Below are 57,153 nucleotides of genomic sequence, written 5' to 3' on the forward strand. Positions count from 1 at the left end.
AACGACGCCGTCTCCGACGTGAAACGGTCACCGGTGAGCTGCATACCGTCACCCGAGTCACCCGCGAACCGGATGATCACCCGGTCCAGCCGGCGGACCTCGTGAACCGGGAGGGCCGCACCGTCCGCCTCCCGCTCCCCGGGGGCGCTCGTGCCACTGGAATGAGTCGTATCGACGGCCACCGGCCGCTCCTTCGCGTCGACGCAGCTTGTTGCCTGCGCCGCACGCTAGGGAACGCCCCTTGTGATCGGCCAAAGCCCGTTGATCAGAACGCCGTTCGATCAGGACGTCCGGCCTGCGGCGATACCCCGCCGAGGCCCGCGACCCCCGTCACACCGGCCCGCGGACTGCGTCGCAGCAGCCCGCGGCTCCCCGTCACAGCAGCCAGTCGGCGTCCCTCGCGATGCGGATCGCGTCGACGCGGTTGCGGGCGTTGAGCTTGGCGACGATGGTCGTCAGGTAGTTGCGCACCGTCCCCGCCGACAGGCGGAGCGTGGAGGCGATCTCCCGGGGCTCCGCGCCCTCCGCCGCCAGCCGCAGCACCTCCGTCTCCCGGTCGGTGAGGGGACTCTCGTACTCCCCCCAGGCGGCCAGCGCCAGTTCCGGGTCGACGGCCCGGTGCCCCGCCGCCACCCGCCGTACCGCGGTGGCGAGTTCGGAGGACGGGGCGTCCTTGCGGAGATAGCCGGCGACCCGGGTCTCCAGGGCCCGGCGCAGGGCGCCTGGGCGGCTCAGACTGGTGAGGATGAGGACGCGGCACTGGGGGAGCCGCTCGCGCAGCCGGCCTGCGGCCGACAGGCCGTCGACACCGGGCAGGTCGATGTCGATGATGGCGACGTCGGGCCGGTGTTTGAGCGCCATGTCGACGATCTCGTCCCCGCGTGCCACCTCACACACCACGTCGAGGTCGTCCTGGAGGTTCAACAGCGCCACCAGGGCGCCGCGAACCATGTTCATGTCCTCGGCGATCAGTATGCGTATCACCGAACTCCCCGGGAGACGGGCGCGTTGGTCAACTCATGCGCGCTGTCGGACCTTTCGTGGCCTTTGATACAGAGCACGGCGGGATGGTCCCGGAGGTTCAGCATCACCGAACTCCCGCGTAGATGTGCGCGTTGCCCAACTCGTCCGCGCTGTCGGACCGTTCATGACTCTCGATCATCTTCACGGCCTCCATCCTGCGGAGATGGTAAGTCAACCTCGTAAAAATTGTGCGGCATTCAAACCCCTGCGGGCGCACAACGGCGTAACTGGCCGACTTGAAAGGAAGAGTTGCGGCCGATCCGCCCGCTGCGGCGAATCCCCGGCCGGTGGTCGGGCGCCGCACCCGCCCCGGGCCGGGCGCCGCACCCGACGGCGGCGCGGCACCCCGTACACCCCTGTGCAGCTCCGTACACCCCTGTGCACCCCCGTGCTCCCCGTTCGCGGTGCACAAGCGGCTCTTTAGAGGGCGCCCGCAGGATGCGTGCGAACCGTACGCGTCGGCATCGCGCCGGCAGTCTCGGAGAGGTCAGCGATGCGCGTTCTTTTCACCATCTTTCCGGCATCGGCACATCTTTATCCAGCCATTCCGCTGGCGTGGGCGCTGCAGAGCGCCGGCCACGAGGTCGTGGTGGCGAGCCCCGAAGGTGTGGTCGACCAGAAGGTGATCGAGAACATCACCTCGGCCGGCCTCACCGCGGTCTCGCTGGGCGGCAAGGAGGAACTCACCGCCTCGCTCGCGCCCCTCATCGCCGGCGCCGGCCCCGACCGGCCCACCCTGGCCCTCGACCCCGACGACCCGGACTCCTGGCGCACGGCCAGGGCCGTGCTCGGGGGCATGTTCAACGCCTACTACCCGCCGCCGGCGGTCGAGGGCGGGCGCCGGCCCGTCCTGGACACCCTGGTCGAGTTCGCCAGGGACTGGCGCCCGGACCTCGTCCTGTGGGACCCGCTGGCGCCGACCGGCGCGGTGGCCGCCCGGAGCTGCGGCGCCGCGCACGCGCGCCTGCTGTTCGGCACCGACAACATCGGCCTGGTCCGCGCCAGGACGCGCCAGGAGCTGGCCGATCCGTCGTCCGGCCTGACCGAGGACCCCTGGATGCCGTGGCTGGGCCCGGTCCTGGAGCGCTACGGCCTCGACTTCACCGAGGAGACGCTGACCGGCCAGTGGACCCTCGACCTGACCCAGTCCCGGATGCGCACCCCGCTGGACCTGACGTACGTACCCGTCCGCCGCGTCCCGTACAGCGGGGGCACCACGCTTCCCGGCTGGCTGCACACCCGCCCCGAGCGGCCCCGGGCCGTGCTCACCCTGGGAGTGAGCCGCCGGCTGCTGGCCGGCCGGCACAGCGGCTTCCCGATGCGGGAGTTCTTCGAGTCCGTCGCCGGCCTGGACCTGGAACTGGTCGCCACGCTGAACAGCGAGCAGCTGGAAGCGGCCGGCACGCTCCCGGACAACGTCCGCGCCCTCGAGTACATCCCGCTCGGCCAGGTGCTGCCGAGCAGCTCGGCGATCATCCACCACGGGGGCGGCGGGACGTTCGCCGCCGCCGTGGCGTTCAAGGTGCCGCAGCTCGTCGTGCCGCTGCCGATGTGGGACGAGATGGTCACCGCGCGCTACGTCGCCCGCCGGGGCGCCGGACTGGTCGCCGACCCCGCGGCGATCGACGTCGACAGCCTGCAGAAGGACCTCGTCCGGCTGATCGAGGAGCCGTCCTTCCAGCTCGGCGCCCGCGCCCTGTACGAGGACATGCTGGCCGCCCCGGCACCGAAGGACGTCGTCCCGGTCCTGGAGCGGCTGACCGCGGAGCACCGCGGCTGAGCCGCGGGCGTCCGCCGCCGCACGGCACCGAGGCCAGTCGACTTCAGCAGGAGGGGGCGAGCGTGCGCGTCGAGGAGATCGGCATCCCCGGCACGTTCCTGATCGAGCCGCACCACATACCCGACAGCAGGGGCGTGTTCTACGAGTCGCTGCGCACCGACGAACTGGAGCGCTCCGCGGGGATCGTCTTCCGGCCCCGCCAGATCAACTACTCGGTGTCCCGGCGCCACACCCTGCGCGGCATCCACAGCGTGACCATCCCCCCGGGACAGGCCAAGTTCGTCACCTGCGTCCGGGGCGCGCTGCGGGACATCGTCGTCGACCTGCGGGTCGGCTCGCCCACCTTCGGCAGGCACCGGGTCAACGAACTCGACGCCGCCTCCGGCCGGTCCGTGTACGTGCCGGAGGGCGTCGGCCACGGATTCCTGGCGCTCACCGACGACGCCTGCATCTGCTACGTCGTCTCCACCACCTACGTCCCCGGAACACAGATCGACATCAACCCGCTCGACCCCGACCTGGACCTTCCCTGGGAGTGCGCCGGGACACCGCTGGTCTCGGACAAGGACGCGAAGGCACCGACGCTCGCCGAGGCCCTGGCCGCGGGCACGCTGCCGGAGTTCACCGCCGCCTGACCCGGCGCCACCCCGGTGCCGCCGGCCGCCCACGCACCGGGGCGAGGACGACACCGCCCGACCGCCCACGCACCCGGGCGGGCAGGACCCGGCCCGACCGCCCACGCACCGGGGCGGGCAGAACCCGGCCCGACCGCCCGTACACCCGACCGCCCGTACACCCGGGCGGACAGGACCCGGCCGAGGCCCTGTCGGCCGCGCTGTCGGCCGCGCACCGCGCACCGGACCGAAGAGGCATCAACACATGAAGCGAGAGGACCTCCCATGAAGGCTCTGGTGCTGGCCGGCGGATCGGGCACCCGCCTGCGGCCCTTCAGCTACTCCATGCCCAAACAGCTCATCCCCGTCGCGAACCGGCCGGTCCTGGAATACGTCCTCGGCAACATCCTGGACCTGGGCGTGACCGAGGTCGGCGTCATCGTCGGCGACCGCGCCCAGGAGATCCAGCAGGCGCTCGGGGACGGCTCCCGGCTCGGGGCACAGCTGACCTACATCCGGCAGGAGGCTCCGCTCGGCCTCGCCCACACCGTCGCCATCGCCCGCGACTTCCTCGGCGACGACGACTTCGTCATGTACCTCGGCGACAACATGCTGCCCGACGGGATCGCCGGGATCGCGGAGGAGTTCGCCGCGCACCGCCCGGCCGCCCACGTCGTGGTCTACAAGGTGCCCGACCCGCGCGCCTTCGGCGTCGCCGAACTCGGCCCCGGCGGCGAGGTGCTGCGCCTGGTGGAGAAGCCCGAGCGGCCGCGCAGCGACCTCGCCCTGATGGGCGTGTACTTCTTCACCGCCGCCATCCACGACGCGGTGCGGTCCATCCGGCCCAGCGCCCGCGGCGAACTGGAGATCACCGACGCGATCCAGTGGCTGGTGTCGACCGGCGCCGACGTGCGGGCCGGCCAGTACCAGGGCTACTGGAAGGACACCGGCAACGTCGAGGACCTCCTCGAGTGCAACCAGCACATCCTGGAGGGCCTGCGGCCGGCCCTGCACGGTGACATCGACGCGGCCAGCGTGCTCGCCGGGCCGGTCGTCGTGGAGGAGGGGGCGCGCATCGTGCGCTCCCGCATCGAGGGCCCGGCGATCATCGGCGCCGGCACGGTCGTGGAGGACAGCCACATCGGCCCGCACACCTCCATCGGGCGCGCCTGCACGGTCACCGGAAGCCGGCTGGAGTACTCCATCGCCCTGGACGGCGCGTCGGTCACCGGCGTCCAGGGCCTGCGCAGTTCCGTCATCGGCCGCTCCGCCTCGGTCGGCACCAGCGGGCAGAGCACGGACCGTTACCGCCTGGTCGTCGGAGACCACACCAGAGTGGAAGTGGCCGCATGAGGATCCTCGTCACCGGAGCAGCCGGCTTCATCGGCTCCAACTTCGTCCGCAACCTCCTCCGGAACGCCTACCCGGGCTGGGAGGACGCCCAGGTCACCGCCCTGGACAAGCTGACCTACGCGGGCAACCGCGACAACCTGCCCGCCGCGCACCCGCGCCTGGAGTTCGTCCGGGGCGACATCTGCGACCTGGGCCTGCTGCGCGAACTGCTGCCCGGACACGACGCCGTGGTGCACTTCGCCGCCGAGTCCCACGTGGACCGCTCCCTGGAGGGCGCGGGCCCGTTCTTCCGCACCAACGTCCTGGGCACCCAGACACTCCTCGACGCCGTGCTGGACAGCGGCGTCGAGCGGGTCGTGCACGTCTCCACCGACGAGGTGTACGGCTCCATCGACCAGGGCTCCTGGACCGAGGACTGGCCGCTGCTGCCCAACACCCCCTACGCGGCCTCCAAGGCCTGCTCCGACCTGGTCGCCCGCACCTACTGGCGCACGCACGGGGTCAACCTCTCCATCACCCGCTGCTCCAACAACTACGGGCCCTACCAGCACCCCGAGAAGCTCATCCCGCTGTTCGTCACCAACCTGCTGGAAGGCCGGCAGGTCCCGCTGTACGGCGACGGACGCAACATCCGCGAATGGCTGCACGTGGACGACCACTGCCGCGGCATCCACCTGGTGCTCGACCGCGGCCGGGCCGGCGAGATCTACAACATCGGCGGCGGCAACGAGCGCACCAACCGCGCCATCACCGAGCGCCTGCTCGAACTGACCGGATCCGGCCAGGAGATGATCCGCCACGTCGCCGACCGCAAGGCGCACGACCTGCGGTACTCCATCGACGAGTCCAAGATCCGCGAGGAGCTCGGCTACGCGCCCGAGATCGGGTTCGAGGAGGGCCTGGCCGCCACGGTGGCCTGGTACCGCGACCACCCCGACTGGTGGAAGGCCGTCAAGTACGGGGCCGGCCGTGAACACGGCTGACCGCGGCGCGGCGGCCGGGCCGCGCGTGGTGGTGCTCGGCGGCACCGGCTACCTGGGCCGGCGCATCGGCGAGGCGTTCCGCGCCGACGGCGCCCAGGTGCACCTGGTGTCCCGCAACCCGGCCGACGACGGGCCGGCGGACGCGCGGCACGTGGCCATGGACCTGCTCGCCGCCGGCGCACCGGACCTCGCCGCCCTCTTCGGCTCGCTGCGGCCCGACGTGGTCGTCAACGCCGCCGGCCGGGTCTGGCAGGGCGACGCGGCCGAGATGACCGCGGGCAACGCGGACCTGGTCGTCCGCCTCACCCGGGCGCTCACCGGACTGCCGTACCCGCCGCGGCTGATCCAGCTCGGCACCGTCCACGAGTACGGCGCCGGAACCCCGGGCGCCGGCACCCGCGAGGAGCAGGAGCCCGCACCCGTCACACCGTACGGGCGTACCAAACTCCTCGGCACGCGGACCGTCCTGCGGGCCGCCGCCGACGACGGCCTGGACGGTGTGGTGCTCCGCCTCGCCAACGTGATCGGCGCCGGGGTGCCGGCCGGCAGCCTCTTCGGCCGGGTCGCCGCGCACCTCGGCGCGGCCGCCCGCGCCCGCTCCCTGGGCGAACGCCCCGACGAACTGCGGCTCCCGCCGCTGCACGCCCGCCGCGACCTCGTCGACGTGCACGACGCCGTCGACGCCGTACGGGCCGCCGCCGCCGCGCCGAGGGCCGACGTGAGCGGCCGGGTGATCAACGTCGGGCGCGGCGAGGCCGTGCCGATGCGCGCGCTGATCGACCGCATGGTCCGCCTCAGCGGCGTGGACGTCCCCGTCGTCGAGGCCGCCCCCGCCCCGTCCCCGCGCACCGACGTGGCGTGGCAGCAACTCGACGTCTCACGGGCGCTGCGGCTCCTGGGCTGGCGGCCGCGCCGCACCCTCGACGACTCGCTGCGCGACCTGCTCGCAGCCGCTGTGCCGGCACCGGTCAACGGAAGGACATGACGATGAGCGACACCATCGACCACAAGGAACTGGTGCTGGACGAGGTCCGCAGGTACCACCGCGAGACCGCGCCCGACCGGGAGTTCGTGCCCGGCGTGACCGAGATCTGGCCGTCCGGCGCCGTCCTGGACGAGGCGGACCGGGTCGCCCTCGTCGAGGCGGCGCTGACCATGCGCATCGCCGCCGGACCCAGCTCGAAGAAGTTCGAGTCCCGCTTCGCCAAGCGGCTGAAGCGACGCAAGGCCCACCTGACCAACTCGGGCTCGTCGGCGAACCTGCTGGCCGTCTCCGCCCTCACCCAGCCCGAACTCGGCGACCGGGCGCTGAAGCCGGGCGACGAGGTGATCACCGTCGCCGCCGGCTTCCCCACCACCGTCAACCCGATCCTGCAGAACGGGCTGGTCCCGGTCTTCGTGGACGTGGAACTGGGCACGTACAACACCACCGCCGAGCGGGTGGCCCAGGCCATCGGCCCGAAGACGCGGGCGATCATCATCGCGCACGCGCTCGGCAACCCCTTCGAGGTCGCCGAGGTGGCCCAGCTCGCCGAGGAGCACGGCCTCTACCTCATCGAGGACAACTGCGACGCGGTCGGCTCCACCTACGACGGCCGGCTCACCGGCACCTTCGGCCACATGACCACGGTCAGCTTCTACCCGGCGCACCACCTCACCATGGGCGAGGGCGGCTGCCTGCTCACCTCCGACCTGGGCCTGGCCCGCATCGTGGAGTCGCTGCGCGACTGGGGCCGCGACTGCTGGTGCGAACCCGGCATGAACAACACCTGCTTCAAGCGGTTCGAGTACCAGCTGGGCGACCTGCCGGCCGGGTACGACCACAAGTACATCTTCTCCCACGTCGGTTACAACCTGAAGGGAACCGACATCCAGGCCGCGCTCGGTCTCGCCCAGCTCGACAAGCTGGACGGCTTCATCGAGGCGCGGCGCCGCAACTGGCGCCGGCTGCGCGAGGGACTGGACGGCGTGCCCGGCCTGCTGCTGCCGGAGCCCACCCGGAAGTCCGACCCGAGCTGGTTCGGCTTCGTCATCACCGTCGACCCCGAGGCCCGCTTCACCCGCGCCGAACTCGTCGCCCACCTCGAGGAGCACAAGATCGGCACCCGGCGGCTGTTCGCCGGCAACCTCACCCGGCAGCCCGCCTACATCGGCAAGCCGCACCGGGTCGTCGGCGACCTCACCAACAGCGACGTCATCACCGAGCACACCTTCTGGATCGGCGTCTACCCGGGGCTCACCGACGAGATGCTCGACTACATGACCGCCACGATCAAGGAGTTCGTGGCCCAGCGCGGCTGAGAGCTCCGACTCCCGTCAGGAGATCGGGACGACGATGGAGATAGTGGGAACCGGATTCCTGGCACGGAGTCTGCGTCCGCTGGCCGGCCGGCATCCGGGCACCGTGGCCCTCGCGGCGGGGGAGTCCAGGACCAGCGGCGCCACCGACGCGGACTACGCGCGGGAGGCCGCACTGCTGCGCGACGTCGCGAAGCGGTGCGCCGAAGGCGGACAACTGCTCCTGTTCTTCTCGACCGCCGCGACCGGAATGTACGGACTCGCCGACGGACCAGGCAGGGAGGACGCCCCGGTCCACCCCGCCACCCCCTACGGCGCACACAAACTCGCACTCGAGGAGCAGTTACGCGACTCGGGCGCCGACCACCTCATCCTCCGGCTGGCCCACCTGGTCGGACCGCACGGCCGCCCCCACCAGCTCGTCCCCACGCTGGTACGGCAGGTCCGGGCCGGGGCGGTGACCCTGCACCGGCGCGCGGTCCGCGACCTGATCGGCGTCACGGACCTGCTGCTGATCACCGACCGGCTGCTCGCCGCGGGGCTGCGGGCGGACACCGTCAACGTGGCCTCCGGATTCGCCGCCCCGGTGGAGGACATCGTCGACCACCTCGCCCGCGCGCTGCGGCTCGCGCCGCGCAAGAAGTACGTGGACGCGGGCGCCGAGTACGCCATCTCCACCGAGAAGCTGCGCGCCCTGGTGCCCCAGGTCGCGGACCTGGGCTTCGGCCCCGACTACTACCGCAGGGTCCTCAACGACTTCCTCGCGGCCGACCGTGCCTGACCCGGCCGCGCTCTCCGCTCCAGAAAGACAGGGAGTTCCCCCGATGCCGTCGACCCACATCCTCCAGAGACGCGACAACGCGAGCCTGCCGGACCGCATCGCCCGCTCGGCGGCCACCACCCGAGGCGCCCACCTCGACACCGAGGACTTCGCGGCCTGGCTGGCCGAGCGGGGCCGCGCCAACACCTTCCGCGTGCAGCGGATACCCTTCGCGGACCTGGACGGCTGGACCTTCCAGGAGTCCACCGGAAACCTGGTGCACCGCAGCGGACGGTTCTTCACGGTCGAGGGCCTGCACGTCACCGAGCAGGGCGAACCGCACGGCGACGGCCCGTACGCCGACTGGTACCAGCCCATCATCAAACAGCCCGAGGTGGGCATCCTGGGCATCGTGGTCAAGGAGTTCGACGGGGTGCTGCACTTCCTGATGCAGGCCAAGATGGAGCCCGGCAACCCCAATCTGCTCCAGCTCTCGCCCACCGTCCAGGCGACCCGCAGCAACTACACCAAGGCCCACCGCGGCGCGGACGTCAAGTACATCGAGTACTTCGTCGGCCCGGACCGCGGCCGGGTCGTCGCGGACGTCCTCCAGTCCGAACACGGCTCGTGGTTCCACCACAAGTCCAACCGCAACATGGTGGTCGAGGTGACCCGCGACGTCCCGCTCCTCGACGACTTCTGCTGGCTCACCCTCGGCCAGATCGCCGAACTGCTGCACCTGGACAACGTGGTCAACATGGACTCCCGCACGGTGCTGTCCTGCCTGCCGTTCGGCGACGCCCGGTACGGCGCGCTGCTCACCGACACCGAGCTGCTGTCCTGGATCACCGGCGAACGCACCCGGCACAGCGTGCGCGCCGAACGCGTCCCGCTGGACAACCTCCCCGGCTGGAAACGCCGCGAGAGCGCCATCGAGCACGAGGCGGGCCGCTACTTCGACGTCGTCGCCGTGTCCGTGCAGGCGGGCAACCGCGAGGTGACCGGCTGGACCCAGCCCCTGTTCGAGCCGGTCGGCGCCGGCGTCACCGCCTTCCTCACCCGCGAGTTCGGCGGCGTCCCGCACGTCCTGGTGCACGCCCGCGTCGAGGCCGGCTTCCTCGACACCGTCGAACTCGGGCCGACCGTGCAGTACACGCCCGACAACTACGCCCATCTGCCCGCCGGGGAACGCCCGTTGTTCCTGGACACGGTGGAGCGCGCCGGCCCGGACCGGGTCCGCTACGAGGCCGTGCACTCCGAGGAGGGCGGCCGCTTCCTCAACGCCGTGAGCCGCTACCTCATCGTCGACGCGGACGAGTCCGACGCCCCGCAGGACCCGCCGCCCGGCTACGCCTGGGTAACCCCCGGGCAGCTCACCTCCCTGGTCCGGCACGGCCACTACCTCAACGTCCAGGCCCGCACCCTGCTCGCCTGCCTCAACGCGACGGCGGTGCGGACCCGATGAGCGAACCCCTGCGGATCGGGGTGATCGGCTGCGCGGGCATCGCGGTACGCCGTATGCTCCCCGCCTTCGCCGCCGACCCCGGCATCGAGATCGCGGCGGTCGCCAGCCGGGACCCGGCCAAGGCGCGCGAGGTCGCCGACCGCTTCGGCGGCCGGCCCGTGCACGGATACGACGCCCTGCTCGAACAGGACGACGTCCAGGCCGTCTACGTGCCGCTGCCCGCCGCCCTGCACGCCGAGTGGACCGAGGCCGCACTGCGCACGGGCCGGCCCGTCCTCGCCGAGAAGCCGCTGACCACCGACCGCCACCGCACCGCGCACCTGCTCGAACTCGCCGCCGCCGAGGGCCTGGTGCTCATGGAGAACGTGATGTTCGTCCACCACCACCGGCACGAGGCGGTACGACGCCTGGTCGCCGACGGCGCGATCGGCGAACCCCGCTCCTTCCACGCCGCGTTCACCATCCCGCCGCTGCCCGACGGTGACATCCGCTACGACCCGCACCTCGGCGGCGGCGCCCTGGCCGACGTGGGGATCTACCCGCTGCGGGCCGCGCTGCACTTCCTGGGCCCCGGCCTCGACGTCACCGGCGCCCGCCTCGTCCGGGGCGCGGGACGCCGGGTGGAGACCTCCGGCGCCGCGCTGCTGAGCACACCCGGCACCGTCACCGCGCAGATCACCTTCGGCATGGAGCACGCCTACCGCTCGTCGTACGAACTGTGGGGCAGCGAGGGCGGCATCACCGTCGACCGGGCCTTCACCCCGCCCGCCGACCATGTCCCGGTGATCGGCCTGCACCGCGACGGGAAGACCGAGGAGATCCCGCTCGCCCCGCACGACCAGGTGGCGGCCACCGTCGCGGCGTTCGCCGCCGCCGTGCGCTCCGGAACCCTCCCGGACCCCCGCGACACCCTGCGGCAGGCCGAACTCCTCGACGGGATACGCCGGTCCGCGACCCACACCGGCGAGCCGGACGGAACTGACGGAACGCACCGGACTTCACGCAACTGACGGAACCCGGACGAGCGGGAGGAGCCACCCGTGCGACGCCACATCGCTTTCTTCGACTTTCCGGCCGTAGGCCATGTCAACCCCACGGTCGGCGTGATCGAGGAACTGGTGCGAAGGGGCCACCGCGTCACCTGCACCGTGACCGACCACTTCGCCCCCATCATGAAGGCCGCCGGCGCCGAACCGGTCCGCTACGACTCGGTGTTCGGCGACTTCTACCAGGCCCCCCTGACCCCCGAGGACGCCGCGGGCGAGGGACTGCGCAGCCTGGACGAGGCCACCTCCCTCGTCGACCAGGTCACCCCCTTCTACGAGGCGAACAGGCCGGATGTGATCGTCCACGACTTCATGGCGTGGGGAGCGCGCTTCTTCGCCGCCGGGCACGGCATCCCGCTGATCCGGACGTATCCCGTGCTGGCCTCGAACGAACACTTCTCCATCCGGGAGAGGTTCCCGGTGGCCGAGCCGGACGACCCGCGGATCGTCGAGGCGGCGCTGAAGCTCGCGGCGCTGCTGCCCCGGTTCGGACTGCCCGCCGACCCGATGCGCTTCCTCACGCACATCGAGAAGCTCGCCCTCGTCTTCCTGCCCCGCGAATTCCAGTACGCCGGCGAGACCTTCGACGAGCGGTTCGTCTTCACCGGCCCGTGCATCGCCGAACGCCCCTACCAGGGCACCTGGCAGCCGGCCTCGCCGGACCGCCCCGTCCTGCTGATCTCGCTCGGCACCTCGGCCAGGGGCTGGCCGGAGTTCTTCCGCATGGCCATCGAGGCGTTCGGCGACACCGAGTGGGACGTCCTGATCACCGTCGGCGAGCACACCGACCCGGCCGCCCTCGGGCCGCTGCCCGCGAACGTCGACGTACGCCGGTACGCGCCCCAGCTCGACGTGCTGCGCCACGCACGGCTGTTCATCAACCACGGCGGCATGAACAGCACCATGGAGTCGCTGGACAACGGCGTCCCCATGGTCCTGGTGCCCCAGACGAACGAGCAGCGGGCGAATGCCCTGCGCGTGCAGGAGCTGGGCCTCGGCCGCCTGCTGGCCAAGGAGGACGTCACCGTGGAGAGCCTGCGCGAGGCCGCGCGGCGGGTGACCGGCGACCCCTCGGTGACCGAGCGGGTACGGGCCATGCGCGAGCGCATCCGGTCCGTCGACGGCCCGGCCGTCGCGGCCGACGCTGTCGAGGCCCACTTGGCCCGCCTGTCCCGCCTGGACTGACCGCCACCGCCCGCGTCCAGCGGGGCCGGACCGCTGCCCGCTCAACCGGTGCCGATGCCCGCGCACAGGCAACCGTTGCCTGCACGCGGGCAACCGCTGCCCGTGCAAAGGCACCGCTGCCCGCGTACAAGCACCGCGCAAGCGGGCGCCGGAACACTGGGGGTGCAGAGCCGCTCCGGCGGGATCCGGCGGGCAGGGTCTCCAGGGTCTCCCTCGGCGCCCCCGCCGCCCCGACGGCGCCACCGGCCCGAACCGGTGGTTCCCTCGCTAGGAGACCGATGGACCATCTCGAAGAACTCAAGGAATTCGCCCGCCTGCACGCCCGGGGACAGGGCATGACGGCCGGGCACGCCACGCGCGTCCTCGCCCGCATCACCAGCGACACCGTCCAGGACCCCGGGTCGTGGGCCGCGGTGTGGACCGCGGAGGGCAGGGCCGCCGCCGACCGCGGCGACCTGCTCGACGCGTGCCGCCACTTCGCGCTCGCTCGGTTCCCGTACCATGGCGACGCCGACCGGGTCCGCGCCCAGGGCCTGTGCGTCGACACCTTCGACCGGTGGCGGCAGCACCAAGTGGGCATCGAGCGACTGGAGTTCGAGACCTGCGACGGCACCGTCGTCTGCTGGGCCACCGGACTCGACCGGTCCCGGCCCCGCCCGCTGCTGATCGTCATGGGCGGCATCGTCAGCGTGAAGGAACAGTGGGCGCCGCTGCTGCCGCTGCTGCGCAAACTCGGCTTCGCCGCCGTCGTCACCGAACTGCCGGGCGTCGGCGAGAACACCTTCACCTACGGCCCCGACTCCTGGCGCATCCTCGGCTTCCTGCTCGACGAACTCGCCGACCGCGCCCAGGTCTCCGACACCTCGCTGCTCGCCCTCAGCTTCAGCGGCCACCTCGCCGTGCGCGCCGCCGCCGACGACTCCCGCATCCGCCGCGTGCTCACCGTGGGCGCGCCCGTGGCCGGCTTCTTCACGGACGACGCCTGGTGGCCCCGGGTGCCCGGCATCACGGCGGACACCCTGCGCCGCCTCACCGGCAGCGCGAACCTCACCGAACTCCGACACCGGCTACGGCAGTTCGCGCTCACGCCGGAGCAGCTGCGGCAGGTGCGGATCCCCGTCCGGTACGTCGCCAGCGGCCGCGACGAGATCATCCCGGCCGAGGATCAGGCGCTGCTGCGCCGCACGCTCGAGGACGTGCGCTTCAAGACGTTCGACGACGTGCACGGCTCGCCCGCCCACCTCGGCGCGATGCGGCGCTGGCTCATCTCCCAACTGCTGTGGCTGCGCGTCGCGCGCCGCGGCCACCGTCCGACGTCCCGCACCCTGTCCGGAGAGAGGTCCTCATGAACGAAGCAGGGAACGACAAGGACGCCGCCTCCGCCCCGGTGGCCGGTGTGCCGCCGTGGCAGACGCTCGCGTCCCTCGGCATCACCGAGAACGACCTGGCGGCCGCCCCCCGGATGACGGCTGCTCCCTTCCTCCGGCTGCTGCCGGGGCAGGGCGGCGCCGCGTAGCGGAGCGGCGCCTGGGGGAGCGGCGCGTAGAGGAGCGGCGCCGCGGGGCCGGTCAGCCGCCCACCCGCGCGGTGGACGAGGCGCTCTGCGCGGGCACCTCGGCCAGCAGCCGGAAGGTGCCGTCCTTCCACGGCCCCGACTCCAGCCGGCCGCCCACCGCGGTCATCCGCGCGTGCAGATTGACCAGCCCGTTGCCGCCGTAGGGCGAGGGGTCGTGGTGGGCGGAGTCCACGCCGTCGTTCTCGACCACCAGCCGGACCAGACCGTCCCGCTCCACGGCCTCGATTCGGCAGCGTGAGGCGTTGCTGTGCCGCAGCAGATTGGTGACCGCCTCCCGCAGCGTGGTGGCGAGCGCGGTGTCCAGGTGCGAGGAGAGCGGCCCCAGGTCGACCTCCGTCCGTACGTCGATCCCGGCGGCGTCGAGCATCGACCGCGCCGACCTGACCTCCTGCCGCAGGGACAGCTCGCGGAATCCGCTCGCGACCTTGCGGACGTCGGTGAGGGACTGCTCGGCGATGGACAGCACCTCGTCGACCTCCTTCATCGCGCGCGCGGGCTGGGTGGGGATGAGCCGGTGGACCAGTTCGCTCTTCAGCGTGATCGCGGAGAGGCTGCAGCCGAGCAGGTCGTGCAGGTCCCGGGCGAAGCGCAGCCGTTCTCCGGTGACCGCCCGCCGGGCGAGTTCACCGCTCGCCGCGTGCAGCCGCGTGACCAGCTCCGCCAGCCGGGCCAGGCCGTAGAGGGCGAACCCGGTCAGCAGCGTGGTCTGGCAGAGCAGGATGCCGTCGAGGACCGGCCGGCCGTCGAGCGCCGGCAGGAGCAGCATGCCGAGCCCCGCGGCGCCGTAGAGCGGCCAGGCCACCGGGGGCGGCAGGAGCAGCAGCAGGGAAGCCGCGAGACAGCCGGCCATCGTCGCCCAGTACGCGTGGAACAGCAGGAGCGGCAGACAGGTCAGCAGCGCCTGGACGCCGAGGGTCAGGCACCTGCGGGCCAGCGGCGCCCGGCTGCCGCCCGGCGCGGAGTGCAGGAACTGCAGGCCGAGGTTCCCCAGCAGGAGCAGCACGCACGTCGTCGCGGCGGCCGGGGACAGATCGGCCCGCAGGATGTCGATGGTGCTCAGGAGCGCGAAGCCCAACAGCGCGGCGAGGGGGACGGTGCGCGCCGACCGGGGGGCGGGAAGGTCGCTTTCGAGTACGGGCGGTGCGTCCGCCTCGCGTCTGTTGCCCCTCGACTCGTCCGCACTGTCGAAACGGTCGTGACCGCCCATCACCTTCACGGCCTCTCACAACTCTGTGCGTCTTCGCGTGGATGCTATGCAATACCGGTGGCCCGTGCAGCGATCAGCCGCCGTGAAAGTCACGTCGCACAGCCGATCGCCCCTCGAGCGTCGTGTCCCGCACCATGGGCTCCTGTGTGCGTGTCCACGCACGGATGCTGCCCGGCGAGACCGGTATTGATGCGGCCGATTCCTTACCGGTAAAGGGAGTTGGGACACACCACACCTACCACGCAACCGACCCGCGCGAGCGGCGGCCGCGCACCCTACCGCCGCCGCCCCGCCGCCCCGCCGCCCCGCCGACGCACCCGGCGCCGCCGTCACTCGCCGACGCCCGGCGTGCCGCCGTCACTCGTCGACGCCCTGCCCCGGGCCGGACAGCTTCCCGCCGGACGTACGCCCGCCTACCGGGACCGGCGCCCACCGACGACCGACCGGGCCGCCCGGCGCCCTCCGATCCGCTCGCTGCGGCGGTGGATGTCCAGGGCTTCCGCCGGCCGTCCGGCCTGGCGCAGCAGGCTGCCGAGAGAATTGAGCACCGTCAGCTCGGCCAGCCGGGCCGCGCCCGCGTTCCATGTCCGCCAGTGCCCTGACACTCACCCCGGCCGCATGGGACAGCGCCTCCTGGCTGAGCCCGGCACGGGCCCGCAGGCCCCTCAACCGCTGCCCGAAGTCCCCCGTGGAAGGCGTGCGGTCCCGCACCGTCGATGTCCCCGTCGTCCGGCTCGTCCGGACGCGAGCCCCGGCAGAAGTATGGCCGACCGTACTTCTGCCGGGGGAACCGCCTGGGCGGCACCGGCCCGAGATGATCGACTGGTGGCAGACGCGGACGCCCCGGTCACACGCGTGCCGCAGGGGAACAGACCGCCCGCCGTCGAACGACAGCCGTGCGCACACGGCGTACCACCCAACGGGGAGATCTCATGAACACCAGGCGCCACCGCTCCACGCTGCTCGCTGTCGCGGGCACGGCCCTCGCCCTGTCCCTCACCGCCTGCCAGGGCGGCACGGACAGCGACCCGGCCTCCGCGGGCACGCCTTCGGCCGCCGCTTCGGCGACCGCGGCGGGGACCGGCAAGGGCACCGGCACCTCGGACTCCGCGGACTCGGCGGGTACCGCCGGTTCCGCGGGTTCGTCGGGTTCCAACGGCGCCGGCGGCTCCGCGGGGACGACCGGCTCGTCCGGCTCGTCCGGCGAGCAGGCCTCCGCCTCCGACGCGGTCTGCACGGCAGGGGACATCACCGTCACCGCCGCCAGGCAGGACGGCCCGCCCTACACCCACCTCGTCCTCACGGCGAAGAACACCTCCCACCGCTCCTGCAAGCTGCCGGGTTTCCCGCACGTGCAGTTCCTGGAGAGCCACAAGCAGGACGTGCCGGCCGTGGCCAAGAGCAAGCCGGCCACCGCGGTCGTGCTCAAGCCGGGGGCCCCGGCCTACGCCGTGGTGAAGTTCTCCGACGGCGGGACCGACGAGGACACGGAGCCGGTGACGGCGTTCTCCCTCACGCTGGAGGGCGACTCCACGGTCATCGCCGTCACCGCGCCCGGCAGTAACGGCATCGCCGTCGACCCGGCGAAGTCACTCACCGGCTACTGGACCCCCGAACTGCGCAACGGCGCGGACGACTTCTGAGCCGTCACACCATGCGACGAAGGAGCACGCACATGCGCGGATTCAAGAGTGCCCTCACCGCGGTCGCGGCCATGGCCGCCTTCGCGGCGGTGGGGGCCACGGCGGCGCCGTCCCAGGCGGCCACCTCCTGCACGGACAAGGGCCACAAGTACCTCTGCGATTACGGCATTTCGACCACGAAGTTCGCCAACGGGACCAAGCAGGAGTTCGTCGTCGGCACCGATCACGCGGTGTGGACGAACTGGACGAACACCGACGGCTCCTGGAACGGATGGCTGTCCATGGAGGGATGGGTCCAGAGCCGGATCCAGATCGACCACCTGCAGGGCAGCCTGACGAACTTCACCATCGCGGCCATCGGCCGGGACGGCAACTACTGGTTCCGGATGCGCTACGACAACGGCGCGTGGACCCCCTGGCAGGTGAGCTGCACCGTCCAGGACGGCCCACTGTGCCCGTGACCGCCGTGGACGGCCCGTAGTGGCCGGTGGGGCAGCGGCCCACGCCGCCCCACCGGAAGTTCAGACGGGCGACTCCGCCGCCAGCGCAGTGAACGCCGACCACGCGTCGCGGGACAGGGCCAGCCCCCGCCGGTCCGTGTCCTTCGAGTCCCGGACGAGAACGGCCTCCGCACGCACGGCGACCTCGACGCAGTTGCCGCCGCCACCGCCGCTGTAGCTGCTCTTGAACCAAGCAAGTTCGCTGGTGCTCATAACGCTCCTCGCATCTGCTCCAGCAGGCTCGTGGTGGCCTGGTGACTCAGAGCCTGTGAGCGCATCCTGCCATAGCGCTGAAGCATGGCGCTTGCGGCTTTTGTGTCGGTGACGAGCATGCTGCAATCGTGCGCCTCGACGTAGCCCACCCATCGATTCTCCACCGTCTCGGCGAGGTAGAGAGGGCCCTCGAAACCGGAGTGATCCTCCTGGACCCGAGGCATGACCTGAATCTCCACGTTCCGGAGACGGCCCACTTCGAGCAGGCTGCTGAGCAACGTGTGGGTGACTCTGTCGCCCGCCAGGCGGCGATCCAGCAGGGCCTGCTCGATGATGAAGCCGAACGTGCTGTTCGGCCGTTCCCTCAGGAGACGCTGACGTTCGAGCCGAGCCGTGACCTGTTGCTCGAACTGCTCCTCCGAAAGAGGCGGAAGGCGCCGCTCGAAGAGCGCGCGAATGTAGGGCTCCGGCTGGAGCAAGCCCGGAATCACAGCGCACTCGTACGCATACAGCGAGATCGCCTCCTCCTCGATCCCCGCCCACTGCCGGAACCACGACGCCAGCCCCGCCTTCCGCGTCAGACTGCGGGCCGCCGCCCCCAGCACCCGACCCGCGGCCGCCCCCAGCACCTCCTCCGACCGCTCCAGCAGATCCCGTGGCGGGAACCGCTTGCCCTGTTCGATCTTGGCGATGTACGCGACCGAGTACCGCATCAGCGGCGCTAACTGCTCCTGCGTCAGGCGGGCTTCCTCGCGCAAGGCCTTGAGGACCGCGCCGAACGTCTTCAGACTGTCCGAGAGTTCCGGCTCGCAGCTTCCGTTGCCCCCGGCCTGCCCGGAACTCCCGCCCACCCCAACGCCGTTGTCGGTCATCGTCGCAGCCGCCTTCCCCTGTGCCTCGCGTTGTCGGGTCCTCTCCCATGCCGCACGTGCTGCGCCACGCTCGGCAGACCCATCGTCACGTACAGCGACCGACCCGGTCCAGCGCGTCAACCAGTACAACGTGATCTGTATCAGCGCCGGACCTGCCGATCAGCCCTCGTGGGCGATGCTTCTGAAGACCCTCAGATATCCCGGAAGAGAGCAGCCGGCTCCGTGACCCGCGGCGATGGCCGGTCAAGGGGCGCTGACCTGAGCGAATTGCCTCGTCCACCACGATGTGGCGATACGAAGCGTACAACTTGAATTACACACCGTCACCGAGTACTTGAACACATCGGCCACGCGGGCCGAAATCGCTCTCTTTTCAAGTGCTTCGGGGCGAACGGACTCTGAGAGGAAGGGATGCGCACGGACGGTGCCGAGGGGGAGCCGCGATGTCCGGACCGCTCTATGTTCCCGTTCTGCCTGCCCGGCCACACGCGGCCGGGGCCTTCCGGCGGCTGTGGCCGGACGTGCGGGCCGCGATCAGGCCACTGTGGAACCTGCCGCCATTGCCGGGGGTGGCTCCGCAGACGTTGGCCACGGTGGTCGGCAAGTACGCCGATCCGGTGAGTGCCGTCAGCCGTCACGGTGGATGGATCGATGCTCCCTTCGGCGAGGACTCGCAGACCGCCGTCCTCGCCGAAGCGCTGTCCGTGTACTGCGAGTTGGGGCGGCTGCGGCCGCTTACCGGGCCGGAGAGGACCGAGGCGCAGCAGACGGCGGCCGTGGAGACGGCCCGGCGCTGCCTGCGCGGACTGGGCGTCCGGGTCCGGGTCACGGGGGAGTGGGACGGCCGCCTCGCGGAGGACGTCCGGAGACTGCTGGCCCGGTCCGGTCCGGAGGTGCCCGTGGACCTGCTGCTCGACATGGGCGCGGTCCTCGACGACCGGTCCGACGCGGGCAAGGAGGCGCTGCGCGCCCTCGACGCGCTGATGCCCCTGGCGGTCTGGCGGAGCGCCGCACTGCTCGGCGGGGCCTTTCCGCGGGTCACCGCCGACATGCTGGAGGAAGGATGGTGCGAGGGTGCGCGGGGGGAGTGGCGTATGTGGCACGAGGTGCGCGCGACGGGCAGGGCCTACGCTTCGCTGCTCGGTTACGGCGATTACTGCGTGCAGCCCCCAGGGGCCCTTGCGCAGGCCCCGGCACCCGGGAGGAAGGGCGGACCGCCCTGGGGCGTGCTCCGCTACACCACCGACAGCTCGTACCTGCTCTTCAAGACGTTGACCCGAGGGCCCGACCGGATCGCTGTCAACCGCGATGCTGCCCGCAAGATCACCGAACTGCCCGAGTTCCGGGGCGCGGAGGCCGGGCAGGGCGAGGAATGGCTGAGCGACTGCGCGAACGGCCCGCTCTCGACGAGTGAGGGTGTGGGCGGGCCCACGGAGTGGCTGCGCGCGGGAAACCTCCAGCACATGACGTACGTCGTACGGAGCCTGTCCGGCGACTGAGCGGGAGGCAGGGTCCGGTCGCCCGGGCCCGGCCTCCCGGTCCGGGGCTCAGTCGAACAGCGGTGCCAGCGCGGTCTCGCCCGTCAGGATCCGCCAGGCGGGCACCCGCACCGTCCGGCTCACCGGGCAGGGCTTGGCCCCGTGTCCCCCGGAGGGCAGGCCGGTGAGCAGGTCGCCTCGCGCGTGGAGGAGCCTGAGGTGCCGCGCGGGGTCTTCGCCGGGCCTCGGACCGGGGTCGATGAGCACCGCCGTGTTCTCGCCGGCGTCGGTGAACAGCAGGTCCACCGGGTGTCCGCCCACCTGGACGGCCCGCTCCAGATCGGTGATGCCGCGTCCGGTGAGGTACTGCTGCAGGCGGTCGGCGAGGTCTTCACGGCCCTCGGTCAGCGGGCCGGGCGGGCCGGCCTCGGCCGTCGTGCCGTCGTCACCCGCCCCCAGCGGCGCCGAGCGCGCGGCGAGGAGGGCCGGCAGGCCGCTCTGCTCCTGCCAGAAGGCGAGGCCGCCCACGGTGATCAGCTGCGACTTGGCCCGGGTGACCGCCACGTTCCACAGGTTGACCTGGCTCGCGGCCCAGTGCGTCGTGCGGGGCGGTGTGTTGGACGCCGCCACCGGGCTGAGCACCATCACGTCGCGCTGTCCGCCCTGGAAGGTGTGCACGGTGCCGACCCGGACCCGGTCGTCGTCCCGCCACATCCGGGCCAGGGTCTCCTTCTGCGCCCGGAACGGCGTGACCACCCCCACCGTCGCGTCCGGCGGAAGGCCCGCCAGCAACCCGTCGACCACGCGCCGCACGGCCTCCGCCTCCGCCGTGTTCCGCCAGGACCGCCCGTCGCCGCCGCGCGCCGACTCCCCGTACGGTACGTCGACCCAGCCGAGCACCGGCGCCGGATCGGCCGCTCCCACCGGGTCGTGTCCCGGCACCTGCCGCCGCACGTCGGTCAGCACCCGCAGCCGGCCGCCGTAGCAGTGGCCGTTGACCACGTCCGCGATCCGCGGGTGGCAGCGGTAGTGCTCGTCGAGGAGCAGCGCGCCGTCGCCGTGCTGTTCGGCCGCGTGGTACGACGAGTACACGTGGTAGGCGAGGCGGCGGTGCTCCAGTTGCGCGGCGCTCAGTCCGGCCCGCGTCCGGGCCTGCCTCTCCTGCTGCGGTGACACGCCGAGGATGTGTCCGAGCTGCATGGGGTCACCGATGATCAGTGCCCGGCGGGCCCGGAACAGCAGCGGCAGCACCGACGGGATGGAGCACTGGCTGGCCTCGTCGATGACGACGAGGTCGAACAGCTTCGGGGCGAGTTCCAGTTGCCGCACGGAGTGGGTGCTGACGGCCCATCCCTTGATGTGGGTCATCAGGTTCTTCTGGCTGCGCTGGTAGCCGGAGCGGCGGCGCAGGGCCTGGAGCCGCTGGTTCATGAGCCCGGTGGCCCGGTCCAGGGTCTCGGCGGACAGCGCGCGGGACAGTTCCGCCGACAGGCCGGACAGGGCTTCCGCGGTCGCCAGCCGGGACGCCTTGAGCCCTTCCTCGTCCCATGTTCCGTGATCGCGGACGAGTTCCCGCACCTCCCGCTCCACGGACACGATCGCGGCCAGCGACTCCAGCAGCTCGGGTGGCACGGGTCGTCCCGTCGCCCAGGCCGGCCACGCCGGTCCGGACCCCTCGGACCGCTGCGCCACCGCCGCGACCAGCGCGGCGAGCGCCCGTCCACGCCGCCATGCCCCGAGCTGCCACCAGCGGGCCGCGGCCGTCTTCCGTGCCCGCTCCGCCCACCGGTCCAGCGGGGACAGACCGTCCCCGTCCGCCGCCCAGGCCCCTTCGAGGAGGGACAGGGGCAGCTCCAAGGCGGCGGTTCGCTCCTCCCGGTCGTGCAGCAGTTCCAGCAGCCGGGTCTCCTCACCGACGCGGTGGGCCGCTTCCGCCCGCAGCCGGTCCGCCGTACCTCGGGTGTTGCGCAGCTCGCCGCCGACGGTGGCCGATCCGCGCCGGGGCGCCGGGACCGGTTCGGCGAGCAGCCGTTCCAGTTTGGCCGCCTCCCGCTCCAGCGCCTCCGCGTTGCCCGTCCGCATCAGCAGGCCGGGTGCGATGTCGTCGCAGCGCTCGGCGACGACGTTCACGGCCTCGTTGTTCGTGGAGGCGACCAGCACCGACTGCCCCGCGGCGACGCAGGTGGTGACGACCGCCGTGACGACCTCGCTCTTGCCCGTCCCCGGCGGTCCGGTCGCCACCGTCAGCGGCCGGCTCATCGCCGAGGAGATCACCTGCTCCTGGCTCTCGTTGCACGGCCCCGGAGCGACGGGTGTCACCGGATTCGCCGAGGCCGCGGTCGTGGCCGGCGCCTGCCCGGCCCCGCCGTCCAGCAGCGCGTCCAGGGCGGTGCCCGCGATCTGGTCGGTCCGGGTGGAGATCTGGAGCAGGTTGTCCACCAGGGCCTGGGTGGCCATGGCCTCCGCGCCGGACGGCACCAGCAGGACGGCCGCGTTGTGCGCGCCGGGCCGCAGTGCCTGCATGACCGTGCGGTCGCTGAGCGCGGACGGGTCCAGCGGTTCGAGTTCCGGCAGCCCCAGCTCGTCCAGCAACTCCCTGACGGCGCGCAGCATCTGGGCGTCGTTGCCCTCCTGCCAGGCCGGCTGCCAGCGGGCCACCAGGTCGGCGGCGTCGCCCGCGTCCAGGAGTTCCGATACGACGCCGCTGTGCAGGGACGGCACACCGCTGGGCCGGAGCACGTCCCGGCCGTCCCCGTCCGGCGCCAGCTCCATCTGCTGGACGAGCAGCGGCGCCAGCTCCACCGTCGCGCGCCGCCCCCGGCCGCCGTCCCGCGCGGGCAGCGTGATCGCCGGATACCCGTACCAGTACTCCTGCCGCGTCCCCGCCTCGGCGCCCGGCCCGGTCCGCCCGTCCCTCGGCCGGGGCAGCGATCCGGGCGCGACGATGTGCGGTCCGCGGCCCGACTGGATGGTCTCCTCGCCCTGGGCCAGCAGGAAGTACTTCTCGTTCCGGCCGCCGTCCCGGTCGGGCCGCATGCCGGCCGCCGCCTGCGCGGTGAGGCAGTCCGCGTAGTAGCGCAGCAGCCGCTGCGCGTCGACGCCGTCCCGTTCGTCCGCCTCGGCCAGCTCCCGGGCCTTCAGCAGCGCGGGGGAGCGCCGGGCGGCTTCGCCGGCGTCGTGGGGCAGCGCGGGAAGCCGCACCGGCCGTGCCACCGACCGGGCGAAGGGGAGGCTGCGGGTGGCCCTGATCGTGGACTTGGTGGGCCGCTGCTCCTCCGGTACGCCGTCGCGGGTCATCTGGGCGGTCAGGTAGTCGAAGAGGTCGTCCGGGGTGATCCAGCCGCCGTCCTTGATCCGGCCGTTGCGCAGCCCCTCGACGATCTCACCGGTGAACCGGGAGGTACCGAGACCCGACCCCGGCGGCGCCATCGCGGAGGCCGCCTGGAGGGCGTCGGACGCGGTGATGAAGTACACGCCGGTCGGCCGCAGCAGCGTGCTCGCCGCGGGCCGGTCCGGTTCCCCCGCCGGGCCCTTGGCGGTCCAGCCCTGGACGACGGAACCGCTGGAGCAGCAGTCCAGCAGGACCAGTTTGGAGGCGGCCCGGCAGGACTGGAGCATCCGCTCCAGGAACTCCGCCGGTACGGCCGTGCCCGGCAGGTCGGCGGGGTCGGTGTCGCGGGTCAGGAAGTACAGCTGGCCGTCCTGCTCGCAGTACTCCCCGTGCCCGCTGAAGTAGAGCAGCGCGGTCTCGCTGGGCTGCCGGGCCTCCAGGAACGTCTCGACGGCGTGCAGCATCTCCGCGCGCGTCGGCTCGGCGGCCGTCGCGCACTCGTTGTACATGCCGATCTCGGTGTTCTCCAGGACGGCCCGCATGTAGTGCAGGTCGGCCCGTACGGCCGGGAGGTCCTGGTACGCCTCGCTGTCGTACGTGGAGACACCGACGAGTAACGCGTGGCGGTCGTTGTCGGTCATCGTCGCTCAGCCCGCCGTCGTGCCCTCGTCGCCGCCGTCCGCGAGGAACCGCTCGATCAGCGTGTCGTTCTCGCGGGCCTCCTTGCCGGTGACGTGCAGGACCGCGCCGTCGGGCCGCTTGACCACGATGGTGCGCTGAGGCACCCGCGCCAGCCACGTCTGCACCAGAGCGACGACGAAAGAACCGGCGCTCAGCAGCAGCCCGACGGTCTCGACGGACGGGCCGCCCTTGTCGCCGGCTCCCACCGGGCCGCCGGGTGCGGGAAGGTCCAGCCTGGCCGTGGAGTCCGCCTCGGCGAGCACGGCGAGCAGTTCGCGGGCCTCCTTGCGGGCGCGCAGCGGGTCCTCGTCGACGACGGAGATCCGGTATCCGGTGTGGTTGTCGGGCATGGCGTTCTCGTGCTCCCCCTGGGTTCACCGGCTCCTTGCCGGGCGAACGACACTAGCGCCCGGTACTGACACCGGCGGTCCAATGGGCCCGGCCTGCAAAGCCGTTGGCGTGAACACGGTTGCCGATGGCCGAGTCCCGCGCGTCTCACGTCAGGTCACGTCAGGCGCAGTTCCGCCCAGACCGTCTTGCCCGGCGCGCCCTCGCGCGGGGCCACCGCCCAGCGGGTCGCCAGCCCCGCGACGATCAGCAGCCCCCGGCCGGACTCCGCGTCGCCGGGCGGTTCCAGGCCGGAGAGCACGGGGACGCGTTCGGTCCGGGTGTCCGTGACCTCGACGCGCAGGACGCCGGTGCCGTGGGTGAGCCGCACGTGGAAGTCCCGTCCGGCGACGTGCCCGTGCCGTACGGCGTTGGCGGCCAGTTCGGCGGTGATCAGCGTGAGCGTGTCGTTGACCCGGCTGCCGTACGGGTGCCCCCACGCGTCGAGCCGGTAGGAGACCAGCCTGCGGGCGAGGCGCGCGCCGCGCGGGGAGGAGGTGAAGGCCATCGCGAACTCGTGGAGGGGGCGGGCGGCGCTTTCGGCCTCGGCTTCGGCATCGCTGGAGTGCACCCGTGGGGTGGAGATTCGGCTGTTCATGTGGTTCACGCTGCCGGTGCCGTCCTAGCGTGACCAGATACGGCGCGCACACGGAGAGTCGCTGTAAGTGGCCGGTGTGCGGGTGTAGGCGGGACGGAGCGTGACGGCCGGCGCGGGGGCGCGTTGGCCCAGGGAGGTGGTACGGGGATGAGTGAACCGACGGAACTGGTGGACGAGGTGTCCGGGAGCGGCGAGGGTAACGGTCCCGAACGGCAGCCGGAATCGGATGCCGGCTCCGGGATCCTGCGGGTCTTCGGGCGCCAGCTGAAGCGGTTCCGGGTGCGGGCGGGCATGGAGCGGTCCGAGTTCGGCGCGCTGACAGGCTATTCGGTCTCCACCATCGCCGCGTACGAGCAGGGGCGCCGGGTGCCGCCGCCGAGGTTCATCGACCAGGCGGACGAGGTGCTGGACGCGGGCGGGGTCCTCCAGGAGATGAAGGAGGAGGTGGCCCGGGCTCAGTACCCGGCATTCTTCCGGGATGCGGCGCGGTTGGAGGGGGAGGCGGTTGAGTTGCACGTCTACGACACGCACCTCATCAACGGGCTTTTGCAGACGGAGGAGTATGCGCGAGCCGTGTTCACCATGCGACGACCGCTGCTGAGCGACGAGACGATCGAAGAGCGCGTCGCCGCACGCCTGGCGAGACAGACGATCTTCATCCGTCTGCCGATGCCGACCCTCAGCTTCGTCATCGAACAGTCCGTGCTGACGCGGCCCTTGGGCGGCACCTATGTGATGCGCGGGCAACTGGAGCAACTTCTGCTGTGCGGGCAGCGGCGCAACGTGGAGATCCAGATCATGCCGAACGCACGTGACGAGCACGCCGGTCTGGCTGGTCCCTTCACCTTGATCGAGACGCAGGATGCGCGGAGGATCGCCTACGTGGAGGCGTACAAGCACAGCCGTCTCTACACGGACCGGGGCACCGTCCGTGAGCTTGAGGAGCAGTACGGTCTACTCCGAGCCCAAGCGCTCACGCCCCGTGAGTCGTTGACCCTCATCGAGCAACTGCTGGGAGAGACATGAACATCGACGTGGAGGAAGTTGTTGCGTGGCGCACGAGCAGCTACAGCAGTGGTGAGGGCGGGCAGTGCGTCGAGGTGGCTGTCCTGCCTCACGTTGTTCGCGTGAGGGACTCCAAGGACATCAGCCAGCCCGCCATCCCCGTCGCTGCCGCCGCGTGGGCGGCGTTCGTCGGCTTCGCTGCTCAGTAGGCGGCAGTTCTGCCCCCGGTCCACACCGGGGGCAGAACTGTGTCAGGCCACGTCAGCCGCTACGCCTTTGCCTTCTCGCGGACGGGCGGAGTCCAGCGCCCAGCGGCGATCTCGGCGTCCGGCCGTGCCTGGAAGTGCGCGTGTGCCGCCCGCGATCGCGAACTGTTCCGCCTCCACCAGGTCGCCGGTGAACATCACCCCGGCGTCGGGCACCGTGACCACCTGCGTATTCGCCCCGTTGGCCGGGCGTCCGCCTGTTCAGGTCTGATCGTCGGGTCTGGCCGACTGGGAGCTGGGTCGAGGAACTGCAAGATCAGCGACCCGGCAGGGTCGCCTGGCCCGGGTCGTACGGCTGCAGCCGTGGCGGGACACCGGCCGAAGCGTGCGGCGCTGTCATACCTGAGGCGTATCGGTGGTCGGCGCCCGAGTGGTACCGCGGTCCCACTCGGGCGCCGAAGTGCCTCCCGCGGTCCCAGGGATCGGGCCGGCCGCGCTTCTAACGTCGAGTGCAGAGGCCGGGGCGTTCGCCCGGCCGCGTCCGGCGTGAAAGGCCCATCCCTGTGATCGAAGCACGTGAACTGACGAAGCGGTACGGCGACAAGACCGTCGTCGACGCGTTGAGCTTCACCGTCAAGCCCGGTGAGGTCACCGGCTTCCTCGGCCCCAACGGCGCCGGCAAGTCCACCACCATGCGCATGATCGTCGGCCTGGACGCCCCCACCGGAGGCTCGGTCACGGTGAACGGCACGTCGTACGCGAAGCACACGGCACCGCTGCACGAGATCGGCAGCCTGCTGGAGGCCAAGTCCGTCCACCCCGGCCGCAGCGCCTTCCACCACCTCATGGCGCTCGCGTACACCCACGGCATCCCGCGCCGCCGGGTCGACGAGGTCATCGAACTGGCCGGCCTGACCAGCGTGGCCGGCAAACGTGTCGGAGCCTTCTCCCTCGGCATGGGCCAGCGGCTCGGCATAGCGGCGGCGCTGCTCGGCGACCCCGCGATCGTCATGCTCGACGAGCCGGTCAACGGCCTCGACCCCGAGGGCGTGCTGTGGGTGCGCAAGCTGCTGCGCTCGCTGGCCGACGAGGGCCGGGCGGTGATGCTCTCCTCGCACCTGATGAGCGAGACGGCCATGATCGCCGACCACCTGGTGATCATCGGCCGCGGCAGGCTCCTCGCGGACACCACCGTCGACGACTTCACCCGGGAGGCGAGCGGCGGCGGCGTCAAGGTCGCCACCGCCGAGGCCGGCAGGCTGCGTTCGTTGCTGACGGGCCCGGGCGTGACGATCTCCTCCTCGTCCGCCGAGGAACTCCTGGTCACCGGACGCGACGCCCGCCAGATCGGGCGGATCGCGGCCGAGCACGGGGTGGCGTTGTACGAACTCACCGCGCAAACCGTCTCGTTGGAGGCGGCGTTCATGGACCTGACCAGGGACGTCGTCGAGTACCAGAGCCACCCTGTCAAGGCCGAGCGAAAGGCCGCCTGATGACCGTCACCGAACTCTCCCCCACCGCGACCCCGGCCTACAAGGTCACCGGCCCGCGGGTGCTGCGCGCGGAGTGGGCCAAGTTCTGGTCGCTGCGCTCCAGCTGGATCACTCTCGGCGTCGCCGTGGTGCTGCTGGTGGCCCTCGGCGCGATCGCCTCCGCCACCTACAGCCCCGATGCCACCGCGCAGGGCGGGCCGCCCGGACCCGGCTCCGGCGAGCAGGACGCGGTCAGCCTCGCCCTGCTCGGGGTGACTTTCGCGTCACTGGCCCTCGGTGTGCTCGGTGTCCTGTTGTCGGCCGGCGAGTACACCACCGGCATGATCCGCTCCACCCTCACCGCCGTCCCCCGCCGCCTGCCCGTGCTGTGGTCCAAGGCCGCGGTGATCGGCCCCATCACCCTCGTCCTGGCCACGCTCGGCGCGCTGGCCGCGTTCCAGTTGGGGACCCCGGGCCTGGACGGCGAGAAGATCGCCCTGTCCCTGGGCGACGACGGTGTGCTGCGCAGCCTGGCCGGCGCCGGCCTCTACCTCGCCCTCGTCGCCGTCGCGGGTGTGGCCCTGGGCGTGCTGCTGCGCTCCAGCGCCGGGGCGATCGCGGTCCTGGTCGGCGTCCTGCTCGTCCTGCCGGGCCTGGCCTCCCTGCTGCCCGACTCCCTCTACGACACCGTCAGCCCTTACTTCCCCAGCAACGCGGGCTCGGCGGTGTACGCCCTGCATCAGTCCTCCGACGCCCTCTCCCCCGGGGCGGGACTCGCCGTCTTCGCCGGGTGGGTGGCCCTCACCCTCGCCGCAGCCGCCTGGCGGCTCCGCAAGAGCGACGTCTGAGCTGCGGTGCGAGACCATTGGGGATCATGACGCAGAACCCCGCGACCGCCGCCCGGGGGACGGCCACCACGCCGTCCCCCGGGCTCGCCGACGCCTGGGCGCATCCCCTCCTGGGCCGTATCCTGCGCGGTCAGGGCGCACGGCGCCGACTGGACCAGCGGCATCCGTGGCTGCTCGACACCGCGGTCGTCCTCGTCGTCGCCCTGTCCAGCCTCCCCGACCTGGTCTCCGACCGCCGCCACGGCCCCTTCGGAGAAGCCACGAACGGCGCCGGGTTGCCGACCCCGGTGCTGATCGGCTTCGCCGTCGCACTCGCCGTACCGCTGTGGTGGCGCCGTCGGACCCCGGCCATCACGTACTGGGTGATCGCCGGGGTGTTGCTGGCCCAGTGGTCGCTGGGGGTGTGGCAGCAGGCCGGCATGGCCGTGCTCATCGCCCTCTACAGCCTGGCCCTGCACGGCTCACTGCGCGCACTCGGCTGGGCCGCCGCCGCGACCGCGGCCCAGATGACCCTGGCGGTCTGGCTCCTGGCCTCCGTCGAGCACCCGTTCCTCAGCCTCTTCTTCATACTGGGCACGGCGACGGCGGCCATCGCCGTCGGCCTGACGCTGCGGATCCGCCGCCTCTACCTGGCGGCGCTGGAGGACCGGGCCGCGCGTCTGGAGATCGAGCACGACCAGCGCATCCGCCTCACCGCCGCCGCCGAACGCACCCGCATCGCCCGCGAGATGCACGACATCGTCGGCCACAACCTCTCCGTCATGGTCAGCGTCGCCGACGGCGCCGCCACCCTCGCCACCAACCGCGGCGAGGGATCCGCCGAGCCCTTGCGTATTCTCGCCGACACCGGCCGCCAGGCGATGAGCGAGCTCCGGCGCGTCCTGGGCGTGCTGCGCGAGGAGCGGGGACACGACGAAGACGAACGGCCGCTCGGCCCGCAGCCCGGCATCCACGACCTGGACCCCTTGCTGGCCCGCGTACGCGCGGCGGGCCTGCCCGTGGCCTACCGGACCACAGGTGACCTCGACGACCTCGGCAGCGGTATCCAGCTCACCGTGTACCGCATCGTCCAGGAGGCCCTCACCAACACCCTCAAACACGCCGGCCCGGGCTCCACAGCCGACGTCACCCTCGCCAAGGACGCCGGCACCGTGCGCATCAGGGTCGCCGACACCGGCGTACCCGCCGCCGGGGCGCCGTCCGGCGGCACCGGGCACGGTCTCGTCGGCATCCGCCAGCGCGCCGCCATGTACGGCGGCACCGTCACCCTCGGCCCGCCCGCCTCCGGCCAGGGCTGGCTCGTCGACGTCGTACTCAACGTACCCCCGGGGGATCATCAGCCATGACCACCGTCCTCATCGCCGACGACCAGCCCCTGCAACGCATGGGCGTACGCATGCTCCTGGAGGGCACCCCCGGACTGACGCCCGTCGGTGAGGCCGGACACGGCGCCGAGGCCGTCCGCATGGCCGCCGAACTCCGCCCCGACGTCGTCCTCATGGACATCCGCATGCCCGGCATGGACGGCATCGAGGCCACCCGCCGCATCAACGCCGCCGGCGGCCGCACGCGCGTCCTGATCGTCACCACCTTCGACCTCGACGAATACGCCTACGAAGGCCTGCGCGCCGGAGCCAGCGGCTTCCTCCTCAAGGACGCCCGCCCCGAGGAACTCGTCGCCGGCATCCACGCGGTCGCCACTGGCGACGCCGTCGTTGCCCCCCGCCTCACCCGCCGCCTCCTGGACGCTTACACCCACCAGGCCCTGGCACCCGCCGACACCTCACCCGCCGAGGACCCCCGTCTCCGAACCCTCACCGACCGCGAACGCGAAGTCCTCCTCGCCATCGGCCAGGGCTGGACCAACACCGAGATCGCCGAACGCCTCGTCCTGACCGAATCCACCGTCAAGAAGCACGTCGGCCGTGTCCTCGCCAAGATCGGCGCCCGCGACCGCATCCAGGCCGTCATCACGGCGTACGACACCGGGCTGGTCAGAGCCAAGCCGTAGCCCGCCCACAACTCATCGTCGAACGGATGTGCCCGTGTATACCGGACCCCGGCATGACGGGCTGTGAGTGGTTTCCTTCCTCGTGGAGGAAGCGGGCGGCGACCGGATCGACGCCCGAGGCGTAGACCTTCTGGTTCACGAGCTCCAGCACGTCATCGCCTGACGGCGTCCGCGGACGCTGCGTCGGCGGACGGCCGGGGTACGTCGACGCAGGTGTCGGTCTCCCGGGCTGCCGCTCCGTGGCCGAGCTGACCAACACGCTGAACGACCTCCCCACGGCCCTCCCACGAGCAGGACCACGGCCCGTCACGCAACGAGCCGGCTGCCAGCAGACGCAGACCGTCTGTCTGTGACCCGCCGGCCCCCGCGGGCCCGGTGTCCGGTGGCGGGCCTTCTCCGAACGGTTGTCAAGCCGCCCGGACGTCTTCAGCCTGACGTTCAACCCGAACGCCAACCATGCGGTCCAGCCCGCCGGCACGACCGATGACGCGGCCGCCACCGAGCAGAAGGAGTCCGGCGCTGACACGATCGTGCTGGAGTGAGACGCGAGGGACGAGACCCTGTGACTGCCTCCTTGCTCCAGGCCGCCCGCGCCGGCGCATCCAGTCCCCGCGGCAACACCGCCCCGAGGCTGCGCGCGTTAAATGTCCCGGAAGATCTCGATCTGCGCCCCGATGGTGTTCAGCCGTTCGGCGAGGTCCTCGTAACCGCGGTTGATGACGTAGACGTTGCGCAGCACCGAGGTGCCCTCGGCTGCCATCATCGCCAGCAGGACCACCACGGCGGGCCGCTGCGCGGGCGGGCACATCATCTCCGCGGCGCGCCAGCGGGTCGGGCCCTCGACCAGGACCCGGTGCGGGTCGAGGAGTTGCAGGCGTCCGCCGACCGACGGACCTGCTCCGGGCAAGACCGGCCTGACCATGTGGTGGATGGTCAGGGGCATTCAGGGCTCGTCCGAGAGGTGATCAGTCGATGTCCGGGGCGTCGGCCTCGTCGAGGAGACGGGCCGCGAGGTCGTCGGACCACTCCAAGGCCCAAGCGCGGAGCGCGGTGACAGTGGCGTCATCGAGCCCGTAGGCGGCGAAGGCTTCGTCGTCGGTCCACTCGGCGCCTGTGAGGTTCGACTGCAGATCCTCGCGCTCGAAGCGGCCGCGGGCGTGGCGGCGGCCGAATTCCTCGAGCTCGGCATTGGTCCAGCGGCGTGAGGCTGCGAACACGTCGATCAGGTCGCGGGGTGCTCCGCGGTCGGCGAGGGCGCGGACCTTGGTCCCGATCACGTCCTCCTCCGCGAGGACGGGCCCGTAAGGGCTCTGGGCGACCGGCCGCCAGAAGATTTCCTTGAGGATGTCGACTTCGCAGTCCTGCCCGGTGACAGGGTCAGTCACGGTGAAGCGGGCGGACAGCGGGGCGGTCTCCAGCGCGTGCACCTTCCAGCCGCGGGCTTCCAGGCCGGCGCGGAGCGTTGCCGCGATGTCGGCCATGGGTGCCGGGTTCTCGGTGGCGACGTCGAGATCCTGGCTGGGGCGGTTGACGAGGTGGTGCGCCCGTACGGCATACCCGCCGGTGAGGACCAGGGGATACGGGGAGCCGAGGGCGATCACATCTGCCAGGAGCCGCGTGTGCAGCTCCGGCATGTCCGTCACGCGGCGGCCTGGGTGCGGAGGGCGAGCTGGGGGAAGGCGTCTTCCCACACGGTGCGCACGGTGCGGCCGACGAGTGTGCGCAGCACCGGCCACAGCTGGAGGAGCAGGTCCTGGTCGAGGTAGCGGGGCAGGTCGTCGCGCAGGCCCTCGTGCAGGACGGTGCGGTACAGGCCCATGCGCTGGCGAGGCTTGCCCAGGTCGTACGACGTCATTCCGGACCAGGCCATGTGCAGCGGTAGCTCCACGACCCCCTGGGTCGGGCCGTGCAACTCGTCCAGTGACTCCGGCAGACGGCGCCGGAACTTCTCCTGGTACAACGCGAGGTCCTCGACGTCCGTGCCGGAAAGGTCCACCGGAGCGGGTGCGGGGTGCTGTGGGCTGGAGGACATGACTCCATTATGACGGCCGCGATGTGATGCGGGCCATGACGTGCGAGCCGGTGTCCGGAGTGAGCAATGCGGGCCCCTGCCGGGTGAACATGGTTGGGACACCGTGTTCACCCGGCAGAGGCGTGGGCTGTCGGTCATGACGCTCTGGGCGCCCGCACGCGGGGCAGTGAGCCGGGAAAAGGTCCTGGCCTGGCCCTTTGCCGGACTCGCTCCGGCCCACAAGATGACGCCTTCGGTCCCGACCCAAAAGTCCCAGAAGAGTCCCAGAGGCGCCGCCACGCCCCTTCTTGCTTCGCGTTTACGCAGGTCAGAAGGGGTGTGGTGGCGTCTTTTCCGAGGACCCTCAGATGTCCCGGAAGATCTCGATCTGCGCCCCGATGGTGTTCAGGCGTTCGGCGAGGTCCTCGTAACCGCGGTTGATGACGTACACGTTGCGCAGCACCGAGGTGCCCTCGGCCGCCATCATCGCCAGCAGGACCACCACGGCGGGCCGCAGCGCGGGCGGGCACATCATCTCCGCGGCGCGCCAGCGGGTCGGGCCCTCGACCAGGACCCGGTGCGGGTCGAGGAGTTGCAGGCGTCCGCCGAGCCGGTTGAGGTCGGTCAGGTAGATCGCGCGGTTGTCGTAGACCCAGTCGTGGATCAGCGTCTTGCCCTGCGCGGTGGCGGCGATGGCCGCGAAGAAGGGGACGTTGTCGATGTTCAGGCCGGGGAACGGCATCGGGTGGATCTTGTCGATCGGCGCCTCCAGCTTGGAGGGCCGGACGGTGAGGTCGATCAGGCGCGTACGGCCGTTGTCCGCCCAGTACTCGGGCGTGCGGTCGTGGTCGAGTCCCATCTCCTCCAGGACCGCCAGCTCGATCTCCAGGAACTCGATGGGGACCCGGCGCACCGTCAGCTCCGACTCCGTCACCACCGCGGCCGCCAGCAGGCTCATCGCCTCGACCGGGTCCTCGGAGGGCGAGTAGTCGACGTCGACGTCGATCTCCGGCACGCCGTGCACGGTGAGGGTGGTGGTGCCGATGCCCTCGACCTGCACGCCGAGCGCCTCCAGGAAGAAGCACAGGTCCTGGACCATGTAGTTGGAGGAGGCGTTGCGGATGACGGTGACGCCGTCGTGCCGGGCGGCGGCCAGCAGCGCGTTCTCGGTCACCGTGTCGCCGCGCTCGGTCAGCACGATCGGCCGGTCGGGCCGCACCGAGGTGTCGACCCGGGCGTGGTACTGCCCTTCGGTCGCGGCGATGTCGAGACCGAACCGGCGCAGCGCGATCATGTGCGGCTCGATGGTCCGCGTCCCCAGGTCGCAACCGCCCGCGTACGGCAGCCGGAAGCTGTCCATGCGGTGCAGCAGCGGGCCGAGGAACATGATGATGGACCGCGTGCGCACGGCCGCCTCGGCGTCGATGGCGTCGATGTCGAGCCGGGCGGGCGGCACGAGTTCGAGGTCGACGCCGTCGTTGATCCAACGGCTGCGTACGCCGATGGAGTTGAGCACCTCCAGCAGCCGGTAGACCTCCTCGATGCGCGCCACCCGGCGCAGCACCGTGCGGCCCCTGTTGAGCAGCGAGGCGCACAGCAGTGCCACGCAGGCGTTCTTGCTCGTCTTGACGTCGATCGCCCCCGACAGCCGTCGGCCGCCCACCACCCGCAGGTGCATCGGGCCCGCGTAGCCCAGCGAGACGATCTCGCTCTCCAGCGCCTCACCGATGCGGGCGATCATCTCAAGGCTGATGTTCTGGCCGCCGCGTTCGATGCGGTTGACCGCGCTCTGGCTGGTGCCCAGAGCCTCCGCGAGCTGCGCCTGTGTCCAGCCTCGGTGTTGCCGGGCGTCACGGATGAGCTTGCCGATGCGTACGAGGTAGTCGTCTGCCATGAGGCTGAGGCTATCTCAGATATGAGATGGGGCATCCCAGGGGGGTCCGTTCGGGTGACGCGCTGTCAACGTCGCCTCGCGGAACGGGTGCGACGCCACCCGAAAGGTCCGGGCAAATCCATAGATGTCGTACGACGTCCGGTGCTGCTGTGTGTGTGCTTCGGGCCGTGCGCACCGCCGGTGGTGATGGACCAGGAGTGCCGGTTGATGTTCAGGCGCACTCCCGGAAGGATCCGGAAACTCTTGCGGAACGTGAGGGGCATGCCGTGTCTCCTCCCGTGGTTCGGGGACGTACCGGTCCCCTGTCGGCTGCCCCGGGACGGCGCACTCAGTCCCGCACGGCCGGTCCCGCACGGCCGGTCCCCGCAATGGTGGTGAAGCCGCGGGTGCGTGCGGGCCTCGGTGACGCTTCGGTCCGCCCGTACCCCACGGCGTCGATGCCGTCGACCCGGTGAGCCGGGGGATGGCACGGCGTCGCACCGCACGGCGCCTGGGCGCGGTGGCGGCGACGGTGCGGAGCGCGGGCCGTCGTCGCCGCGTCCCGGTGCGGTTCCGCCGTCCGGATGCTGTAACAGATCATCACCGGATCTCCATCCTTTCCCCGCCTGGCCTGCGCGGATCGCTAGCTTTGCCGCACATGTGGGACGGCTCCCCGGAGGACCGCCCAGGAAGAGAACCAGGAAACGAGATGAGACGTTTTCAGAAGCTGGCCGCCGCGACGGGTGTCGTTGCCGCGGTGATATGCGCGACGGTGCAGCCGGCCCAGGCGTACACGCCCACCGTCAAGGCGCAGGCGACCACGACGGTCGTGGGTACCGGCGCCGCCTACTTCATCGGCGGTGACGGCAAGGTCTACCAGACGGGCCTGGACGTGCAGGTCCCCGCGGGGAACGTGTCCCGCGCCACCCCGACTCCCCTGGCCGGTCTGCCGAGCGGGGTGCGGGCGCAGTCGATCGCCTCTGGCTACCGCTTCGTCCTGGTGGTCGGGTCCAACGGCAAGGTCTACGGCACCGGCGTGAACGACCAGGGGCAGCTCACCGACACCAGCGCCGATCACAGTCAGGGCTGGAAGTCCACGCTGACCCCGCTGGCGGGGCTGCCCAGCGGGGTGTCCGCCAAGGCGGTCGCGGCCGGCCACGCCTTCTCTCTGGTCCTGGGCTCCGACGGCAAGGTCTACGGCACCGGTCGGAACGCCTACGGCGAGCTGACCACGTCGATGCAGACGGGCGCGAACTACAAACTGACCCCACTGGCCGGGCTGCCCTCCGGAGTGCGCGCGACCACCGTAGCCGCCGGCCTCAACACCACCGTCGTGCTGGCATCGGACGGACATGTGTACGGCGCCGGCCAGAGCGTCATGGGCTCGCTGTCGGTGAAGGACGCGGTCAACAAGCTGACCGCCTTCGGCGGCCTGCCGGTCAGCCTGGGCGTCAAGGCCGTCGCCGTCGGTAACGCGAACGTCGTCCTGCTCGGCTCGGACGGGCACGTCTGGGTCACCGGGAGCAACGGTGTCGGGCAGTTCGGTATCGGCACCACCGACACCGACGCCCACCCGCTGGCACAGAAGATCCCCGGCATCGACCAGGCGGTCGCGATCGACGCGGACGTCGACAACGTCCTCGCCGTGGACAAGTACGGCATCGTTTACGCGACCGGCGCCAACTACGGCAACATGGGTGACATCGGCAAGCAGTTGACCACGGCCGCAGCCCTGCGGGTGGCCCCCGGCCAGCCCAGCAAGGCCCCGGTCGTCGAAGTGGCCGCCAATATTTCGGACACCCTGGTGCGGGACGCCGACGGTGTGGTCCTCGGTGTCGGTTCCAACGACTACAACCAGCTGACCGGGTCCGGGGGCAAGAACGAGCTGACCGCGTTCGCGGGTCAGCGGATCAGCGCCTACAAGGCGCCCTCGCTCACCGGTACCGCGAAGGTCGGTTCGACGCTGACCGCGAAGAACGGTTCCTGGTCCGTGAAGCCCACCGGGTACAGCTACCAGTGGTACCGGGGCAGCACGGCCATTTCCGGGGCCACGTCCGCGACCTACAAGCTGACCAGCGCCGACAAGGGCCGCAAGATCAAGGTCCGGGTCAAGGGCACCCGCACCTCCTTCACGAGCGGCACCGCCTACAGCCCCGCCACCGGCACGGTCGGGTAGCGCCACGGGTGCGGGGTGCGGGGTGCGGGGTGCGGGGTGCGGGGTGCGGGGTGCGGAGGGCGCCGGCGGTCTGTCGGCCCCGTCGACCCCGGCTCGGCCGCCGCGCGATGGCCTCCAGCAGCTCGTCCAGCGCCGCCGCCTCGTGCGTCCGCCCCCCAGGCCGGGCCGGCCCCACCCGGCTCGGTGAGACCCCGTGCACCGGACGGAACACCACGTCCGGGTGGGAGCGGAAACGGGCCGCCGACGCCGGGGCCGGCGCCACACAGCCGCCGGCCACCGCTCCGAGCCACTCGCCTCGCCGGGGGTTCGTCAGTACCAGCAGGGGTGCCGTGCCCTGAGGGGACGGGCTGCCACCGCACGAAACCCGAAGCCCGGTCGCCGCCGAGGATGATCGGGGCAACCGGGCTTCGCCGGACTGCAGGGGTCAAGCGGCGACCCTTCAGGCTTCCTTCACCACCACGGTCTTGGCCGCCTTGTCGTGGAAGCACTGCTGCAGGGGCTTGTCCCAGAGCAGCGACAGCACGTTCACCAGGGAGAACAACGAGCCGATGAGGTAGACCGCCTGGGGCAGGCCGTAGACCGCGCTGCGCATCCAGAGCTCGTTGTCGGTGGGACGGCCACCGTGCGCCGCGGAGACCACCCGCAGCTTCATCACCTTCTTGCCGATGGACTGCTGGTTCTGGGTGAGCATCATCACACCCTCGTAGCCGAAGACCAGCGCGGCGCCGATGACGCCGGCCACGATCGAGCCGACCGCAGCCGCGACGGTGAACTGGACCAGGATCAACGGAATCAGCAGGATGGCGAAGTCGATCAGGCGGGCCAGGAAGCGGTCGCCGGGATTGGCCAGCGTGCGGTTGCCGGGCGGCGGGCCGTACGGGCCGGCCTGGCCGAGCCACGGCGGGAGCTGGCCGGCGCCCTGCGGGTAACCGGGCGGCGGCGGAGGCGGGTAGCCCGGGCCGGACTGCTGGTCGTACGGGCTCTGCGGGGCGCCGTAGCCGGGCGCGGGCTGCTGGCCCTGGTGGTTCGGGTCTGACGGGTAGCCGTAGCCGGGAGGTTGGTTCGTCATCGTCCTGCTTGTCTCGTGGGTGACTTACCCCAAGGGTTTACGGCCCCCGGCGATCGTTTAGGAAGACTTTGAGACCGACTGTTACGTGAAAACCGATAATTCGCGATCTAGTCACGACCGCTTCAGACCGCGCGACGGATCGGACGGGCCCCGCATGACCATCCGGCCCCCATGTACTAGAGTTATCTCGACATCGAGATATCTGCCGAGGTGCACCGCAGCCGCCACCTCGCTGAGGCATGCCGGACCCAGGTTCGCCCCAGCGGATTGGCCCAGATGCCGCGGCGGCACCACGCGGCGGTAGCCGCATATGGTTTGCGGTGTGGTGGTACGCGCACATCAATGAAGGAGACTGTCGTGTCGGCGAACAGCTTCGACGCCCGCAGCACGCTGCAGGTGGGCGACGAGTCGTACGAGATCTTCCGCCTGGACAAGGTGGAGGGCTCGGCCCGGCTCCCCTACAGCCTGAAGGTCCTGCTGGAGAACCTGCTCCGCACCGAGGACGGCGCGAACATCACCGCCGACCACATCCGTGCCCTCGGCGACTGGGACTCGCAGGCCCAGCCGTCGCAGGAGATCCAGTTCACGCCGGCCCGCGTGATCATGCAGGACTTCACCGGCGTCCCCTGCGTCGTCGACCTCGCCACCATGCGCGAGGCCGTCAAGGAGCTCGGCGGCGACCCGGCGAAGATCAACCCGCTGGCCCCGGCCGAGCTGGTCATCGACCACTCCGTCATCGCCGACAAGTTCGGCACCAGCGACGCCTTCAAGCAGAACGTCGAGCTGGAGTACGGCCGCAACAAGGAGCGCTACCAGTTCCTGCGCTGGGGCCAGACCGCGTTCGACGAGTTCAAGGTCGTCCCGCCGGGCACCGGCATCGTCCACCAGGTGAACATCGAGCACCTGGCCCGCACGGTCATGGTCCGTAACGGGCAGGCCTACCCCGACACCCTGGTCGGCACCGACTCGCACACCACCATGGTCAACGGCCTCGGCGTGCTCGGCTGGGGCGTCGGCGGCATCGAGGCCGAGGCCGCCATGCTCGGCCAGCCGGTCTCCATGCTCATCCCGCGCGTCGTCGGCTTCAAGCTCACCGGCGAGCTGCCCACCGGCACCACCGCCACCGACCTCGTGCTGACCATCACCGAGATGCTCCGCAAGCACGGCGTCGTCGGCAAGTTCGTCGAGTTCTACGGCGAGGGCGTGGCGGCCACCAGCCTCGCCAACCGCGCCACCATCGGCAACATGTCCCCGGAGTTCGGCTCCACCGCCGCGATCTTCCCGATCGACGACGAGACCATCAAGTATCTGAAGCTCACCGGCCGCAGCGAGCAGCAGCTCGCGCTCGTCGAGGCGTACGCCAAGGAGCAGGGCCTCTGGCTGGACCCGAAGGCCGAGCCCGACTTCTCCGAGAAGCTCGAGCTGGACCTGTCGACGGTCGTCCCGTCCATCGCCGGCCCCAAGCGGCCGCAGGACCGGATCGTCCTCGCGAACGCCGCCGAGCAGTTCAAGCAGGACGTCCGCAACTACGTGGACAGCGTGGACGAGGCCGGCCAGGAGTCCTTCCCGGCCTCCGACTCCCCCGCCGTGCACCCCAACGGCGCGCCGTCCAACCCGGTTCCGGTCACCGCCCCCGACGGGACGACCTACGAGCTCGACCACGGCGCCGTCACCGTGGCCGCCATCACCTCCTGCACCAACACCTCCAACCCGTACGTGATGGTCGCCGCCGCGCTCGTCGCGAAGAAGGCCGTGGAGAAGGGCCTGACCCGCAAGCCGTGGGTCAAGACCACCCTCGCCCCGGGTTCCAAGGTCGTCACCGACTACTTCGACAAGGCGGGTCTGACCCCCTACCTCGACAAGGTCGGCTTCAACCTCGTCGGCTACGGCTGCACCACCTGCATCGGCAACTCCGGCCCGCTGCCGGAGGAGGTCTCCAAGGCCGTCAACGACCACGACCTCGCCGTCACCTCGGTCCTCTCCGGCAACCGGAACTTCGAGGGCCGCATCAACCCCGACGTCAAGATGAACTACCTGGCCTCCCCGCCGCTGGTCGTCGCGTACGCCATCGCGGGCTCCATGAAGGTGGACATCACCCGCGACGCCCTGGGCACCGACCAGGACGGCAACCCGGTCTTCCTCAAGGACATCTGGCCCTCCGAGGCCGAGGTCAACGACGTCGTGGCGAACGCCATCGGCGAGGACATGTTCAACAAGTCCTACGCCGACGTCTTCGCCGGCGACGCCCAGTGGCAGGCGCTGCCCATCCCGACCGGCAACACCTTCGAGTGGGACGCCGAGTCGACGTACGTGCGCAAGCCCCCGTACTTCGAGGGCATGGGCATGGACCCGGAGCCGGTCTCCGACATCTCCGGCGCCCGCGTGCTGGCCAAGCTGGGCGACTCGGTCACCACCGACCACATCTCCCCGGCCGGCGCCATCAAGGCCGACACCCCGGCCGGCCAGTACCTCACCGAGCACGGTGTGGAGCGTCGTGACTTCAACTCCTACGGCTCCCGCCGAGGCAACCACGAGGTCATGATCCGCGGCACGTTCGCCAACATCCGCCTGCGCAACCAGATCGCGCCGGGCACCGAGGGCGGCTACACCCGGGACTTCACGCAGGACGGCGGCCCGGTCGCCTTCATCTACGACGCCTCGCAGAACTACCAGGCCGCCGGCACCCCGCTGGTCGTCCTGGCCGGCAAGGAGTACGGCTCCGGCTCGTCCCGCGACTGGGCGGCCAAGGGCACGGCCCTGCTCGGCGTCAAGGCCGTCATCGCCGAGTCGTACGAGCGCATCCACCGCTCGAACCTCATCGGCATGGGCGTCCTGCCGCTGCAGTTCCCGGAGGGCGCCTCCGCCGAGTCCCTCGGCCTGACCGGCGAGGAGACCTTCTCCATCACCGGCGTCACCGAGCTGAACGACGGCACCACGCCGCGCACGGTCAAGGTCACCACCGACACGGGAGTCGAGTTCGACGCGGTCGTCCGCATCGACACCCCCGGTGAGGCCGACTACTACCGCAACGGCGGCATCATGCAGTACGTGCTGCGCAACCTGATCCGCAAGTAAGCGGCGGCACAGGGCAGTTCAGGGCCGCATCCCCGGTGACGGGGGTGCGGCCCGCGCCGTTGTCACCGTCACCGGACGGCTCGGCGCCGTGTCCCGTCACCGGGCGGCTCGGACACGGCCCGCGCCGCCCGCGCGCCGGAAACGCGCTGGACCGCGCTGCAACCCGCGCCCCTTCGCGTACGTCCGCCGTGTCACAGCCGTTTACAACAGGGCCACTCGCCGCTAGCTTCGCCAGTGGTGGGGTGGGAGCGCTCCCATGACGGTGGACCGGAACCCGCCGCCACGGGGCGCTCCCACCTCGTCCGCTCGGACCATCGACGCACGCCCGTAACCCGTACACGGCCGCAGCTGAAGGAATCCGAATGTCATGATCCTGTCAATCGAGAGGACCGCGCGCCGATCGGCGCCCTCCACCCGGACCAAGGCCCTCTTCCTGGTCCTGGTCTCCCTGCTCGCCACCGTCCCGGCCCTGGCCCTGGTGCTGACGGCCGGCGTGCCGGCACAGGCCCACGGCACCCCGATGAAGCCCGGCAGCCGTACCTTCCTGTGCTGGCAGGACGGCCTCACCGACACCGGTGAGATCAAGCCGGTCAACCCGGCCTGCAAGGCCGCCCAGCAGATCAGCGGCACCACGCCGTTCTACAACTGGTTCTCGGTGCTGCGCTCGGACGGCGCCGGCCGCACCCGCGGCTTCGTGCCGGACGGCGAACTGTGCAGCGGCGGCAACCCGAACTTCACCGGCTTCAACCTGCCGCGCAACGACTGGCCGTTGACCCACCTCACCTCGGGCGCGACGGTCGACTTCTCGTACAACGCCTGGGCCGCGCACCCGGGCTGGTTCTACGTCTACGTCACCAAGGACGGCTTCGACCCGACCAAGACGCTCACCTGGGACGACCTCGAGGACACCCCGTTCCTCACCGTCGACCACCCGCCGCTCAACGGCAGCCCGGGCACGGTCGAGGCCAACTACTCCTGGAGCGGCAAGCTCCCCGAGGGCAAGTCGGGGCGGCACATCATCTACATGGTGTGGCAGCGCTCGGACAGCGCGGAGACCTTCTACTCCTGCTCCGACGTGGTCTTCGACGGCGGCAACGGCGAGGTCACGGGCATCCACGACCCGGGCAACCCGACCGACCCGGTCCCCGGCACCTGCTCCGCCACCCGCAAGACCACCGGCACCTGGAACGGCGGCTACCAGTCGGAGGTGACCGTCACCAACACCGGCGACGTGCCCATGCTGGGCTGGATGGTCGACTGGACGCTGCCGGACGGCCAGAAGGTCGACAGCCTGTGGAACGGCAACGCCACCTACACCGGCCAGGACGTGATGGTCCACAACGCCGACTGGAACGGCTCGCTGAGTCCAGGCGCGAGCACCACCTTCGGATACGTCGTCACCGGCGACGGCGGTGACGCGGCGACGACCCTGCCCTGCCAGGTCGGCTAGGGCCCGCCCCGGCGCAGCGGCCGGCCCCGGACGGCCGATCGAGGCTGCTCCCGGGCCGGCCGATCGAGGCTGCCCGTTACGGCCGCTCAGGACTGTCCCGGACGGCCGCCCCGGACGCCCGCTCAGACCGACCCCTGAAGGCGGCTCCCGGCGGCCCGCTCCGGCGGCCCCGGAGGGCGGCTCCGGCCGGCCCTGAGAAGGCGGCTCCCGGCGCCCCGGCACAGCCTCGCCGGGGCCGCACAGGCGTGCCCCCGGCCCAAGCACCTCGCGGTGGGCCGGGGGCACGCACGCGTGTGCCGGCGCAAGCACCTCGCGGTGGGCCGGGGGCACGCACGCGTCTGCCGGCGCCCGCGCGCGGCCCTCGGTCCGGCAGCTCGTCCGACCGCAGGACCCCGCCCCTACCGACTTCCCCGGTGCGTTCGCGAGTGCCTTCCCCGCAGTCTGCGACAACGTTGTCAACGCGTCACGCAAAGGCCGACGGCAAGTAAGTGATCAGTGATGTCAAGGGCGTTGCCTGTGGCATTCGGGGCCTATGTCGTGGATTTTTCCGGCGACGCGCCCACCGGGGGTGCGTATTTCCTCGAGGTCTCAACTCGGATAAGACCATTGACGAACCTTGCATTCGATCTTGATCCGCCCACCAGAAATGGACTATACCTGTCGGCGATTCATCCGATCCGCACTTCCTGCACGACCCTGCTTGACCTGACCGCGGTGCCGGGGAGGATCCGGTTCACCGCCTGAGTCCTGGAGAAGGCGAGGACTTGAGCATGGGATCCACTTCCGCCGAGAACCACGGCACCGACAGCACCGGCACATCGGGTGTGGGACGCCGCGATCTGATCAAGCGGTCCGCCGCGCTCGGACTGGTCTCCGTACCCGCGATGAGCCTGCTGTCCGCGTGCGCGAGCGGCGGCGGGGGTGACGACGACGGCGACTCCAGCCAGGGCAAGACCTCGAAGTCCAACCCCTTCGGAGTGCAGAAGGGCAGCAAGCTCGACGTCGTCATCTTCAAGGGCGGCTACGGCGACGACTACGCCAAGGCGTGGGAGGCGAACTACCAGCAGAAGCTCGGCATCACCTCCACCCACACCGGCACGCAGGAGATCACCGGCAAGCTCCAGCCCCGCTTCAACGCGGGCAACCCGCCGGACATCGTGGACGACTCCGGTGCCCAGCAGATCAAGGTCGACGTCCTGTACAAGAACGGCCAGTTGCTGGACCTCGCGCCGGTGCTCGACGCGCCCTCGGTCGACGACCCGTCCAAGAAGGTCCGGGACATGATCATCCCCGGCACCCTGGACGCGGGCATGCAGGAGGGCAAGATCGTCGCCCTCAACTACATCTACACCGTCTGGGGCCTGTGGTACTCCGGCAAGCTTTTCAAGGACAAGGGCTGGGAGGCGCCCAAGACCTGGGACGAGTTCATCGCCATCTGCCAGGACGCCAAGAAGCAGGGCATCGGCGGCCTGGCCCACCAGGGCAAGTACCCGTACTACATCAACGTCGCCATCATGGACATGATCGCCAAGAAGGGCGGTCTGGAGGCCATGAAGGCGATCGACAACCTCGACCCCAAGGCGTTCGTGGGCTCCGACGCGGCCCAGGCGGGCGTCGAGGCGATCTACGAGGTCGTCGAGAAGGGCCTGTTGATGCCCGGCACCAACGGCCTGACCCACACCGAGTCGCAGACCCGCTGGAACCAGTACAAGGCCGCCTTCATCACCTGCGGCTCCTGGCTGGAGAACGAGCAGCTGAAGCAGACGCCGGCCGACTTCGACATGAAGTTCCTGCCGATGCCGCTGCTGCCGGACAGCGAGCTGCCGTTCGAGGCGATCCGGGCCGGCTCCGGCGAGCCCTTCATCATCCCCGCGAAGGCCAAGAACCTCGCCGGGGCCAAGGAGTTCATGCGGCGCATGCTCTCCAAGGAGTGGTCGACGCTGTTCGCCAAGGAGGCCAACTCGCTGACCATCCTCAAGGACGGCGTCGATCCGAGCGTCAAGCTGCGCCCCGGCACCCAGTCCACGGTCGAGGCGTCCAAGGCGGCCGGTGACAACACCTTCCGCTACCTGTACACCGAGTGGTACAGCGAGATGGGGGCCGCCATCGAGGCCGCGTCCAACGAGCTGATGGCCAAGCGCATCCAGCCGAAGGAATGGCTGAAACGCTGTCAGGCTGCGGTCGACAAGCAGGCCAAGGACCCGTCCTCCAAGAAGAACCACCGGGACTGACCGCGACGCCGTGTCCCGGGCCGGAGCGATCCGGCCCGGGGCAGGACACCAGGGGCAGGAAACGCCAATGCGCAAAGGGCAGTACAGGTTTGTCGCGGGATTCCTCTTCGTCCCCGTGGCGCTCTATCTGATCTTCGTGATCTGGCCGTACATCCAGACGTTCGGCTATTCGCTGACCGACTGGAAAGGACAGTCGCAGACCTTCAGGTTCGTCGGCCTCGACAACTACCGGGCGCTGCTGAAGGACGACGTCTTCCTGCAGGCCATCTGGCACAACATCCTGTTCCTGATCTTCATCCCGGTGATCACCATACTGCTCGCCCTGTTCTTCGCGTTCATGGTGAACGCGGGCGGACGCGGCAGGGCCGGCGGAGTCCAGGGCGTCGCCGGATCCCGGTTCTACAAAGTCGTCTACTTCTTCCCGCAGGTGCTGTCGCTGGCGATCGTCGCGGTGCTGTTCAACACGGTGTACCGCAGCGACGGCGGCGGCCTGCTCAACGGTTTCCTGATCAAGGCCGGCCTGGTCGATGCGAACAACCCGGTGGAATGGCTCAACGAGCCCGACATGGTGCTGTGGGCGCTGATCATCGCGGTGGTCTGGCACGGCGTCGGCTTCTACCTGGTGCTGTTCTCGGCCGCCATGCAGTCCATCCCGAAGGACGTCTACGAGGCCGCCCTCATCGACGGCGCCGGCCGCGGCCAGTCCTTCTTCCGCATCACCCTGCCGCTGCTGTGGGACACCGTGCAGACCGCCTGGGTCTACCTGGGCATCGTCGCGATGGACATGTTCGTCCTGGTGTCCTCCATGACCCAGAACATGGGCGCCTACGGCGGCGGCCCCGACCATCACAGCGACGTGATGTCGACGGTGATGATGCGCAACTTCCAGTACTTCGGCAAGAGCGGCTACGCCTGTGCCATGGGCGTCGTCATGCTGCTGCTCACCCTGGTCCTGTCCGTGGTCATGCTGCGCGCCACCCGCCGCGACCGCGTCGAGTTCTGAGCGGGAGATACGACGATGAGCGCACCCCTCAAGGAGACCGCCCCCCGGGGCGGCACCCCCCAGCCGCGGCCGAGCGCCGCCGAGGCCCCCGCCCGCCCCGCCGGCCGGAGCGGCGAAGGCGTCGTCCTGAACGTCTTCTCGCACGGCTTCCTGGCGCTGTGGGCCCTGCTGATCGTGCTGCCGCTGCTGTGGCTGGTGCTCAGCTCCTTCAAGACCGACGCCCAGATCGGCGGCTCGGCCTTCGGCCTGCCCGAGAACTGGACCTTCGACGTGTTCCGGCGCGCCTGGGACAAGGGCATCGGCGACTACTTCCTCAACACCGTCATCGTGCTGGTCTTCTCCGTGCCGCTGACGATGCTGTTCGGCTCCATGGCCGCGTACGTGCTGGCCCGCTACCGGTTCTGGGGCAACCGGCTGCTGTACTACTTCTTCGTCGCCGGCGCCATGTTCCCGGTGTTCCTGGCCCTCGTCCCGCTGTTCTTCATGGTCAAGCGGCTGGACATGCTCAACACCTACCAGGGCCTCGTCCTGGTCTACATCGCCTACTCGATGCCGTTTACGGTGTTCTTCATGCACGCCTTCTTCCGGACCCTGCCTACGGCGGTGTTCGAGGCGGCGATCCTGGACGGGGCCTCGCACACCCGGACCTTCTTCCAGGTCATGCTGCCGATGGCGAAGCCGGGGCTGATCAGCGTGGGGATCTTCAACACGCTCGGCCAGTGGAACCAGTTCATCCTGCCGACGGTCCTGATGCAGCCGCAAAGCGGCGACGACCCCGAGCGCTACGTCCTCACCCAGGGCCTCATCCAGCTGCAACAGCAGCAGGGCTACGCCTCCGACCTGCCCGTCCTCTTCGCGGGCGTGACCATCGCGATGGTTCCTATGCTGGTGGTGTACCTGTCCTTCCAGCGTCAGGTGCAGGCGGGTCTGACGTCGGCCACGCTGAAGTAGCGCTGCGCAGCCGGCCGACCGCGCGCCGTTCCCGGGCCGGGGCGGGGCGCGCGGTTATGTCTGCATGCACCCCGAAACGGTTCAACCTCTTGACGGGAGGCGACCCGAACGGCTCAGCTTAGAGTTCACTAGTTGGACATAGACGGGGTCTCATCGAAGCGGCCCCGTGCGCAGGAGGTCGTCGTGGAGACTCCAGGGTCGCAGTCGTCGCTGCACCGAGCCAACCTGGAGCGGGTCGTACGCGCCGTGCGGCTGGCCGGGTCGCTCACGCAGGCGGAGATCGCGAGGACCACGGGGCTGTCCGCGGCGACGGTCTCCAACATCGTCCGCGAACTCAAGGACGGCGGAACGGTCGAGGTCACGCCCACCTCGGCGGGTGGCCGCCGGGCCCGCAGCGTCTCGCTGAGCGGGGACGCCGGCATTGTCATAGGCGTGGACTTCGGGCACACGCATCTGCGGGTCGCGGTCGGGAACCTCGCCCATCAGGTGCTGGCCGAGGAGTCCGAGCCACTGGACGTGGACGCGTCCTCGGACCAGGGCTTCGACCGGGCGGAGGAACTGGTCGACCGCCTGATCGCGGCGACCGGGGTCGACCGGTCCAAGATCGCCGGGGTGGGTCTCGGCGTGCCCGGCCCGATCGACGTCGAGTCCGGCACCCTGGGCTCGACCGCGATCCTGCCCGGCTGGGGCGGCACCAGGCCCGCCGAGGAGCTGCGGGGGCGGCTCGGCGTGCCGGTGCACGTGGACAACGACGCCAACCTCGGCGCCCTCGGCGAGCTGGTCTGGGGCGCCGGGCGAGGGGTGCGCGACCTGGCGTACATCAAGGTCGCCAGCGGCGTCGGCGCGGGACTCGTGATCGACGGGAAGATCTACCGCGGGCCCGGGGGCACGGCCGGAGAAATAGGGCATATTACACTTGATGAGTCCGGCCCGGTCTGCCGCTGCGGCAACCGGGGCTGCCTGGAGACCTTCACGGCCGCACGCTATGTGCTGCCCCTGCTCCAGCCCAGTCACGGCACCGACCTGACGATGGAAGGCGTCGTGCGGCTGGCCCGGGAAGGGGATCCGGGCTGCCGTCGGGTGATCGCCGACGTCGGCCGTCACATCGGCAGTGGAGTCGCCAACCTCTGCAACCTGTTGAACCCGAGCCGGGTGGTCCTGGGCGGTGATCTCGCCGAGGCCGGCGAGCTGGTTCTCGGGCCCATAAGGGAGTCCGTCGGGCGCTACGCGATCCCCAGCGCGGCGCGCCAACTGTCCATACTTCCGGGGGCACTTGGCGGCCGTGCCGAGGTGCTCGGAGCGCTCGCCCTCGCACTCAGCGAGATGGGCGATTCGACCCTTTTGGACGGCACGCTGCACGCCGCCGCGCCCGCCTTCACTTAGATAACGGATGGCACCGTTGCCAACCCGTTAAGGATTTACTTCTTGACGTCGCACGTGTGGCCGAGTTGACTTCCAGCCACCTCGGCCGCAACGACGCGGCCTCGTCAGGGAGGTTTCTGAAGTGAACACGCGTATGCGTCGTGCCGCCGTTGCCGTTGCCGTCGGTGCGATGGCCGTATCCCTCGCCGCCTGTGGCAGCGCGAAGGAGTCCGGCGACAAGGCGGACTCGTCCAAGCCCGCCGCGAAGGGCGACAACATCAAGGTCGGTCTGCTCCTGCCGGAGAACAAGACCGCCCGGTACGAGAAGTTCGACCGCCCGCTGATCGAGAAGAAGATCAAGGAGCTGACGAACAACAAGGCGACGATCCAGTACAACAACGCCCGCCAGGACGCCAGCCTCCAGGCCCAGCAGGTCGACACGATGATCACCAACAAGGTGGACGTGCTGATCCTGGACGCGGTGGACGCCAAGGCCATCAAGAACTCCGTTCAGAAGGCCAAGGACGCCGGCATCAAGGTCGTCGCCTACGACCGCCTCGCCGAGGGCCCGATCAGCGCCTACACCTCGTTCGACAACGAGGAGGTCGGCAAGACCCAGGGCGAGGCCCTGCTGACGGCGCTGGGCAGCAAGGCCACCAAGTCCTCCAAGATCGTCATGGTCAACGGCTCCGTCACCGACCCGAACGCCGCCCAGTTCAAGAAGGGCGCGCACTCCGTCCTCGACGGCAAGGTCACCATCGCCAAGGAGTACGACACCAAGGAGTGGTCGCCGGACAACGCCAACTCCGAGATGGAGGCCGCGATCTCCGCGGTCGGCGCCAAGAACATCGCGGGCGTCTACTCCGCCAACGACGGCATGGCCGGCGGTATCATCACCGCCCTGAAGGCGGCCGGCCTCTCCGTGCCGGTCACCGGCCAGGACGCGGAGCTCGCCGGTGTGCAGCGCATCGTCGCGGGTGAGCAGTACATGAGCGTTTACAAGCCGTACGCACCGGAGGCCGACGCGGCCGCCGAGATGGCCGTCGCGCTCGCCAAGGGCGAGTCCCTGGACTCCATCGCCAAGGACAAGGTCTCCAGCGGCAGCGCCACCGACGTCCCGTCGGTCCTGGTCCCGGTCACCTCGCTGACCAAGGACAACATCAAGGACACCGTCGTCAAGGACGGCGTCTACAGCGTGTCCGAGATCTGCGCCGGCAAGTACGCCGCGGCCTGCAAGAAGATCGGCCTCGAGTAAGCAGTCGCAGGTCCCTTCCCAGATACGGGAATTCGTCCTTGAATTCCCGTACGGGACGTGACGCCCCAGGCTCGTCCGGCGCCCCGTGTCCACCAGCCCCGCAGCTAGTGCGGGGCGCCGGACGGAACAAGCCCCCCCCCCACTTTCTGCACAACCTTCCGCCGGGTCAGGCGGCGAAGGAGATGGTTCACGTGTCCGCTACGCCCGTGCTGGCGTTGCGCGGGGTCTCCAAGCGGTTCGGTGCCGTTCAGGCGCTCACCGACGTAGAGCTTGAGGTCCACGCCGGTGAAGTGGTCGCCCTGGTGGGCGACAACGGCGCCGGAAAGTCCACGCTGGTCAAGACGATCGCCGGCGTGCACCCCATCGATGAGGGTGTCATCGAATGGGACGGCAAGGCCGTCCAGATCAACCGGCCGCACGACGCCCAGGCCCTGGGCATCGCGACCGTCTACCAGGACCTCGCGCTGTGCGACAACATCGACGTCGTCGGCAACCTCTTCCTCGGCCGTGAGCTGCGGAAGTGGGGCGTCCTCGACGAGGTCGAGATGGAGCGCCGCTCCCAGGAACTGCTGCGGACGCTGTCCATCCGCATCCCGAGCGTGCGCATCCCGATCGCCTCGCTGTCCGGCGGTCAGCGCCAGACGGTCGCCATCGCCCGCTCCATGCTCGGCGAGCCGAAGCTGGTCATCCTCGACGAGCCCACCGCGGCGCTCGGCGTCGAGCAGACCGCCCAGGTCCTCGACCTGGTGGAGCGGCTGCGCGAGCGCGGCCACGCCGTCATCCTCATCAGCCACAACATGGCCGACGTCAAGGCCGTGGCGGACAAGGTCGCCGTGCTGCGTCTGGGCCGCAACAACGGCGTCTTCGAGGTGAAGACCACCTCCCAGGAGGAGATCATCTCCGCCATCACCGGCGCCACCGACAACGCCGTGACCCGGCGTGCGGCCCGCGCCACCAGCACGAACGGGGAGGTTTCCCAGTGAGCGTCGACAAGACCTCCGCGACCGCCAAGGACGCACCCGTCGTCGAGAACCCCGAGGCCGCCGCGGCCGCGGTGACCGCGGTCGACCCGCGGCTGCTCGTGCGCGAGCAGGGACTGACGGGCTACATCGGCGAGTTCAAGCGCAAGATGAAGACCGGCGAGCTGGGCTCCATCCCGGTCGTCATCGGCCTGATCGCCATCTGCGTCATCTTCCAGAGCCTGAACTCCCAGTTCCTGTCCGCGCAGAACCTCAGTGACATCACCGTCACGATGGTCGGCACGGGCATGATCTCCGTCGGCATCGTCTTCGTGCTGCTGCTCGGCGAGATCGACCTGTCCGTCGGCTCGGTCAGCGGCGCGGCCAGCGCCATCGCCGCCGTCCTCGCCGTCAACCAGGGCTGGCCCGAGTGGGCCGCCGTGCTCATCGCCGTCGCCGCCGGCGCGGCCATCGGCGCGCTGCACGGGTTCTTCTTCGCGGTGCTCGGCGCCCCCGCCTTCGCGGTGACCCTGGCCGGCCTGCTGTTCTGGCTCGGCTTCATGCTCAAGATCCTGGGCGAGAACGGCACGATCAACCTCGACAGCGACGGCCTGATCGGCAAGCTGACCACGTACTTCTTCTCCGACGTGGCCGCCGCCTACGGGCTCGCCGTCGCCGTGGTCGCGGTGTTCTTCATCTCCTCGTTCCTGGGCAACCGGCGCCGGGAGGCCGCGGGCATCCCGTCCCGGCCGCTCAGCGACACGATCCTGCGCACGGTGCTGCTGGCCGTGGTCTCCTTCGCCGCGGCCGCGATGTACAACCAGTACAAGGGCCTGCCGCTGGCCACGGTGATCTTCCTGGTCTTCCTGATCGGCACCGACTTCGTGCTGCGCCGCACCGCCTACGGCCGCAAGATCTTCGCGCTCGGCGGCAGCGTCGAGGCCTCGCGGCGCGCGGGCATCAACGTCACCGCGATCCGGATCTCGGTCTTCGCGATCTCCGGCGGCTTCGCGGCCGTCGGCGGCCTGTTCCTGGCCTCGAAGATCGCGTCGGCCAACCAGAGCGCCGGCGCCGGCGACCTGCTGATGAACGCGATCGCCGCCGCGGTCATCGGCGGCACCTCGCTGTTCGGCGGCCGCGGCCGCACCTGGAACGCCCTGCTGGGCGTCCTGGTGATCGTCTCCATCCAGTACGGCCTCCAGCTGGAGTCCATCGCCGAGCCGGTGAAGTACATGATCACCGCGGCGGTGCTGCTCACCACGGTCGTGATCGACTCGGTCACCCGCAAGACGCAGAAGACGGCCGGACGGGCGTAACGTCCCCGCAACGCTCTGTGCCCGGCGCCGACGGCGGCGCCGGGCACAGTCGTGTCGTAGGACGGTCCGATCATGGGTACTGCCGAACGCGTGACCTACGACGCACCGCCCGGAGCCCGGCCGCAACGGCGGAACACTAGACTCGACACGCCCGGCAACAGCTCGATCAGCTCTACCGCAAGGAGGAACGGGTGCCGCTGCTGACCCGCATCAGGGGACCGCGCGATCTGGACCGGCTCAGCCTGGAGCAGCTGGACCAGCTGGCAGAGGAGATCCGGACATTCCTCGTCGACGCCGTCTCCAAGACCGGCGGCCACCTCGGCCCCAACCTCGGTGTGGTCGAGCTGACCATCGCCCTGCACCGCGTCTTCGACTCCCCGAAGGACAAGGTGCTCTGGGACACGGGCCACCAGTCCTACGTGCACAAGCTGCTGACCGGCCGGCAGGACTTCTCCCGGCTGAAGATGAAGGGCGGCCTGTCCGGCTACCCCTCGCAGGCCGAGTCCGAGCACGACGTCATCGAGAACAGCCACGCCTCCACGGTGCTGGGCTGGGCCGACGGCCTGGCCAAGGCCAACCAGATCCTCGGCCGCGACGACCACGTCGTCGCGGTGATCGGTGACGGCGCGCTGACCGGCGGCATGGCCTGGGAGGCGCTGAACAACATCGCCGAGGCCAAGGACCGCCCGCTGGTCATCGTCGTCAACGACAACGAGCGCTCGTACGCCCCGACCATCGGCGGCCTCGCCAACCACCTGGCCACGCTGCGGACGACCGACGGCTACGAGCGCTTCCTCACCCGCACCAAGGAGATCCTCGACCGCACCCCGGTCGTCGGCAAGCCGCTGTACGAGACCCTGCACGGCGCCAAGAAGGGCCTGAAGGACTTCATCGCCCCGCAGGGCATGTTCGAGGACCTCGGCCTGAAGTACGTCGGCCCGATCGACGGCCACGACATCGAGGCCCTGGAGTCCGCGCTGGCGCGTGCCAAGCGCTTCGGCGGGCCCGTCATCGTGCACTGCCTCACCGAGAAGGGCCGCGGCTACCAGCCCGCCCTCCAGGACGAGGCGGACCGCTTCCACGCCGTCGGCAAGATCCACCCCGACACCGGCCTGCCCATCGCGACCTCCGGCGCCGACTGGACGTCCGTCTTCGGCGAGGAGATGGTCGCTCTCGGCAAGGAGCGCGAGGACATCGTCGCCATCACCGCCGCGATGCTCCAGCCGGTCGGCCTCGACAAGTTCGCCAAGGCCTTCCCCGACCGGGTCTTCGACGTCGGCATCGCCGAGCAGCACGGCGCCGTGTCCGCCGCGGGCCTGGCGCACGGCGGGCTGCACCCCGTCTTCGCCGTCTACGCCACCTTCCTCAACCGTGCCTTCGACCAGGTCCTGATGGACGTCGCCCTGCACAAGTGCGGGGTGACCTTCGTCCTGGACCGGGCCGGCGTCACCGGCACCGACGGCGCCTCCCACAACGGCATGTGGGACATGTCGATCCTCCAGGTCGTGCCGGGCCTCCGGCTCGCCGCCCCGCGCGACGCCGACCAGGTCCGCGCCCAGCTGCGCGAGGCCGTCGAGGTCGACGACGCGCCCACCGTGGTCCGTTTCTCCAAGGGCGCCGTCGGCCCCGCCGTACCCGCCGTGGGCCGCGTGGGCGGCATGGACGTGCTGCGCGAACCCGGCACCCGGACCCCGGACGTGCTGCTGGTCTCCGTGGGCGCCCTGGCGCCGATGTGCCTGGAGATCGCCGCGCTCCTCGACAAGCAGGGCATCTCCACCACCGTCGTCGACCCGCGCTGGGTCAAGCCGGTCGACGAGGCCATGGCCCCGCTCGCGGAGCGCCACCGCGTCGTCGTCACCGTCGAGGACAACTCCCGCGCCGGCGGTGTCGGCTCGGCGATCGCCCAGGCCCTGCGCGACGCGGGCGTGGACGTGCCGCTGCGCGACTTCGGTATCCCGCCGCGCTTCCTCGACCACGCCTCCCGCGCCGAGGTCATGGCCGAGATCGGCCTCACCGCGCCGGACATCGCCCGTCAGGTCACCGGTCTGGTCTCCAAGCTGGACGGCCGGTTCGACCGTACGGGCGACCGGGTCGACTCCGTGGAGCCCGCGCGCGACTGACGCCGGCGCTCCGTGAGCCGGGGCGCGACTGACGCCGGCGCTCCGTGAGCCGGGGCGCGACTGACGCCGGCGCTCCGTGACGCCGGGGCGCGACTGACGCCACCGCCCGCGTCCGTACGGGCCGATGTCACCACCTTCCCGGTGGGGACATCGGCCCGTACGCGTGAAAACCGGCCGCGCCGGGGCACACGTACCACGCCCCCTCTCGATCATGTCGAGGACGACGAGCGTGGGAGGTACGCCCGTGAGCAGCAACCTCTTCCGGACGAAGAAGGTCGAGCAGTCCATCCGGGACACGGAGGAACCGGAGCACGCGCTCAGGAAAACCCTGTCCGCCCTCGACCTGACGGTCTTCGGCGTCGGCGTCATCATCGGCACGGGCATCTTCGTGCTCACCGGCACGGTCGCCAAGAACAACGCGGGCCCCGCGGTGTCCCTGTCGTTCGTGGTGGCCGGCGTGGTCTGCGGGCTGGCCGCGCTGTGCTACGCGGAGTTCGCCTCCAGCGTGCCGGTGGCCGGGTCCGCGTACACCTTCTCCTACGCCTCCCTCGGCGAACTGCCCGCCTGGACCATCGGCTGGGACCTGGTCCTGGAGTTCGCGCTCGGCACGGCGGTGGTGGCCGTCGGCTGGTCCGGCTACGTCCGCTCGCTGCTGGACAACGCGGGCTGGCACATGCCCGAGTACCTGTCCGGCCGGGACGGCGCCCACGGCTTCGGCTTCGACATCCTCGCCGCCGCGCTGGTGCTGGTGCTCACGGCCATCCTGGTGGTCGGCATGAAGCTGTCCGCGCGGGTCACCACGGTCGTCGTCGCGATCAAGGTGACGGTCGTCCTCCTCGTCATCATCGCGGGCGCCTTCTTCATCGACAGCGGCAACTACGACCCGTTCGTCCCGAAGGCGCAGCCGGGCGAGGCGGGCGGCAACATCAAGGCCCCCCTGATCCAGCTGATGTTCGGCTGGGCCCCCTCCAACTTCGGCGTGATGGGCATCTTCACCGCCGCATCCGTCGTCTTCTTCGCCTTCATCGGCTTCGACATCGTGGCCACGGCCGCCGAGGAGACCCGGCACCCGCAGCGCGACATGCCCCGCGGCATCCTCGGCTCGCTGTTCATCTGCACCGCCCTGTACGTCGCGGTGTCCATCGTCGTCACCGGCATGCAGAAGTACAGCAAGCTGTCCGTGGACGCCCCGCTCGCCGACGCCTTCAAGGCCATCGGGCACCCTTGGTACGCGGGCGTGATCAGCTTCGGCGCCGCCGTCGGTCTCACCACCGTCTGCATGATCCTGCTGCTCGGCCAGACCCGGGTGTTCTTCGCCATGAGCCGCGACGGGCTGCTGCCGCGGTTCTTCTCCCACGTGCACCCGCGCTTCCGCACCCCGCACCGGCCGACCATCCTGCTCGGCGTCCTCATCGCGGTCATCGCGGGCTTCACCAGCCTCAGCGAACTCGCCGAGCTGGTGAACATCGGCACGCTGTTCGCGTTCGTCGTGGTCGCGCTCAGCGTCATCATCCTGCGCCGGACCCGGCCGGACCTGCACCGCTCGTTCCGGACGCCGTGGGTGCCGTTCCTGCCGATCCTGTCGGTGTGCGCCTCGCTGTGGCTGATGCTGAACCTGCCTGCCGAGACGTGGCTGCGGTTCGCGGTGTGGATGGTGATCGGCTTCTTCGTGTACTTCCTCTACGGCCGCACCCACAGCCGCCTCGGCCGCGAGCAGGCGGCGGAGGCCGACGGGCAGCTCTCCGGCAACGGGGGGTGAGGCTCTCGTCGCCGGGCGCGCCAGTGCCTGCGGCGGCCTGTCGCGGTTCGGTGGGGGTGCGCGTAGCGCGTGCGGTGGGGGGTGGGTCGGGGCCGGGACGGGGGTGTCCGTCCTCGGAACGGCGCGGAATCGGGCGTTGGAGAGGTACTGGCGTTGACGCGCCAACCGCTGCGGGCGAACACCCCCGTCCCGTCCCCTTCCCGCCGTCGGCGGCCGCGGGTCGCGCCATCGCCCGGCGCGCTTCGCCGTCGTGCGCGGGTGTGGGTTGCGCTATCGGCCGGCGCGCTTCGCCGTCGTGCGCGGTCGCGGGTTGCGCCATCGGCTGGGTGTGCTTCGCCGTTGTGTGCGGGTGCGGGTTGCACCATCGGCTGGGCGTTGTGTGCGGGTGCGGGTGGTGCTTTGTCAGGTTGGGCGGACCGAGCGGGGGCCGGTTACTTCGGCGCCCAGTTCGGTGACCCGGCGGCGCAGTTCGCGGTCTGCCGTGACGACCAGGACCGGGCGGTCGGCGGCCCGGGCGGTCAGGGCGACGATGTGGTCGTCGCCGCTGCCGGGTGCGGACTCCACCCGTACGCCCGGTACGGCCTCCACGCCCCGTGCCGCGCCCTCGACGACGAGGACCAGTTCCAGCGGGCCGGAGCGGCCCGGCAGGCCGTCCGACGCCAGCCGGTCCCGTAGACGTTCAGCGGCTCCCCGCCGGTCCCGCCACCAGCCGTCGGGCACCGACCCGACCACGTTCGCGCCGTCGACGATCACCAGCAGGGGGAGTTCCTCGTCCATGCGGCAAGGGTGACAGGTCAGTCGGCGTCGAAGCTGGCGAAGTACGCCGCCACCATGTCCTCGTCGCCGTGGCCCTGTGCCGCGGCGCGCTCCAGGCGCTCGGCGCTCGCGGCGGCGACGTCCAGGCGTACGCCGTTCTGCCGCCCCGCCTCGACGATCAGCCGCGCGTCCTTGGCCGCGGTGACCACCGCGAACTGGGCGGGGGTCAGCTGGTCGTTCAGCACCAGGTTGGTCTTGGCGTGCAGGTAGCCCATGTCGAGAGGGCCGCCGGCGATCAGGTCGAAGAACCGCTGCGGGTCGACGTCGAGGGCCTGCGCCAGCGCCAGCACCTCGCCGGCCGCGGCGGTGGCCGCGAGCACCCAGCTGTTGGCGACCAGCTTCAGCCGGGACGCGCTGCCGTCCGCGCCGTCCTCCCCGGTCCACACCGTGCGGGCGCCCACCGCGTCGAACACCGGCTGCACCGCCGCCCGCCCCTCGGCGGGCCCGGCGGCCAGTACGGTCAACTGGCCCGCCTCCGCGGGCTGGCGGGTGCCGAGCACCGGGGCGTCGTAGAACAGCAGGCCGTGCTCACGGGCGAAGGCGGCCAGTTCGCCGGTCGCCTCGATGCCGGCGGTGGTCGACTGCACCCAGGCGGCGCCGGGCCGCAGCGCCTCGGCGGCGTCGCGCATGACGTCCAGGGCGGCCGGACCGTCGTACAGGATCGTCAGCACCACGTCGGCGCCCCGCACCGCCTCGGCGGGGCTGTCGGCGACCTGCGCGCCGTCGGCGGCGAGCGGCTCGGCCTTGGCGCGGGTGCGGTTCCAGACGCGGACGGTGTGGCCCGCGCGGGCGAGGTTGCGGGCCATCGCGGCCCCCATGATGCCCGTGCCGAGGACGCTCACGGTCAGCTTGTCGGTCATGTCGGTTTCCCTTTCCGGGTCTGCGTTTTGCCAGGCCCCAGCCTGCCCGTTCGACCGGCCGGTACCCGCCCGGGGGGCCGCCCGCTTAGAGTGAACCGGTGAACGGCGACTGGCTCTTGCGCGGCCGTGACGGCCGGCTCAGTGTCTATCTGCGCGTGGACGACGCCGTCCTGTGCCGGGCGGAAAGCGCACCCGGCGGCCCGTGGGCGGCCGCCCGGAGGATCGGCGGGGAGCAGAGACTGCTCGGCTCGTGCGCCGTCGGCCAGGGACCCGACCGGTACGCCCATTTGGCCGCGTGGCGGCCCACCGTCTCCGGCGAGGCGGGCCTCGTC

At 70.9% G+C, this 57,153-nt stretch carries 50 protein-coding genes and 3 pseudogenes (1 of these 53 only partly in view); 35 read left to right on the forward strand and 18 right to left on the reverse strand.

The genetic code is table 11. The features are described from left to right. The coding region (locus ACZ5GT_RS14600; RefSeq protein ID WP_469021474.1) for a hypothetical protein at positions 1-182 on the reverse strand (182 nt) is incomplete at its 3' end. Between the two features lie 193 nt (positions 183-375). Continuing rightward, positions 376-984 (reverse strand): response regulator transcription factor, encoded by a 609-nt coding sequence (locus ACZ5GT_RS14605; RefSeq protein WP_469021479.1) that lies wholly within the window; start codon positions 982-984, stop codon positions 376-378. 532 nt (positions 985-1,516) lie between these two features. Between ACZ5GT_RS14605 and ACZ5GT_RS14610 the strand changes: the two genes are divergently transcribed. The 12 genes from ACZ5GT_RS14610 (at position 1,517) to ACZ5GT_RS14665 (ending at position 14,023) form a co-directional block, all read left to right on the forward strand. Beyond that, on the forward strand, positions 1,517-2,803 hold the full coding sequence (locus tag ACZ5GT_RS14610) for a nucleotide disphospho-sugar-binding domain-containing protein (protein WP_469021484.1): 1,287 nt from the start codon (positions 1,517-1,519) through the stop codon (positions 2,801-2,803). Positions 2,804-2,865: 62 nt separating this feature from the next. Continuing rightward, complete coding sequence (locus tag ACZ5GT_RS14615) at positions 2,866-3,438, forward strand: dTDP-4-dehydrorhamnose 3,5-epimerase family protein (protein ID WP_469021487.1); 573 nt, start codon at positions 2,866-2,868, stop codon at positions 3,436-3,438. A gap of 264 nt (positions 3,439-3,702) precedes the next feature. Further along, on the forward strand, positions 3,703-4,770 hold the full coding sequence (locus tag ACZ5GT_RS14620; protein WP_469021489.1) for a glucose-1-phosphate thymidylyltransferase: 1,068 nt from the start codon (positions 3,703-3,705) through the stop codon (positions 4,768-4,770). After that, positions 4,767-5,753 (forward strand): dTDP-glucose 4,6-dehydratase, encoded by a 987-nt coding sequence (gene rfbB / locus ACZ5GT_RS14625; RefSeq protein ID WP_469021492.1) that lies wholly within the window; start codon positions 4,767-4,769, stop codon positions 5,751-5,753. The genes ACZ5GT_RS14620 and rfbB overlap by 4 nt, the downstream gene beginning before the upstream one ends. Then, on the forward strand, positions 5,740-6,738 hold the full coding sequence (locus ACZ5GT_RS14630) for an NAD-dependent epimerase/dehydratase family protein (protein WP_469021494.1): 999 nt from the start codon (positions 5,740-5,742) through the stop codon (positions 6,736-6,738). The genes rfbB and ACZ5GT_RS14630 overlap by 14 nt, the downstream gene beginning before the upstream one ends. 2 nt (positions 6,739-6,740) lie before the next feature. After that, positions 6,741-8,054, forward strand: coding sequence for a lipopolysaccharide biosynthesis protein RfbH (gene rfbH / locus ACZ5GT_RS14635; protein WP_469021497.1), 1,314 nt, complete (start codon positions 6,741-6,743; stop codon positions 8,052-8,054). 34 nt (positions 8,055-8,088) lie between these two features. Continuing rightward, positions 8,089-8,832 (forward strand): NAD-dependent epimerase/dehydratase family protein, encoded by a 744-nt coding sequence (locus ACZ5GT_RS14640; protein ID WP_469021500.1) that lies wholly within the window; start codon positions 8,089-8,091, stop codon positions 8,830-8,832. A gap of 43 nt (positions 8,833-8,875) precedes the next feature. Then, on the forward strand, positions 8,876-10,276 hold the full coding sequence (locus tag ACZ5GT_RS14645; RefSeq protein WP_469021503.1) for an NDP-hexose 2,3-dehydratase family protein: 1,401 nt from the start codon (positions 8,876-8,878) through the stop codon (positions 10,274-10,276). Continuing rightward, positions 10,273-11,286, forward strand: a complete 1,014-nt coding sequence (locus ACZ5GT_RS14650) for a Gfo/Idh/MocA family protein (protein WP_469021506.1) — start codon at positions 10,273-10,275, stop codon at positions 11,284-11,286. Before ACZ5GT_RS14645 ends, ACZ5GT_RS14650 begins: the two co-directional genes overlap by 4 nt. A 30-nt stretch (positions 11,287-11,316) precedes the next feature. Then, on the forward strand, positions 11,317-12,507 hold the full coding sequence (locus tag ACZ5GT_RS14655; RefSeq protein WP_469021509.1) for a macrolide family glycosyltransferase: 1,191 nt from the start codon (positions 11,317-11,319) through the stop codon (positions 12,505-12,507). 278 nt (positions 12,508-12,785) lie between these two features. After that, positions 12,786-13,856: an alpha/beta fold hydrolase gene (locus ACZ5GT_RS14660; protein WP_469021513.1), complete on the forward strand. Its 1,071-nt coding sequence runs from the start codon at positions 12,786-12,788 to the stop codon at positions 13,854-13,856. Beyond that, positions 13,853-14,023: a hypothetical protein gene (locus ACZ5GT_RS14665; RefSeq protein ID WP_469021515.1), complete on the forward strand. Its 171-nt coding sequence runs from the start codon at positions 13,853-13,855 to the stop codon at positions 14,021-14,023. The genes ACZ5GT_RS14660 and ACZ5GT_RS14665 overlap by 4 nt, the downstream gene beginning before the upstream one ends. Before the next feature lie 52 nt (positions 14,024-14,075). Here the strand turns inward: ACZ5GT_RS14665 and ACZ5GT_RS14670 are convergent, their stop codons facing one another. From ACZ5GT_RS14670 to ACZ5GT_RS14680, 3 genes and pseudogenes are all read right to left on the reverse strand, one after another. Continuing rightward, positions 14,076-15,290: a sensor histidine kinase gene (locus ACZ5GT_RS14670; RefSeq protein WP_469021518.1), complete on the reverse strand. Its 1,215-nt coding sequence runs from the start codon at positions 15,288-15,290 to the stop codon at positions 14,076-14,078. 413 nt (positions 15,291-15,703) lie between these two features. Beyond that, complete coding sequence (locus tag ACZ5GT_RS14675; protein ID WP_469022079.1) at positions 15,704-15,895, reverse strand: tetratricopeptide repeat protein; 192 nt, start codon at positions 15,893-15,895, stop codon at positions 15,704-15,706. Between the two features lie 7 nt (positions 15,896-15,902). Then, positions 15,903-16,196 (reverse strand): annotated as a pseudogene (locus ACZ5GT_RS14680) (hypothetical protein); the annotation flags it as partial. A 26-nt stretch (positions 16,197-16,222) separates the two neighbouring features. Between ACZ5GT_RS14680 and ACZ5GT_RS14685 the strand changes: the two are divergent. Beyond that, positions 16,223-16,933, forward strand: a complete 711-nt coding sequence (locus tag ACZ5GT_RS14685) for a DUF4232 domain-containing protein (RefSeq protein ID WP_469021521.1) — start codon at positions 16,223-16,225, stop codon at positions 16,931-16,933. A gap of 32 nt (positions 16,934-16,965) precedes the next feature. Further along, positions 16,966-17,394, forward strand: a complete 429-nt coding sequence (locus ACZ5GT_RS14690; protein ID WP_469021528.1) for a DUF8189 domain-containing protein — start codon at positions 16,966-16,968, stop codon at positions 17,392-17,394. Positions 17,395-17,454: 60 nt separating this feature from the next. Here the strand turns inward: ACZ5GT_RS14690 and ACZ5GT_RS14695 are convergent, their stop codons facing one another. Continuing rightward, a complete protein-coding gene (locus ACZ5GT_RS14695) occupies positions 17,455-17,646 on the reverse strand; it encodes a DUF397 domain-containing protein (RefSeq protein WP_469021534.1) in 192 nt (63 codons plus the stop codon). Continuing rightward, positions 17,643-18,518 (reverse strand): helix-turn-helix domain-containing protein, encoded by an 876-nt coding sequence (locus ACZ5GT_RS14700; RefSeq protein ID WP_469021541.1) that lies wholly within the window; start codon positions 18,516-18,518, stop codon positions 17,643-17,645. The genes ACZ5GT_RS14695 and ACZ5GT_RS14700 overlap by 4 nt, the downstream gene beginning before the upstream one ends. A gap of 443 nt (positions 18,519-18,961) precedes the next feature. Here ACZ5GT_RS14700 and ACZ5GT_RS14705 point away from each other — a divergent pair, with 443 nt between their 5' ends. Continuing rightward, positions 18,962-20,017 carry a beta family protein gene (locus tag ACZ5GT_RS14705; protein ID WP_469021545.1) on the forward strand — a complete coding sequence of 352 codons (1,056 nt, stop codon included), beginning with the start codon at positions 18,962-18,964 and terminating at the stop codon, positions 20,015-20,017. A gap of 48 nt (positions 20,018-20,065) precedes the next feature. Here the strand turns inward: ACZ5GT_RS14705 and ACZ5GT_RS14710 are convergent, their stop codons facing one another. From ACZ5GT_RS14710 to ACZ5GT_RS14720, 3 genes are all read right to left on the reverse strand, one after another. Continuing rightward, a complete protein-coding gene (locus tag ACZ5GT_RS14710) occupies positions 20,066-23,968 on the reverse strand; it encodes a caspase, EACC1-associated type (RefSeq protein ID WP_469021551.1) in 3,903 nt (1,300 codons plus the stop codon). A gap of 6 nt (positions 23,969-23,974) precedes the next feature. Continuing rightward, positions 23,975-24,358 (reverse strand): effector-associated constant component EACC1, encoded by a 384-nt coding sequence (locus ACZ5GT_RS14715; protein ID WP_469021554.1) that lies wholly within the window; start codon positions 24,356-24,358, stop codon positions 23,975-23,977. A gap of 155 nt (positions 24,359-24,513) precedes the next feature. Further along, positions 24,514-24,993 carry an ATP-binding protein gene (locus ACZ5GT_RS14720; RefSeq protein ID WP_469021557.1) on the reverse strand — a complete coding sequence of 160 codons (480 nt, stop codon included), beginning with the start codon at positions 24,991-24,993 and terminating at the stop codon, positions 24,514-24,516. Positions 24,994-25,140: 147 nt separating this feature from the next. Here ACZ5GT_RS14720 and ACZ5GT_RS14725 point away from each other — a divergent pair, with 147 nt between their 5' ends. The 7 genes from ACZ5GT_RS14725 (at position 25,141) to ACZ5GT_RS14755 (ending at position 31,077) form a co-directional block, all read left to right on the forward strand. Further along, positions 25,141-26,019: a helix-turn-helix domain-containing protein gene (locus ACZ5GT_RS14725; RefSeq protein ID WP_469021563.1), complete on the forward strand. Its 879-nt coding sequence runs from the start codon at positions 25,141-25,143 to the stop codon at positions 26,017-26,019. Beyond that, on the forward strand, positions 26,016-26,207 hold the full coding sequence (locus ACZ5GT_RS14730; protein WP_469021570.1) for a DUF397 domain-containing protein: 192 nt from the start codon (positions 26,016-26,018) through the stop codon (positions 26,205-26,207). The genes ACZ5GT_RS14725 and ACZ5GT_RS14730 overlap by 4 nt, the downstream gene beginning before the upstream one ends. A 560-nt stretch (positions 26,208-26,767) precedes the next feature. Then, on the forward strand, positions 26,768-27,697 hold the full coding sequence (locus tag ACZ5GT_RS14735) for an ABC transporter ATP-binding protein (RefSeq protein ID WP_469021576.1): 930 nt from the start codon (positions 26,768-26,770) through the stop codon (positions 27,695-27,697). Beyond that, positions 27,697-28,524 carry an ABC transporter permease gene (locus tag ACZ5GT_RS14740; protein WP_469021581.1) on the forward strand — a complete coding sequence of 276 codons (828 nt, stop codon included), beginning with the start codon at positions 27,697-27,699 and terminating at the stop codon, positions 28,522-28,524. The genes ACZ5GT_RS14735 and ACZ5GT_RS14740 overlap by 1 nt, the downstream gene beginning before the upstream one ends. 26 nt (positions 28,525-28,550) lie before the next feature. Then, positions 28,551-29,870 carry a sensor histidine kinase gene (locus ACZ5GT_RS14745; RefSeq protein ID WP_469021586.1) on the forward strand — a complete coding sequence of 440 codons (1,320 nt, stop codon included), beginning with the start codon at positions 28,551-28,553 and terminating at the stop codon, positions 29,868-29,870. Further along, positions 29,867-30,535, forward strand: a complete 669-nt coding sequence (locus tag ACZ5GT_RS14750; protein WP_469021589.1) for a response regulator — start codon at positions 29,867-29,869, stop codon at positions 30,533-30,535. The genes ACZ5GT_RS14745 and ACZ5GT_RS14750 overlap by 4 nt, the downstream gene beginning before the upstream one ends. 404 nt (positions 30,536-30,939) lie before the next feature. Then, a complete protein-coding gene (locus ACZ5GT_RS14755; protein ID WP_469021592.1) occupies positions 30,940-31,077 on the forward strand; it encodes a hypothetical protein in 138 nt (45 codons plus the stop codon). Positions 31,078-31,175: 98 nt separating this feature from the next. Here the strand turns inward: ACZ5GT_RS14755 and ACZ5GT_RS14760 are convergent. From ACZ5GT_RS14760 to ACZ5GT_RS14780, 5 genes and pseudogenes are all read right to left on the reverse strand, one after another. Next, positions 31,176-31,421 (reverse strand): annotated as a pseudogene (locus tag ACZ5GT_RS14760) (UDP-N-acetylglucosamine 1-carboxyvinyltransferase); the annotation flags it as partial. Positions 31,422-31,500: 79 nt separating this feature from the next. Continuing rightward, positions 31,501-32,169 (reverse strand): nucleotidyl transferase AbiEii/AbiGii toxin family protein, encoded by a 669-nt coding sequence (locus ACZ5GT_RS14765; protein WP_469022067.1) that lies wholly within the window; start codon positions 32,167-32,169, stop codon positions 31,501-31,503. A gap of 5 nt (positions 32,170-32,174) precedes the next feature. After that, positions 32,175-32,567, reverse strand: coding sequence for a hypothetical protein (locus ACZ5GT_RS14770; RefSeq protein ID WP_469021595.1), 393 nt, complete (start codon positions 32,565-32,567; stop codon positions 32,175-32,177). A 343-nt stretch (positions 32,568-32,910) separates the two neighbouring features. Further along, positions 32,911-34,440, reverse strand: a complete 1,530-nt coding sequence (locus ACZ5GT_RS14775; protein WP_469021598.1) for a helix-turn-helix domain-containing protein — start codon at positions 34,438-34,440, stop codon at positions 32,911-32,913. A 65-nt stretch (positions 34,441-34,505) separates the two neighbouring features. Next, positions 34,506-34,703 (reverse strand): DUF4236 domain-containing protein, encoded by a 198-nt coding sequence (locus ACZ5GT_RS14780; protein WP_469021603.1) that lies wholly within the window; start codon positions 34,701-34,703, stop codon positions 34,506-34,508. A 425-nt stretch (positions 34,704-35,128) separates the two neighbouring features. Here ACZ5GT_RS14780 and ACZ5GT_RS14785 point away from each other — a divergent pair, with 425 nt between their 5' ends. Further along, positions 35,129-36,595 carry an RCC1 domain-containing protein gene (locus ACZ5GT_RS14785; RefSeq protein WP_469021609.1) on the forward strand — a complete coding sequence of 489 codons (1,467 nt, stop codon included), beginning with the start codon at positions 35,129-35,131 and terminating at the stop codon, positions 36,593-36,595. Between the two features lie 439 nt (positions 36,596-37,034). On the opposite strand, the gene ACZ5GT_RS14790 is transcribed toward ACZ5GT_RS14785, so the two are convergent. Then, on the reverse strand, positions 37,035-37,664 hold the full coding sequence (locus ACZ5GT_RS14790) for an RDD family protein (protein WP_469021616.1): 630 nt from the start codon (positions 37,662-37,664) through the stop codon (positions 37,035-37,037). A 357-nt stretch (positions 37,665-38,021) separates the two neighbouring features. Here ACZ5GT_RS14790 and acnA point away from each other — a divergent pair, with 357 nt between their 5' ends. From acnA to ACZ5GT_RS14845, 11 genes are all read left to right on the forward strand, one after another. Beyond that, on the forward strand, positions 38,022-40,739 hold the full coding sequence (gene acnA / locus ACZ5GT_RS14795; RefSeq protein ID WP_469021622.1) for an aconitate hydratase AcnA: 2,718 nt from the start codon (positions 38,022-38,024) through the stop codon (positions 40,737-40,739). Between the two features lie 367 nt (positions 40,740-41,106). Next, a complete protein-coding gene (locus tag ACZ5GT_RS14800) occupies positions 41,107-42,189 on the forward strand; it encodes a lytic polysaccharide monooxygenase auxiliary activity family 9 protein (RefSeq protein ID WP_469021627.1) in 1,083 nt (360 codons plus the stop codon). A gap of 770 nt (positions 42,190-42,959) precedes the next feature. Then, entirely contained in the window at positions 42,960-44,420 is a 1,461-nt protein-coding gene (gene ngcE / locus ACZ5GT_RS14805; RefSeq protein WP_469021630.1) for an N-acetylglucosamine/diacetylchitobiose ABC transporter substrate-binding protein, read from the forward strand. A gap of 67 nt (positions 44,421-44,487) precedes the next feature. Further along, positions 44,488-45,423 carry a carbohydrate ABC transporter permease gene (locus tag ACZ5GT_RS14810; RefSeq protein WP_469021633.1) on the forward strand — a complete coding sequence of 312 codons (936 nt, stop codon included), beginning with the start codon at positions 44,488-44,490 and terminating at the stop codon, positions 45,421-45,423. Positions 45,424-45,438: 15 nt separating this feature from the next. Next, positions 45,439-46,374, forward strand: a complete 936-nt coding sequence (locus tag ACZ5GT_RS14815) for a carbohydrate ABC transporter permease (RefSeq protein WP_469021636.1) — start codon at positions 45,439-45,441, stop codon at positions 46,372-46,374. A gap of 183 nt (positions 46,375-46,557) precedes the next feature. After that, a complete protein-coding gene (locus tag ACZ5GT_RS14820) occupies positions 46,558-47,757 on the forward strand; it encodes an ROK family transcriptional regulator (RefSeq protein ID WP_469021639.1) in 1,200 nt (399 codons plus the stop codon). Positions 47,758-47,890: 133 nt separating this feature from the next. Beyond that, complete coding sequence (locus tag ACZ5GT_RS14825) at positions 47,891-48,991, forward strand: substrate-binding domain-containing protein (RefSeq protein WP_469022070.1); 1,101 nt, start codon at positions 47,891-47,893, stop codon at positions 48,989-48,991. A 182-nt stretch (positions 48,992-49,173) separates the two neighbouring features. Next, positions 49,174-49,974, forward strand: a complete 801-nt coding sequence (locus ACZ5GT_RS14830) for an ATP-binding cassette domain-containing protein (RefSeq protein ID WP_360757507.1) — start codon at positions 49,174-49,176, stop codon at positions 49,972-49,974. After that, the gene (locus ACZ5GT_RS14835; RefSeq protein ID WP_469021644.1) at positions 49,971-51,266 is read left to right on the forward strand and encodes a sugar ABC transporter permease; all 1,296 of its coding nucleotides are present in this window, start codon (positions 49,971-49,973) and stop codon (positions 51,264-51,266) included. Before ACZ5GT_RS14830 ends, ACZ5GT_RS14835 begins: the two co-directional genes overlap by 4 nt. Before the next feature lie 191 nt (positions 51,267-51,457). Further along, the gene (dxs, locus tag ACZ5GT_RS14840) at positions 51,458-53,386 is read left to right on the forward strand and encodes a 1-deoxy-D-xylulose-5-phosphate synthase (protein ID WP_351895081.1); all 1,929 of its coding nucleotides are present in this window, start codon (positions 51,458-51,460) and stop codon (positions 53,384-53,386) included. A gap of 244 nt (positions 53,387-53,630) precedes the next feature. Further along, the gene (locus ACZ5GT_RS14845; protein ID WP_469021650.1) at positions 53,631-55,145 is read left to right on the forward strand and encodes an amino acid permease; all 1,515 of its coding nucleotides are present in this window, start codon (positions 53,631-53,633) and stop codon (positions 55,143-55,145) included. 402 nt (positions 55,146-55,547) lie between these two features. On the opposite strand, the gene ACZ5GT_RS14850 is transcribed toward ACZ5GT_RS14845, so the two are convergent. Further along, positions 55,548-55,922: a PIN domain-containing protein gene (locus tag ACZ5GT_RS14850; protein ID WP_469021655.1), complete on the reverse strand. Its 375-nt coding sequence runs from the start codon at positions 55,920-55,922 to the stop codon at positions 55,548-55,550. 17 nt (positions 55,923-55,939) lie between these two features. After that, positions 55,940-56,869 (reverse strand): annotated as a pseudogene (locus ACZ5GT_RS14855) (NAD(P)-dependent oxidoreductase); the annotation flags it as partial. Positions 56,870-56,919: 50 nt separating this feature from the next. Between ACZ5GT_RS14855 and ACZ5GT_RS14860 the strand changes: the two are divergent. Further along, positions 56,920-57,153: the beginning of a hypothetical protein gene (locus tag ACZ5GT_RS14860; RefSeq protein ID WP_469021662.1), read on the forward strand. The gene runs 783 nt beyond the window's last position; 234 of the gene's 1,017 nt are visible here — the first part of the coding sequence; it begins with the start codon at positions 56,920-56,922; its stop codon lies beyond the right edge, outside the window.

The organism is Streptomyces sp. NPDC031340 (assembly GCF_055569945.1).

Coding starts and splice junctions, on each gene's coding strand:
- ACZ5GT_RS14665 (WP_469021515.1), top strand. CDS start 13,853: ATGAACGAAGCAGGGAACGACAAGGACGCCGCCTCCGCCCCGGTGGCC.
- ACZ5GT_RS14765 (WP_469022067.1), bottom strand. CDS start 32,169: ATGCCGGAGCTGCACACGCGGCTCCTGGCAGATGTGATCGCCCTCGGC.
- ACZ5GT_RS14850 (WP_469021655.1), bottom strand. CDS start 55,922: ATGGACGAGGAACTCCCCCTGCTGGTGATCGTCGACGGCGCGAACGTG.
- ACZ5GT_RS14830 (WP_360757507.1), top strand. CDS start 49,174: ATGGTTCACGTGTCCGCTACGCCCGTGCTGGCGTTGCGCGGGGTCTCC.
- ngcE (WP_469021630.1), top strand. CDS start 42,960: ATGGGATCCACTTCCGCCGAGAACCACGGCACCGACAGCACCGGCACA.
- ACZ5GT_RS14645 (WP_469021503.1), top strand. CDS start 8,876: ATGCCGTCGACCCACATCCTCCAGAGACGCGACAACGCGAGCCTGCCG.
- ACZ5GT_RS14670 (WP_469021518.1), bottom strand. CDS start 15,290: ATGGGCGGTCACGACCGTTTCGACAGTGCGGACGAGTCGAGGGGCAAC.
- ACZ5GT_RS14740 (WP_469021581.1), top strand. CDS start 27,697: ATGACCGTCACCGAACTCTCCCCCACCGCGACCCCGGCCTACAAGGTC.
- ACZ5GT_RS14700 (WP_469021541.1), bottom strand. CDS start 18,518: ATGACCGACAACGGCGTTGGGGTGGGCGGGAGTTCCGGGCAGGCCGGG.
- ACZ5GT_RS14825 (WP_469022070.1), top strand. CDS start 47,891: ATGCGTCGTGCCGCCGTTGCCGTTGCCGTCGGTGCGATGGCCGTATCC.
- ACZ5GT_RS14725 (WP_469021563.1), top strand. CDS start 25,141: ATGAGTGAACCGACGGAACTGGTGGACGAGGTGTCCGGGAGCGGCGAG.
- ACZ5GT_RS14690 (WP_469021528.1), top strand. CDS start 16,966: ATGCGCGGATTCAAGAGTGCCCTCACCGCGGTCGCGGCCATGGCCGCC.
- ACZ5GT_RS14650 (WP_469021506.1), top strand. CDS start 10,273: ATGAGCGAACCCCTGCGGATCGGGGTGATCGGCTGCGCGGGCATCGCG.
- ACZ5GT_RS14815 (WP_469021636.1), top strand. CDS start 45,439: ATGAGCGCACCCCTCAAGGAGACCGCCCCCCGGGGCGGCACCCCCCAG.
- ACZ5GT_RS14750 (WP_469021589.1), top strand. CDS start 29,867: ATGACCACCGTCCTCATCGCCGACGACCAGCCCCTGCAACGCATGGGC.
- ACZ5GT_RS14640 (WP_469021500.1), top strand. CDS start 8,089: ATGGAGATAGTGGGAACCGGATTCCTGGCACGGAGTCTGCGTCCGCTG.
- ACZ5GT_RS14620 (WP_469021489.1), top strand. CDS start 3,703: ATGAAGGCTCTGGTGCTGGCCGGCGGATCGGGCACCCGCCTGCGGCCC.
- ACZ5GT_RS14780 (WP_469021603.1), bottom strand. CDS start 34,703: ATGCCCCTCACGTTCCGCAAGAGTTTCCGGATCCTTCCGGGAGTGCGC.
- ACZ5GT_RS14710 (WP_469021551.1), bottom strand. CDS start 23,968: ATGACCGACAACGACCGCCACGCGTTACTCGTCGGTGTCTCCACGTAC.
- ACZ5GT_RS14790 (WP_469021616.1), bottom strand. CDS start 37,664: ATGACGAACCAACCTCCCGGCTACGGCTACCCGTCAGACCCGAACCAC.
- rfbH (WP_469021497.1), top strand. CDS start 6,741: ATGAGCGACACCATCGACCACAAGGAACTGGTGCTGGACGAGGTCCGC.
- ACZ5GT_RS14770 (WP_469021595.1), bottom strand. CDS start 32,567: ATGTCCTCCAGCCCACAGCACCCCGCACCCGCTCCGGTGGACCTTTCC.
- ACZ5GT_RS14685 (WP_469021521.1), top strand. CDS start 16,223: ATGAACACCAGGCGCCACCGCTCCACGCTGCTCGCTGTCGCGGGCACG.
- rfbB (WP_469021492.1), top strand. CDS start 4,767: ATGAGGATCCTCGTCACCGGAGCAGCCGGCTTCATCGGCTCCAACTTC.
- ACZ5GT_RS14660 (WP_469021513.1), top strand. CDS start 12,786: ATGGACCATCTCGAAGAACTCAAGGAATTCGCCCGCCTGCACGCCCGG.
- ACZ5GT_RS14800 (WP_469021627.1), top strand. CDS start 41,107: ATGATCCTGTCAATCGAGAGGACCGCGCGCCGATCGGCGCCCTCCACC.
- ACZ5GT_RS14775 (WP_469021598.1), bottom strand. CDS start 34,440: ATGGCAGACGACTACCTCGTACGCATCGGCAAGCTCATCCGTGACGCC.
- ACZ5GT_RS14705 (WP_469021545.1), top strand. CDS start 18,962: ATGTCCGGACCGCTCTATGTTCCCGTTCTGCCTGCCCGGCCACACGCG.
- ACZ5GT_RS14785 (WP_469021609.1), top strand. CDS start 35,129: ATGAGACGTTTTCAGAAGCTGGCCGCCGCGACGGGTGTCGTTGCCGCG.
- ACZ5GT_RS14810 (WP_469021633.1), top strand. CDS start 44,488: ATGCGCAAAGGGCAGTACAGGTTTGTCGCGGGATTCCTCTTCGTCCCC.
- ACZ5GT_RS14715 (WP_469021554.1), bottom strand. CDS start 24,358: ATGCCCGACAACCACACCGGATACCGGATCTCCGTCGTCGACGAGGAC.
- ACZ5GT_RS14745 (WP_469021586.1), top strand. CDS start 28,551: ATGACGCAGAACCCCGCGACCGCCGCCCGGGGGACGGCCACCACGCCG.
- ACZ5GT_RS14695 (WP_469021534.1), bottom strand. CDS start 17,646: ATGAGCACCAGCGAACTTGCTTGGTTCAAGAGCAGCTACAGCGGCGGT.
- ACZ5GT_RS14610 (WP_469021484.1), top strand. CDS start 1,517: ATGCGCGTTCTTTTCACCATCTTTCCGGCATCGGCACATCTTTATCCA.
- ACZ5GT_RS14720 (WP_469021557.1), bottom strand. CDS start 24,993: ATGAACAGCCGAATCTCCACCCCACGGGTGCACTCCAGCGATGCCGAA.
- ACZ5GT_RS14730 (WP_469021570.1), top strand. CDS start 26,016: ATGAACATCGACGTGGAGGAAGTTGTTGCGTGGCGCACGAGCAGCTAC.